Genomic DNA, 57,671 nt, shown 5'->3' on the forward strand with positions numbered 1-57,671 from the left:
TTTCTTGCACAGCTGTTTCAATAAAGGCAAAAATGCTTTGCAAAAATGACTGTTTGTCCAAGCGTCCTTTCTCAATATCGAATAACTGCTTCTCCAATCTCCCAGTAAAAGCTAAATCAAACAATCTTTGAACCGGAAATTGTTCCACTAGTTTGGCGCCCGTTTCCGTACAATGGAGCGCTTTTCCAGATGCATGAATATACCCAATATCTTTTAGCTTTTTAATGGTATCTGCTCTTGTTGCAGCTGTGCCAATCGCATACCCTTTCATAAGCTGCTCGGCATCGTCTTTGTCGAGCTTCCGCCCACATGTTTCCATAATATGCAACAACGTTTTTTCAGTATGTGGTTTAGGCGGTGTCGTCATATGGTCGCTCGTTTTTCCAGAAAGCGCTTTGAGACGTTCCCCTTCTTCCACATTGGGCAAAAACGTTTCCTTCCCGTTTACTTGCTCTACTTGGTGCCAGCCATCAGCTCGCTTTTCCCTTCCCTTTGAAACAAAAAACCCTTCTGCTACGCCTTCTTCTAGCTTTGTATGAATGGTCGTTTCTAGAAATTCTGCTGGCGGCATAAATTGCATTAGAAACCGGTTTTTTACCGCATTATAGACAATTGCTTCCTCCGTATTCAAGCGTTTTGGCAACATGTACGTCGGGATGATTGCGCTGTGACTTTCCACTTTGGCATTGTTAAAAATCCGTTTGCTCGTTGTAAAACGAATGTCCTTTTCATACGGCAAGCCTTTGCTAATGGCCTTAAGGACTGCCGCCGTTTTCTTGACTAAACTCTCCTCCAGCGCCGTGCTAGACGTACGTGGATACGTAATCAACTTTTTCTCATATAACGACTGGGCGATTTTTAAAACTTTGTCTGCCGTCCATCCCTTGTATTTATTTGTAATATGGCCTTGCAGCTGCGACAAATTAAACAAAACGGGCGGGTATTCTTTTTTCTCGTTTCTCTCAACATGCACAGCGCGTGCAAGTTTTCCAGGCAGCAGCGAAGCCACTTGCTCTAGCCCTTGTTTTTCCGAAAAGGCAGTCTGCTTCTTGCATGTATAAACGCCTTCATAGGTAGCGCCGCCGGCCGTTTGAAACAACGCAACCAACTTATAATAACGTTCAGGCGTAAATGCTGCAATTTCCTTATCGCGGTCATAAATAATCTTTAACGTCGGCAGCAAGACACGGCCGATATTTAAGACGCTTCCCCGCCCAGGTTGGTACTTCAGTGTCGCTACAGACGTTAAATTGATCCCAATTGCCCAGTCGGCCCATTGGCGGCTAACCCCGGCATCACGCAATGTTATTAACTCAGAATTAGGGCGCGCATGTTTTAAGCCGCGGAGCACTTCTTGTTTCGTCCATTCATTTAAGAGCATCCGGAACACAGGCTTATCGGCACGAAGATTAGAAATGATGCTGTCGCCAATCAACTGGCCTTCCCGGTCATAGTCACATGCTGAAATAATGCGACGAACGTCATGGCGTCGAGCAAGCCGGGAAATAATGGCAAGTTGTTTTTTCGCCCCTGTATCTGGTTTGTTGTACGTTGATTTCACTTTATATTTAAACTGAGTTGGAATGAACGGAAAGTAACTCTCCTGCCATCTGGCAAATTTGGGATCATAATCTTTCGCGTCATACAGTTCTAAAAGATGGCCAAACGCCCACGTAATTAGGTAAGCATCCCCTTCATAGTACCCATCTTTTTTCGCTTTAATCTCTAACGCATCAGCAATGTTTTTGGCCACTGATGGCTTTTCCGCGAGGATAAGATCCACCTTGATTCCTCCACTTTTTTGATTTTTAATCTCTCTCAATCATACCATACTTGCCCAAACCGTTAGACATATATTGCTTACCTTAGCGTCTACGATAGAATCGTCAGCCATTGTATGTTTAGACTGATTTATCATAGGGAAAAAGAATCTATTCCCTTTAAATTAGGAGTGAGAATGCATGTTAAGCGATTTACAAGACGATATCCTTTACGAAGCATGGAACAAAGCAGTCGAACACAATCTCGATGCAACGTTTATTGCCATTTTAAAACAGGAAATAGAAAAGCGTGGTTTCATTCCGTCCAATTAACAGATCGTGCTCGTCTTAGGGAAACAAACACCCCATTACCTACATGTCGATCAATTGCAGCGGCATTAAACGGTTTTGGCGACGACATAAACCAATCATCCATAAATGAACACATGCGGACTTAGCTGCTGTAACGATGACCATCGAGTATGTATTTGCCGCCTCTCTGTCTATACGAGTGTAATTAGGCGCCGCCTCATAGTTACATTTGTCATTTTGTGTCCGATTTCCTTATCCTTGGTTTGTCTGGTATGAGTAAAACTCGAAAGCATTGGCCCTTGTTTTTTCATTTAGTGACAAATGGAACTACTCGCCGGTTCAGATTTACGCGATACTACATGTATCCTACACACGAAAAGGTGATGAACATGGTGATTGCCTCTTTGCAAGGAGTGGTCAAACGATATGGCTCCCATCTTGCCTTAGATCATGTCGACTTGGACATTCATGAAGGTGAAATTGTCGGGTTGCTTGGTCCTAACGGGGCTGGGAAGACGACACTCATTCATACACTAACAGGCATGATTCCTTTTGATCGAGGAACAATCGAGTTATTCGGATCAACGAAAAACCCATTTACGAAAAAAAACAAATCGAAAATGGGGCTCGTCACTCAAGAATTAACTGTCTTTGAAGAATTGACTGCAAAAGAAAACTTAGAATTTTTTGCTGGCGTTTATGGCCTGCGCGGAGAGGAGCGAAAAAAACGCGTTGCTGAGGCGCTCGAATTTGTTGGCCTTTCCACAAATGCACGCTCCGCTCCAAACAAATTTTCAGGTGGGATGAAACGCCGCTTAAATATTGCTTGTGCACTCACCCACCAGCCAAAGCTGTTAATCATGGATGAACCAACAGTCGGTATCGACCCTCAATCGCGCAACCACATTCTAGAAGCTGTACAAGAATTACGAAAACGCGGCACGACGATTTTGTACACGACTCATTATATGGAAGAAGTGCAAGCGATTGCTTCTCGTGTCGTAATTGTCGACCAAGGGCAAATCATCACAGATGGCACCGTTGATGAGCTAATTAAAACGATTCAACATGAAGAAAAAATCAAAATCGATGTGACCGAGCCAGCGCTCGTACCTATTTCTCGTTTGGAACAATTGGATGGGGTGAAACAAGTTGTTGTTGATGGCAGCAACATAACCGTTATTTCAAAAGCCGGCGCAGGCAATCTTGACCGCGTCGTTTCAATTATCAAGGAACATGGCGGCTTGCTCGGCATCCATGCTGAAAAACCAAATTTAGAAGACGTTTTTCTCACCCTTACTGGCAAGCAGCTGCGTGATGGGGAGGCAAAAGAATGACCAATGTTCTTCCTACGCTGCGGTTTACCGTATTGCGGCTGATCCGCAATTGGATTGTGTTATTGTTGCTGCTCGGAATTCCGATTGTGTTGATTACATTTTTTGCGCTTATTTTAGGTGATTCTAAAACAGAAGCTGGTATGCCTTACATTCAAGAATCAACCACTTTTATGGTTCTTGCCTTTCAACTGTTTGGAGGCTCAATCGTCATGTCCTATATACATGAAGACTTTTTCACGGAGCGCCGTTTTCGCATTCAGTCACTGCCTTTTAACCAAACGCTGTATGCATTCTCGATCAGTGTCCTCGGGACGCTATTTTCCATTTTTCTAGGGGGCATTTTGGTGTTTTATTCTTTTTGGGTCTTCAATGTTGAATGGGGGAACATTGGCTGGGCCGTGTTTGTGATCGCATTAATGGCCCTGTTATCAAGCATCGTCTGCCTCATGTTCACGTTTGCCGTCAAACAGTTTAAAGTCGCAGAACGACTAAGTGAAGTGTATGGCATCGGTGCGATTGTGCTTGCTGGTTTATTTTTCCCCATGCCAGAAAATGCTTTTTTTGAGTTTATGGGTTCATATGGAAATCCATTGACGCTCGCTAGCGCTGCGATTTTTGAATATCAAGCAGGAAACGTTGCAGAAGTATGGCTTAATGTAAGCATTTTACTCGGAGCAATCATTGTTGCCTTCTTTGTCATGCTTGCGCTTGGGCGGAGGCGAATGGGATGACAATTTTTCAATTTGCCCTTAAACGAAGTTTTCGCAACAAGACCAACCTTCTATTTTTAACTCTCTTTCCTGTTGCAGCGATTTTTCTCCCTGCCAGTGAAATATGGCCTTTTCTTCCTTTTGGCTACCATTATTTTGGCGTGCTCATCTTGTTTGTCAGCATTCGTTTGTCTTCCATGATGTTGGAAGACCGGCTCAAAGGCGTTGTCAAACGTTTAGCTGTTGCACCAATCAGCCATCTACACTATCTTTGGCAAAACTTGCTTGCCTACATGGTAATTCTCCTTTTCCAATGTGCGCTAGCAGTTGGCGGAGGCGTTTTGTATGGCCAAGAGTTATACTCGCCCTTTGCGGTGTTCTGTTTGTTCGTTACTTTTAGTTTGACATCCCTTGCTTTTGCGCTTGCCTGGATTTCCCTGTTTCGCAACAAAGAGACGTCTTTTCTTGTGTTTATGTCCATTGTTGTGTTAATCGCCCTCCTTGGCGGACTTATTATGCCCATCGAGATGATGCCGGCCGGCTTTGAACGACTCGCTGTCATTTTTCCGACTTATTGGTTATCGTCAGGTATGAAGTGGATCGCCCTCGGCGGTCAGACAGCAGACATATGGCTCATTCATGGGATGCTCTTGCTCTATTCTGTCTGTTTTCTGATCATTGGCAGTATCCGTAAAATCGCTTAGGGTCGTTCTGCCGAGCTTTTTATCGACTCCTGGCACTTGAGCTAGGAGTCAGATGTCGTTATAGTTAAAGCTAGAAAAATGGTAGGAGGGCTAGCCGATGGCAAAACTGGCAAGACCAAGCTTTTATATGGGATTATGGCGAATCGGCGGCTTGTTTTTTCTTACAGTTTTGTGGTTTATCGAAAACGGAACGAAGGTCCCGTTTGTCTTGGTTATGTTGCTGGCAATCATGGCAGCGCTCCGTTGGCGAATACGATTGCCCAGCTGGACTGTGCTCATTGATTTATGTTTTTGCCTGCTCTTTTCACCATTTTGGGTAGGGAGCTTATATGGTCTTGCCTTGCCTTTAGTGGAGAGTTTATGGCGAGGAAGGCCCTATTATTGTGTGCCTATCCCTTTTATCGTTTTCGCCAGTGGAGCTGCCACTGTTCATTTCGTTGTCTTTCTTTTAAGCGCTGCCTTGTTTGGGACTGTACTCCGCCATTGGCAACAACAACGGACTTCTTTTTGGCGTGAAATCGACCAAGAACGAAAAGCACGTTATGAGCTGGAACGGTTAAAAATCGATTTGCTTCAGGCCAATAGCGAAACGGCACAAATGGCGGAACTAACAGAAAGAAATCGCATTGCCCGGGATCTCCACGACCACCTCGGCCACGATCTCACTGGCGCGCTACTCGCCCTCCAAGCCTATGAACAGTGTCAACATGGCGAACAGGCAGAAAAAATGTTTGCACAAGTAAAAAAACGGTTAACACGGAGCACAAAACGGTTACGGGACACCGTCCATGACATGACTCCCGTCGCCTTAATCGGCGAGCAAACGATTGAATCGATTACCGAAAACTTTACATACTGTCCTGTTTCTTACCAAAAGTCAGGCAATATGGACAGCGTCCCTGTCTATCTTTGGAGTTTGCTCATCCCTTGTTTAAAAGAAGCATTAACAAATGTCGCCAGGCATAGCGATGCGACAAAAGTCACTGTTCATCTAGATGTCACAGAGACGATTGTCCGCCTCAGCATCCAAGATAACGGCACTTGTTCTGCTCAGTCCACAGACGGCAGTGGCTTGAGAAATTTAAAAATCCGTGCACGCGCCGCTGGCGGGAGCTTGTCTGTAAATCGCTCATCGGGCTATTCGATTGTTTGTGTCCTGCCAATCCAAGAAAGGAAAGATGCGAGATGAACATTCTTATTGTTGATGACGATGCGCTCGTTTGCCAGAGTCTCGAACTGCTTCTTGGCAACGAAGATGATTTTACTGTCGTAGGCACTGCCAACAATGGCCGTGAAGCACTTGTACAAATAGAGAAAAAAGCGCCTGACCTCGTATTGATGGATATTCGCATGCCCGAAATGGATGGCATTGAAAGTACAAAAGAAATCAAAAGCCGCTGGCCAGAAATGTTAATTATGATGCTAACAACGTTCCAAGATGAACAAAACATTCGCCTCGCTTTGCAGGCTGGAGCAGAAGGGTATTTGCTCAAATCGACAGCGGTAGCCAATATGGCCAAGCAAATCCGTGCCTTAAGCGCCGGTTCATCTGTACTGGACGCCGATGTGCTCAAGCAATTGGTGAAACCCCATGCCGACGCCCTCGCCGGATTAACAAAGCGGGAAAGTGAGATTGCCGAATGCATTGCCCAAGGGCTTTCAAACAAAGAAATTGCAGCCCATCTATTTTTAAGTGTCGGTACTGTACGGAATACACTCTCTGTCATTCTTGACAAGCTCGAACTGCGGGATCGCACCCAACTGGCGATCTACTATTGGAAACATCAAACAAACAGATAATAGGCGTGGGCCAACTTCAATAGAAGACTCTGTGTTGTGTTTCATACAAAAAAAGCGCAGGGCTGTCCCCTGCACTTTTAGTCCGTAGTTAACGCTTGTCCTTCGTTGCTCATGAACATACATCTTGTTCGCCTCTCCACACGAATGACAAAGCGTTTTCGGCAAACGTGGACGATGTTGTTGCCATTGGCGGCAACGTCAAAGCACCGCGTCCCCTTTGCAAGTCTATTAGCGGTTCGTTATCGTTTCAGGATACAGGTCATGGTTCATTAACCGGTAGTTCGCGATTTCCTCGTATTTTGTCCCTTTTTTGCCATAGTTGCAGTAAGGGTCTATGGAAATGCCGCCGCGTGGCGTAAATTTTCCCCACACTTCAATATAGCGTGGATCCATTAATTCAATTAAGTCATTCATAATCGTATTGACACTGTCCTCATGGAAATCGCCGTGGTTGCGAAAACTAAATAAGTACAACTTCAGCGACTTGCTCTCAACCATTTTTTGCTCAGGGATATAGCTAATGTACAAGGTTGCAAAATCAGGTTGCCCTGTTTTCGGACATAACGTCGTAAATTCTGGGCAATTGAATTTAACCATGTAATCCCGATAAGGGTGCTGATTGTCAAATGTCTCAAGAACACGAGGGTCATAACTGTATTTGTATTCCGTTTGCTCACTGCCGAGCAATGTCACATTTTGAAGCTCTTTTTCTTGTCTTCCTGCCATAGTATCTCCTCCTACACGCCCCGCTTATTGCCCCATAGCCATGTGTGCAGCTGTGGAAGAACTCGGACGTTGTTCATTTCCTTGTCAGCTAGCGCCTTTTCGACGAGAGCTTCGTAAGCGCCCATTCGTTTCTCCAGAAAGCGAGGATCCTCTTTTTCAGCAAAATCTTCATTCCCTGTTTGCAAGTAAAAAGGCACTGTTGGATAGCGCTTATGCACATGCTTCGCGTATTGGTAGTCTGCGTCATCAAACACGACAACCTTTAAGCTTACCGCCGGTGCTTGTAATTGTTGCAAAAACAAATCGAGCTTTGTCCAATCTGTCTCCATTCCTGAACTTGGCGGTTTCGGACTAACTGTCACTTCATCGACGCGATTGATCCAACATTGAAAGATGCTTCCTTGTGTTTCAATCGCTGTGGCAACGCCCTTTTCATTAAGCAATGCCACCAGTTCACCTATGCCTTTATGAATCGCTGGATTTCCGCCGGAAATGGTGACATGGCTATACCCATTTTCACAAAGTGAATCAAGGCGCTCTATAATTTCTTCTGCAGACAACGGTTCACTCTTTTCGCTGCCATCCCATGTAAAAGCAGAATCACACCAGCGACAACGGTAATCACATCCGCCTGTACGCACAAACATCGTCTTCTGCCCGATCACCATTCCTTCTCCTTGAATGGTCGGCCCAAACAATTCAACAACGGGAATCAATTTAGCCACGGGCATGCTCCTTCGGCCGGTAGACAACATAACTAGTAGGCGTCTCTCTTACATACACTTGAATGCACAGTGGCCGATTTGGACAAGTATCAAGCTGCTCTTGGACGACTTTGTAAATGGTCTCCGCCATTTTTTCAGTAGAAGGAGGGGCCGTTTCAAACAGCGTGTCTTCATTAAGAAGACGATGGTCAAAGCGGCCATGAACCGCTTGTTTTAACTTGCTAAAATTAACAAGGAATCCAGTCTCGTCAAGGGCATCCCCGACAATCGTCAAATTGATAAAATACGTGTGCCCATGGACACGTTGGCATCGGCCAGCCCGTTCATCGTCAATGTAATGAGCAGCGGCCACATGCATATCTTTGTTCAGTTCATAGCGATATGAATGGATTGGCGCCGGATAAATTTGCTGGATCATTGGCCCGCACCTGCCTTCTCGCGCAAATAGAGATCCAATCCATTTTGACGGAGCTGGCAAGATGGGCAAGTCCCACAACCGTCTCCGCGAATCCCTTCATAACAAGTGAGCGTCTTCGCTCGAATGTATTCGAGTTGCCCCATTTTATCAGCCAATGCCCATGTTTCTTTTTTATTTAGCCACATGAGCGGAGTATGAATCACAAATTGTTCGTCCATCGCTAAATTCAACGTCACATTTAATGACTTAACGAACACGTCGCGACAATCTGGGTAACCACTAAAATCTGTTTCGCAAACGCCAGTGATAATGTGCTTTGCCCCCATTTCCCGTGCATATACAGCGGCAAACGATAAAAACAAATGGTTGCGCCCAGCGACGAATGTGCTAGGCGATTCCCCTGCTTCACCGGCTTGGACGCTAATATTTTCCCTCGTTAGCGCGTTTGCCGTAAGCTGGTTCAACAAGCCCATATCAAAGACTTTATAAGGAACCCCTTGCTCATTGGCGATGTCAACAGCACACTGGATTTCTTCCTTGTGGCGCTGACCATAGTCAAAAATGACTGCGTGGAGCGAACGATAACGCTCCTTTGCCCAGAATAGGCAAGTCGTGCTGTCTTGGCCGCCGCTAAAGACGACGACAGCTTTGTCTTCTAACATGCTACATTTCTCCTTTTGAGAACGAGCATTCGGATACTCCAACAATTGGTTAGTTTTTTATAGAGGGAGTTCGCGAACCTCTTCTTTCTAATTATCGTGCAACCTTCATTTTACCATGTTCTTGTGTGGATTTGTTTGCATATCTCCATGAAATTGGTAAACTACTATAGAAGGAAAATCATTCGTGCAGAAAGAAGGCGTTCGTTATGTCATTTCAAGAAAAAGTCGAGAATTACGCAAATTTGGCTGTGCGTGTTGGCGTCAACATCCAAAAAGGGCAAACATTGTTTGTGCGTGCGCCGCTTTTTGCCGCAGACTTCGTCCGTCTAGTCGCCAAAAAAGCGTACGAAGCTGGTGCCAAACATGTCCGTGTCGAGTGGAGCGATGAGGAATTAACTAAAATGAAATTTGAGCTCGCTCCAGACGAAGCGTTTGATGAATATCCAAATTGGCAAGCGAAAGCGCTTGAAGAAGAAGCAGACAACAATGCTGCCTTTTTAAGTATAACTGGCGGAAATCCAGACTTATTAAAAGACGCAGATCCTGACCGTGTTGCCAGAGCCAACAAAGCAGCTGGCATGGCATTAGACACATTCCGACGCTACATCCAGTCTGATAAAGTGAGCTGGTCGATTGTGGCTGTTCCTACAGTCAGTTGGGCAGAAAAAGTATTCCCTGACGCGAAAGGCGAAGAAGCAGTGACAAAGTTATGGGAAGCGATATTTGCGGCAACACGTATCAATGAAACAGACCCTGTAGCTGCTTGGAAGCAACACCTCGCCACACTTGATGAAAAAAGAAACAAATTAAACGAGCATCATTTCCATGCCCTCCATTACAAAGGAAAAGGGACTGATTTAACGATTGAACTGCCTGAAACCCACATTTGGACATCTGGAGGAAGCACAAGCAACGCAGGCATTGACTTTGTTGCGAATATGCCGACAGAAGAAGTATTCTCAGCTGCTAAAAAAGATGGTGTTAACGGCACTGTCATAAGCACAAAACCACTTAATTATGGCGGCACGCTGATTACTAATTTCACGTTGACCTTTAAAAACGGAAAAGTCGTCGATTTTTCGGCTGAACGAGGGGAAGAAACGCTGAAACGCCTGCTTGACAGTGATGAAGGGGCACGCTACATTGGTGAAGTTGCACTCGTGCCACACCGTTCGCCGATTTCAGACACAAACCTTATTTTTTACAACACCCTTTTTGATGAAAATGCGTCGAATCACTTGGCTCTTGGCAGCGCCTATGCTTTTAATATTGAAGGCGGCAAAACGATGAGCCCTGAAGAACTTGAAAAAAATGGTTTAAACCAAAGCATTACCCATGTTGATTTTATGATGGGCGCCGCCGATATGGATATCGACGGGGTGGATAAAGACGGGAACCGAGTACCTGTGTTCCGCAACGGCGATTGGGCAATTTAACCCGTTAAAAAAAGCGATGTGCTGGCTGCACATCGCTTTTCGTTTTATGAACGTACGAGTCCTAACTGACTATTTGCTTACTCGTTTGTTTTGCCTGCTGTCGTTCTTGCAAACGGACTTGCTTAAATTTATCGGTTTCTTTAACAATGACATTGGAAAGTAGCAACAGACCAATTAAGTTTGGAATCGCCATAAGCCCATTAAAGATATCAGCAATATCCCAGACAATTTGCACGCTTGTACCAGCGCCAATCATGACGACAACCACGAAAATAATTTTGTAAATAATTGTATTTTTATCACCGAATAAATAGCCGAAACATTTTTCACCATAATAAGACCAGCCAATAATCGTCGAATAGGCAAAAAAGATAATGCCGAATACAACGATATAATTACCGGCGCCAGGAAGGAAAAACTCAAACGCTTCTCCTGTAATGAGCGCTTGGTCGTCACTTGGTCGGCCAATATACAAGCCGCTCATGACGATCGTCAGCCCTGTAATCGTACAAACAATCATCGTATCAAGAAAGGTTCCCGTCATAGAGACGAGCGCTTGCCTGCCAGGATAGTCTGTTTTTGCGGCAGCAGCAGCAATTGGCGCTGAACCGAGGCCTGCCTCGTTCGAAAATACGCCGCGGGCAATCCCGTAACGAATTGCCATACCGATTGTGCCTCCTAAAGCGGCATCGGTATTAAAAGCTTCACGGAAAATCGTCGCAAATGCTTCAGGTACGTGTGTAATATTCATTACGATAATAATTAAGCCGCCAGTCATATAAAAGAGCGCCATAAATGGGACAAATACAGCCGATACACGGCCAATGCCCTTAATTCCTCCAAGTAACACCAAACCTGTCAATGCCATTAAAATAAAGCCCGTTACCCATGGATTGACGTCAAAGTTGGTTGCCAATGAACTTGCGACTGTATTGGATTGTGTCATATTGCCAATGCCAAAAGACGCCAAACAACCAAACAGCGCAAACAAAATAGCAAGCCATTTCCAACCTAGCCCTTTTTCAAGATAATACATCGGGCCGCCAGATATTTCACCTTTATGGTTAACGACACGGTATTTGACAGCTAAAATCGCTTCCCCATACTTGGTTGCCATTCCAAAAAAAGCCGCGACCCACATCCAAAAAAGGGCGCCAACGCCTCCTAAAAGAATCGCCGAAGCCACACCTGTCATATTGCCAATGCCAAGTGTCGCCGCCATAGCCGTCATTAATGATTGGAAATGGGAAATATCCCCTTCTCCACTCTTTCCTTTCTTTTTGCTTCTGCCAAACGTCAACCTTAATGCATAAGGCAAGTCCCTAATTTGCAAAAAACGAAGCCTAATCGTCAAATAAATCCCTGTTCCTACAATGAGGAACAATGTGATCGGCCCCCATACTACATTATTAATTGCATCGACTATGCTACTGAAACTCACAAACATGCCCCCTTTTGTCGATTTTTTTCTTTTTAAATTGAATAAATTTAGTTTAGTGAATTTATGCCTAGAAGTCTACAAAAAAAACCAATCTCGCTGATTAAAGCGAAATTGGCAACAATGATAGTAGTCAGTAGATGGTCGAAAAACGCCCCTCCTTTTCTTTTTTAGGAATTTCCTTCTTCTCCATATGTTCAACTTTTGCAAAATGGTTACCTTGCCCGACTTTTGCTAAAAACTGTTCTATTTCAGTCTCCTCGCCTTGGACTTGGATGACCACGGAACCTTCTGGGCGATTTTGAACTGTGCCCGTTACGGGATATTGGCTCGCTGTCTGTTCCACAAAAGCGCGAAAACCAACCCCTTGCACTCTTCCTGTTACTTCGACTTCATACCGTTTCATCATAGGCTCCCCCTTAACTGATTTGCTTGATTGTACCATACCCATTTGCCAAAGCAAAAAACGTCGCCCAAATTAATAGCAAACGCTTTCAATTGTGTCGATTTTGTGATAGTATAAAAGTGCACAAAACAGACACAATATTGACATCTATTGTTCACAAAGATGGAATACTTGGGAAAGGAGTGGTTCAAATGGATTTGTTTTTCGCCTATATGTTTGTCGCCAGCGCGACGCCATTATTTTTGTGGCTGGAACACCGAAAAATTGCCCTTGCCAGCATTCCGTTTATCATTGTCATGTGGGTGCTAGCCCTTGCCCACATTTTTGATGGATTTTTGTTCGACCTTCACCACTCTGCATTTGTCACAGCGTTTCTGATCAACGTCTTTATCGCCCATTTTGCTGCCCTTGTTCTTTATGTTTACCCACACCTCCGCAGCAAATCAAGGCGTTTTACACAGTCGACTGAATAAAAAAAGCGCATTCCAGCTCTGGGAATGCGCTTTTTTCTTTAAATGTGGCCCGTTCTCAATACTAGATAAGAACCGATTACAATAATCACCGCAATGATAATGGCAAACCATGTGTGGCCGACTTGCACGTAACCTGCTTTGCCTTCACCTATATGCATAAACATATGAAGCTGTACTGTCATCTGGATAAAGGCAAACACAAAGACAATAATGATACGTACATCCCAAGCCAAATTGGTTTGCGACATTACCCATACTGCTAGTAGCGTGAGGACAATTGAGAGCACAAAGCCAATCACATGTTTCCAAGGAAAACCGTGGTGGTTGGCTGCTGTTTCTTTTTCCTGTGCCATTTACACCCACTCCATTCCTAGCAAATATACGCCGGTAAAGATCATAATCCATACAACATCTAAAAAGTGCCAATACAGGCTGGCAATGAAAAATTTAGACGTTGTCCGCGGCGTAAACCCGCGTTTTAGCATTTGAATCGCCAACAACACAATCCAGCCGATGCCGATCGAGACGTGCAAGCCATGTGTGCCAAGCAGCACAAAGAATGTTGACCAATGGGCGCTTGCCGACAAGGTCGCCCCTTCATGGACATAATGAATAAACTCATATATCTCAAAGCCAACAAATCCAAGGCCTAGTAAAAGCGTCAAACCAATCCAGACAAGTGTTTGATTCATTCTACCGGCACGCATTTCATGGATCGCGATCCCACAAGTAAACGAACTTGTCAAAAGCAGAAACGTCATGATTAACACAAGGTTTAAATCAAACAGTTCCGCAGATGGCACGGCCCCGGCATTTCTGTCAACGAGGACAAAATACGAGGCGAACAGCGTTGCAAACAAAGCGAATTCAGCGCCAAGAAAAATCCAGAAACCTAGGATATTGTTGCGACCTTCAGCTGATTGATATTCAAGTGGTTCGTTTGGATTTATCGTTTCATGTGCTGCCACGTTTTACGCCTCCCTCGCTTTATTTTCAATTTCTGTAATTTCTTCTACACTTACATAATACCCGTCGTTGTAATCAAAGGAGCGGATGATCATGCAAATGAAAATTCCAATACCGCCTATAATCGCAAGCGGGAACCAACTAAATACGAGGGCAAAGGAAGCAATGAACATGATCAAACTCATCACTGGTCCAAGCCATGTATTGCTCGGCATATGGATTTTCTGGTAATTCGTATCGGCATTTGGATCAATGCCTTTTTCTTTCATATCCCAGAGAGCATCACGTTCCGCTACTTCAGGGACTTTGGCAAAGTTGTAAAATGGCGGTATTGCTGAAGACGTCGCCCACTCCAATGTGCGGCCGTCCCATGGATCGCCCGTTGTATCGCGTTTTTCATAACGCCAGCTGTAGTAAATATTATAGACGAACAACGCAAATCCAATCGCCATCATGAAAGCACCCACTGTGGAGAGCGCATTAAGCGAAAACCAATTGTCGGATTCCAAGTATGTGTAAATCCGCCGCGGCATGCCGTCAAGCCCGAGAAAATACTGCGGGAAGAAGCAAATATTGAAACCGATCATAAAAATCCAAAAGACCCATTTGCCAATTTTTTCGTTTAAACGATGGCCAAACATTTTCGGATACCAGTAAACCAAACCAGCAAAGCAGGCAAACACCGTTCCCGCAATAAGGACATAATGGAAATGGGACACGAGGAAATACGTGTTATGGTACTGGTAATCAGCTGCTGCCATAGCCAACATTACGCCTGTGACCCCGCCGATGACAAAGTTCGGGATAAAGCCAAGCGACCACAGCATCGGCACCGTGATTCTAATTTTTCCTTTGTGTAGCGTAAAGAGCCAGTTAAAGATTTTGACACCTGTCGGAATTGAAATCGCCATTGTTGTAATCGAGAAAAACGAGTTAACAGCCGCGCTATTCCCCATTGTAAAGAAGTGGTGCACCCATACTAGGAAACTTAAAAACGAAATGATTACAACGGAAGCGACCATCGCATTGTAGCCAAACAGCTTTTTGCGCGCAAACGTTGAAATAATTTCAGAAAAGATCCCAAATGCCGGGAGAATAACGATATACACTTCAGGGTGGCCCCAAATCCAGAATAGGTTGGCCCAAAGCATATCAAGGCCTTGGCCTTGCAAGGTAAAGAACGCAGTGCCGAACAGCCGGTCAAATGTCATCATTGCTAGCGCTACAGTCAACACTGGAAACGCAAGGACAATAATCATTGACGTGATTAAAACGGTCCATGTAAACATCGGCATTTTCATTAGCGTCATGCCTTTAGTGCGCATTTTAAAGATCGTGACAATAAAGTTGATCCCTGTGGCTAGCGTTCCGATACCGGAAAGCTGAAGACCGAGCGCATAAAAGTTTTGACCGACGCCAGGACTGAAGTCATTCGAGGCAAGTGGAAAATACGATGTCCATCCTGCCGCTGGCGAACCGCCAATGATAAAAGAAATATTAAAAAGTGCCATTCCAAAGAAGAATGTCCAAAAACTTAAATTGTTCAAGAATGGAAACGCAACGTCACGCGCGCCGATTTGTAGCGGCACGACAACGTTCATTAAACCAATCAGGAAAGGCATCGCCATGAAAATGATCATGATTGTGCCATGGGTCGTGAAAATTTCATTGTAATGCTGGCTGTTTAAAAATGTCATGCCTGGGGCGGTCAATTGCAAACGCATCATCATTGCGTCGACGCCACCGCGGAAAAGCATTAACAACGCACACGCAATGTACATAATCCCTATCTTTTTATGGTCAACGGATGTGATCCAGTCCGTCCAGAGCACTTTCCATTTTTTAAAATAAGTAAGGGCGACAATTGCAATTATACTTGATAAAGCGATGGAAATTTGCGCACCAAGTATAAGCGGGTCTCCCGTTACAATAAATTCATCCCATCTCAACGGTAAATCCCCTCTCTTCCGTTGTTTGCGCCATTACTCATCATCCAATTCCACTTTATATGTTCTTGATGTGTCAATTGGTTGCGTCAGTTTTGGCATTTCGTACGCTTTGCCTTCTCTCGAATGCGGATTTAGTGGCTCATATCCAAGTTCTGCACTTTTCTCAAGCGCGTATGTCGGATCATAAGCATGGTTGACAAACTCAAGATGTGTTGAAGAGAATGTCATTTCTTCAGCGTGACCTGGAACCATTAGATGTGCGTATTCTTCTTCTGACAATGGTGGTGCTTCCGCTTGCACTTCTTCCACCCATGAATCATAGCTCTCATCTGTTACGGCATTAACAAGGAACCGTTGCTCCGTGAACCCTTCGCCTGTGAAGTTTGCATTACGGCCATTGTACGTGCCTGGTTCATTAGCCATTAAAAACAATTCTGTTTCCATGCCCGACATGCTGTACTTTTGTCCACCAAGCTGCGGTACCCAAAACGATGCCATTGAATCTGCTGAAGTCAATTTGAACTGGACTGGTCGATCAACAGGGATATTGACATAATTGACCGTTTCAATATTTTCCTCTGGATAGCTAAAGATCCATTTCCAGTTTACGCTTGTTGCGTGAATGACAAGCGGATCAACTTGGACGCTGCCTTCAGCCACTTCAGGAGCTTCTTCCAAATTATAAATGGTTATGACAGTTGGTACAGAAAGAATGGTGACAATAATAATTGGAATAATCGTCCAAACGAATTCCAACTTGTGGCTGCCCTCAATCGACGGATCGTAATTGTCATTGTTTCCTCGGTCACGGTACTTGACAATCATGACTGTAAGCAAAACAAACACGACTAAAACAATGAAAATCATAAACCAGATGGATAGCATGATCAAATCGCTTTGCTGTTCCGCTACAGGACCTTGTGGGTCAAGGACCGTCAAATTCCCACAACCACTCAGAAAGAGACCGACCATCGCTAGAGCAAACCATTTAAAGACTTTCGATGGTGTACGCAATAAAATCACCTTTCTTTTGGCAAAATAACTAATTGTTGCATGTATACTTTGTGAAGCAGAAACCAGCAACATAGCTGTACTCCATCCTACCACTTTCGCTTAAAAAAAGCTCTGCTATTAAAGCGGTTACCAACAATTATCATAAATTCGACAAAAAAAAGTTGAGAAGCAGACACAACTTTCCCAAACTTTTCTTGTTAACCAATCATGCCTTTCCCTTTTTTTGTCCATACTAAACGTAAGGAGTGATAATATGAATGATCCATATTTATGTCCAAAGTGCAAAACCAACCGGACAAGGTTCCACCGCATCGTTCAACAAGTTGAACCTGTCAAATTAAGTCCACAAACTGGTGAAATTGTTGAAACGTACAGCGAAGATTCACTTGATGCCTTCCATATGCCATACAAAGGCCCATCGATTCGCATCCAATGTGGGGCGTGTGGATTAAACGAGGCTGAAGACACATTTGTCGCTTTTGCACGAAATAATCAGTTCCAATAAAAACCAGCCCCTATTGCCGGGCTGGTTTTTATTCAAATACTTGGATCATGTGCTTAAACAATAAATACACGCCAATCACATACGCTTCTGCCTCATCTCGCCAAGAATCACGGCCGTCGATCACTTCAACTGCAAATGGCTGGCTATTTTGTGGCTCAGGCAATTCCTTGTTTAGCGCCTCTTTCAAAAAAGCCGCCGCTGATTGCAGCCCTTTGTCCCCTCGCTCCATCACTTCATAGAAAGAGATAAAGCCGTGCATCACTCCATTAAACCGCTGTGCTTGTACATAGATCCCTTCATTATACAAACGTTTTGCCAATGCTTCCCCTTCATCACGTAACGGATCAAACTCGCCCGTTATAACAAGCGTGCTCGGCATCATCGACACGTCTTCAGCATTAAGAGGCGATGTGTAAGGCGATGTCCAATCCGCTTCATTGGGCGCATACGATTGTTGCGCCATTTCCATAACGGCCCGGGATAAAAAATAAAAGCCACTTGCATACATGTCACGTGACGGGAATTTCGTATCTTCAAAAGTAGCCAACGGGTAAAGGAGCGCTTGTCCTGACAAGGCAGGACCGCCTTCTTCTCCAGACATGATAGCAACAGCTGCAGCAAGGTTTCCTCCAGCGCTATCGCCAGCCACTGCAAGCCTATCTCTATCGCCATCTAGCACGTCTGCATGCTCATAAGCCCAGGTAAGGGCATCATAACTATCGTTTACCGCTGTAGGAAAAGCATAAGTCGGAGCAAGCCGATAAGCTGGGGCAACTACAATAGCACCAGTTCGGGCTGCGAGCGAACGGATAATATTGTCATGAGTATCCAAGTCGCCGTACCCTTCCAAAAACGCGCCTCCATGATAGTAAACAATGATCGGGTGTGGCCCAGCAGCGATAGGCTGATAAACAGTCGCTGGAATGTCTTCCCCATCCCTAGTCGGAACCGTGACTTGATGACGTTCAATCGTTGGCGGCGCTTTGACTGCTAAAAAAGCAGGCGCTTCCAGTTTCCCTTCAGGCAAAAGCCGGTTGTTAACGGCGTGAAGCAACACAGCCGTTTTTGGAGGCACTTTTCCCGCTTCTGTATAGCGCCAGCTTTGCACAAAAAAAATCGAGATTAAGCTGATCGTAACGGCCGCCAAAGCAAAGACCGCTACTCCCTTTTTGACAGATTTGGAAAACATCTCCATGAGTGCCTCCTTCCCGGCTATCTCGGTTTGTTTTCTTTCCAGTTCATTGCGATAAATTCGTCTCTTCCGCTTTGCGCCCGGTCTTGTTTATAAGCCTTTGGCTGCTTTTTATAAAAATCTTGATGCTCTTCCTCGGCCCGATAAAACGTGGATGCAGGAAGAATCGCAGTGACAATTGGCTTGTTAAAGCGGTTGCTATTGTTTAATTCTGCTTTCGACGCTTCTGCTAACTGCTTTTGTTCTTCTGTATAATAAAAAATAGCCGTGCGGTACTGACTTCCACGGTCTTGGAATTGGCCGCCATCATCCGTTGGGTCAATTTGCGGCCAGTACAGCTCAAGCAACTTGCTGTAAGGGAACTGTTCTGAATCATACGTAATCTCTACCACTTCATAATGTCCAGTTTCGCCCGTTTTTACTTGTTCATAAGTCGGATTTTTCGTATGACCGCCTGAATAGCCTGATACAATTGCTTTTATGCCTGGCAGCTGATCAAACGGCTGGACCATGCACCAAAAACAACCGCCTGCAAACATTGCTTTCTCGATTGCCAATTTTCATTCCCCATTTCTTCCTTTTCACTTCTATTCTTTCACATGAGAATGTTGCTAGTACTGCCTATTGTTCGCGGTTGGCTTGTTGTTCATATTCAAATTCGATTTCGTCCTTCTTACGACTATATTTCACCCGGACAAGCTGATCTTTAAAATACCAGCTATCTTGTTCTTCAATAAAAAACAAAAAACCGCCCTCTTCATAAACAACAGCCGGTTCAGTTGGTTCCGTTTGGCTCATCCCTAATGAAAAACCGCTTTGCAAGGATCCGCAGCCACCATAACGGCCATAAAATCGAATCGGGACAGGTTCTTCTGCTTCCGAAAACTCTTGTTTAAACCAATTTATCGCAGGTTTCGTAACCTTAATTTCCATCTAGTTTGCCTCCTTGTAGAGTCTTGCTTCGTCTTTCTATCATACCAAGATTTTTAATAACCGTCCAAAATCCGGCTTTTAGCAGCCTATTTTTTTGCATCAGAGAAACTTTTTTGCATAAGAGAATAAACTGTTTGAAAAGGAGTGACACAGCATGTTCGTTAAAAAAAATCATTACCTTTATGCATGCCTCCTCCATAAAGCCGGTCTTATTACAACTGAGCAGCTAGAGTTACTAAAACCAAAAAAGCGAATCCGTTAAATGGACTCACTTTTTTTCCAATAGTTGCCGATCAAGGGCATCGACGAGTTGATGGATGTCTGGCTTGGCCACATGCTCGGTTACGCCGGCTTCTTCCCCTCTTCGTTCCATCAGTCCTTTGTCTAGCGAAGAGAACGCAATAACGGGGGTTTCTTGATAGCGACTGTCTTGGCGCAAATGCCTCGTCAGTTCGTGGCCGTTCATATAAGGCATTTCTATGTCGGTAACGATCGCCTCATATAGTGGGCATGCATCATCCGTCAAATAACGAGACGCATCCCTTCCATTATCGAATGTTGTAACGTCTTCATAGCCAGCCTCTCTCAATGCATCAACAAGAAGTGAACGCAACGTTTTGGAGTCTTCTACTAATAGAAGCGGGTAGTTGCGACGGCGCTCGTCCGTTGCCATTGCCCCTTGCATATGAGACGGTTGGATAAAGTGAAGCACTTTCTCCAAATCAAGGGAGAAGGCAACGCCATTGTCTGGCAACGGAATCACCCCGCTCACAAACGCTTCTTTTCCTTTTGTGACAGCATCTGGTTGTTTGATTATGCTAGAGTGAGTACGGTGAACATGGGAGACAGGTCCCGTTTTTAACGCAAATAATTGTTCCCCCATCTCAATTACGAGAAAATAGACCGTTTCACTTTCGTCTATTTCCAAGAGGCGGTACAAGTTGATTAATGGAATTACTTGGCCGCGCACTTGAATGACGCCCTCAACGATGCTATGTCGGTTTGGTGATTCCGTTACTGGAACTGGTCGAATAATTTCTTTTACTTTTAATACATTTAATGCATAGGTAGACTGTCCTGCTTTAAACAAAACAAGCTCCTGGTCATAACGTTGCTCTTCCGTTTGAAATATGTTAAGCGCCATACGATTCCCTCCGAACTAAGCCTTCATCCTAATATATCGGCGCTTCTACCTTAGCGGTTTAGCCTCGGCCAGTAAAAATAGAGAATTTTGTACTAGCGCCGTTGATATCCCGACGCTTTATCTGCCTATTGCTTTTGTAATGAAATTTTTGTTGCAAAACCCTTCAACTTCCGATTCTTTATAATGTTTTAATAGTTCGTTTACTAAATGTTCATACATGCCTGCGTGCTCTAACTTGTCAACATGAATAGAAATACCGTCAAAGTCTGAACCAAAACCGATATGGTCGACCCCGCCCCGGCTTGCTATGTAGTCAATATGACAAATGAGATCGTGAATAGAAGCGCCCAGCTCGCTTTTTATAAAAGTAGGGTAGAATACGACGCCGATGAAACTGTCCTTTGCAATCAGTGCATCAATTTGGTCATCGTGCAAATTGCGGGGATGACGGCAAACAGCATACGCATTTGAATGGCTGGCAATCGTTTTTTTTGAGCATTCAAGGACATCCCAAAAAGCAGCAATACTTAAATGAGAAACATCATTCAGCACATGGTGTTTGTTATTCAATGCGATCACTTTTTTGCCAAATTCGGTCAGCCCGGCGCCACGCATTTCCCCAATGCCATCGGCGCATAAATTGGCGTCGTTCCATGTTAAGCCAATGGAGGAAACCCCTTTCTCATACAACCATTCCAATTTGCCCATATCTGCTCCTAAGGCATCCATCCCCTCTAAAGCAAGGACAGCACCAATTTCCCCTGCTTTCAAGGAAGAGATTTCAGCCAATGAGCGAATCGCCTTCATGTTCGGCACAGCAAGGACACGCTCATAAAATGCATTGATTTGCTTTTGCACCACTTGAAATTTTGATTCTTGCGGAACAGTTGACGGCACCCAAATGGCAAAAAACTGAACAAACACATTCCCTTGTTTTAACCTTGCTGCATTTGTCGCGATGTCTTCGTCATCGGCAAACGCTTTGTCCTCATCACGCCACAGTTTATAAAGAGCATCGCAGTGTGTATCAATTATCTTCATGTCAAATCACCTTTCTTTCCCTTTTCTCATATTATAGAGCAGTTAAAAGGGATGGAGGTTTGATGATGTCTGAACATTTCCCACGGAAACCAGGGGGCGGCCATGACTTTATGGCGTCAATCGATCAGTTTTTTCAGTCGGCATTTCGGAACTTTTCAACACAATTGTTTGGTTCCTCCATACCGGTACGTATTAAAGAAGAACCAGACCGTTTTGTGATAGAGGCCGAACTTACAGGAATTAAAAAAGAGCAAATTGAGTTGGAATCGCTACGGCAAGCACTTATTATCCGTGTCCGACACAAGGGCGAAATCACGACCATTGATGACGAGACGAAACTAATCACCAAACAACATGCTTCTTCCAAGAGTGAGCGCGCGATTCCTGTCCCATTTCCTTTTACCGAAGAGGACATTCAAGCCCATTATGAAAATGGGTTGCTGCGCATCGTCATTAAAGGAAAGCGGAAAACGATTTCAATTAAATGAAAGGAGGCTATGCCATGTTTCCTGCGCCACGACGCCCCCATCATCAGCAGATGAGCCATAATCAGGCGTTTATGCAACGGCAACAGCCTGGTTTTCAACATCCCCCTTATCAGCACCGACCTTATCACCAAATGCCACAACCGTTCCAGCAAAGCGGATTCCCGCAACAGGCGGCGCCTAAAAAGAAGTCGATCTGGAAAGCTCCGTTTACAGACGATGAAGGAAAATTCGACCTCTCCCGAACAGCGACTTCAGTCGATAAATTTGTAAAAACATTCCAGCAAGTATCGCCGTATGTATCAAGAATTAGCAGTTTTTTCACTAGATAGCACGTGCCAGGCTAAAGTGCTGCCTGGCACAAATGCCTTACCGCCCACAGCGGCTATCGCCACCATCTGCTGGCATCGAGCTTGAACGGACTCGCTGGGCATAGGCTAGCACCCCAGTTGGTGCCACTAACTTTAGTCCCTGTGATGGTACATAGTCTACTTTAACTTCGTTCCCAATTTCCGCTTCTGCTTTTTCGTTATAAATCACCGTGAGTCCTTCAACGTCAACGGTTTGGTCGCCTGCTTCCACAATTCCTTCTTGGATAAAGTACTCCACCATTGTGCTACATTCATACGTATCCTTGGCGGCAATACGGACGACTTCATGCCCTCGTTCGCTTAAATACGTATGGGCTGCAGCTGTTATCGAAATGTTCATTCCTTCTCCTTCCTGCGGCTAACTTGACCCGCTCGATGCTTTACAACAATCCATTTTGTTCAAACAAAAATGCATAAGGAATGTCAACAAAAACATAAAGCTTGTCGTTAAGTGGATAAGAATAGGTACGGATTTGCTCATCTCGTTCAATATCTGTATATAAATCCGATAAAATCCCTTTTTTCTCTACATTCATCCGCACAATGTTCTCAAGAAAATAAGGGCGCCAGCTCCAGTTTTTAGCGCGGCTTTCTTTCAAAAGCAGCCAATTTCCTTCTGCATCTTTCTCAGCATTGGCTGATTGTTGGATCCCGTCTTCATCACAAATGTAGACGCGGAATGTATAAGCATTTAACGCTTTTGCCACGTTTAAAACAATTTCATCGTAGCCTTGGTCTTGTTTCAAGTCCTTCATTGCTTGTTTTAATGTTTGCGACAATTGGTTAGACAGCGTAAATTGCGCCTTCATTTTTTCTCTTTCATAGTGGATAAAGTGATGCATATCTTTTTTTAATTTGTCTTTAAAGCTGTTTTCGTCGACAAACCCTTTGGTTGCTTGTTGGAAATAAGGACCTTGATAGTAGCGCCCACCGCTGCGCCACGCATAATTAAACTGCGCAAACGTTTCAACCCCTTGAAACAATAGGGTTGCGCCAATTTTGCGGGCGAAAAGAGCCAACGGCTGATGGACATCTCGATACATCCCTGGCAACAAATTTTCTTCTAGAAACGAGCAGTTGACGCAAATAACATTCGGCTTTAGTTTTGTGAACAACTCCAGTTGGTTGGCTGCTGAATAATCGGCATTCACTGCAAGCTGCACGCCTAAACTTTGCATATAGACCATCGTATGTTTCACTTCCAGCAACTCTTCAACGCTCTGTTCACACACAATGTTAACAATGATGCGTTTTAAGGGGATGCCGAGTTGCTGCATTGCTTCCAGCCGGTCCAACAGCATCTGACCTGCTTGTTTTTTTAATAGCCTGACATCATAATTGAAATAAAGCATTTTTTTTCCGTTTTCGGCTGTGTACAAGTCAATTGCTTTTTTCTGCAAATCGTCTTCTAGTTCGAGGCGGTATTCGCTAGGAATGCTTCTATCTTCGAAAAACCAGTTCAACTTGATCCGTTCATTTGCCTCCATCCAATAAGGTTGGACTTCATAGCCAACCACTTGCTGTTTGTCTGCACTTACGATCGGAAGAAAAAAAGGGATAACCCGGTTCTTGTTCATCATAATATCTAGCGGGTCCAATGGAATCACCTCTCCCACCCATTGTACCATACTCTTATCGTTCAAATACGCGCTTATGTCTTTCTCAGAAACCGTTTCATATGTTTTGCTATAAGGCTGGGCTTTTCCTCTGGCAACAAATGGCCACATCGCTTTAGCAAAATGAGTTGGCTGTTAGCTAAGTCTTTTGCTAAACGTACACTTGTTTGTACAGGAATAACGGGGTCTTCTCGTCCGTTGATGATTAAACAAGGCTTGGCAATGGTATGCAGTGCTGCAGACGTTAAATCACCTTCCCTTTGCCGTGCAAGTAGGATCAATCCCTTGCCAATCGAGGCGTCGCTAAGAGGCAAAGTATACGCATTAACCATTGCTTTTGTAACTACCCGCTTATCGTAGACAGCTTCACACAAAAAGGCGCGCACATCTTGGCGACGAATGGCTGCGTTAATGGCCGGGGCTGCAAAAGGCAAATGCGATATAGCGCGGTATGTTCTTTTAACACGGTTTAAATAACCAGAGCTTGCCAACAGCACAAGGCGGTCAATTTGATCAGGGAATGCTTTGGCCGCATGCAAGGCCACTTGTCCGCCCATAGAATGGCCAACAATTGTCACATGTGCGTGGCCGAGCCTAGCTGCCAATTCAACGACAAGACGGGCATAACCATAAAGAGAATAGGCCGTTCCTGGTGCCTTACTTGAGCGGCCAAACACAGGCAAATCACAACTGATCAGGTGATAATCCTTGTGTAAATAAGGAACCAATTGATGAAAACAGGCTGAGGACGCTAAAAAACCATGCAACAAAAGCAACGTTCCTTTTGCTTCTTGCGCTTGGCAACGGTAGTATTCAAAATAAACGCTTGCTCCCTGAATGTATAGATACGATGCACGATCTGGCCGAACCTTTTGCACAACCAGCCCCCCCTTTTTGATTAGTGTTTCGCACGAACACGAAAAAAAACCGATTGCTCGGTTTTTAATCATCTAAATGGTATGGGGTTTCTTGATATACGTAGTAATTAAGCCAATTAGAAAACAATAAATTCGAATGGGCGCGCCATTGCAAAGGTGGGAGCGCATCGACATTGCCTTCTGGAAAATAATTAAACGGCGGATCACAGGCAATCCCACGCTTTACGTCGCGTTCGTATTCTTGTTTTAGCGTATGTGCATCATATTCAGAGTGGCCCATGACAAATACACGCTTTCCATCTTTAGAAGAGGCTATATAGACACCCGCCTCTTCCGAGGAGCTTAAAACGATCAGCTCGTCAACACGCTCAATGTCTTCGCGGCTAACCGTGGTGTGGCGAGAATGGGGAGCGTAAAAAACATCGTCAAAGCCTCGTAGCAAATTGACGTTTTTCACCTCTAGCTTATGTGAATAGACGCCAAAAAGCTTTGTCGTTAGCGGCTTTTTCTTAATACCGTAATGATGATAAAGACCAGCTTGAGCCCCCCAACAAATATGTAAAGTCGACGTGACATTGGTTGTCGTCCAATCAAGAATAGACGTCATTTCATTCCAGTAATTCACATCATGGAAAGGCAACGTCTCAACTGGGGCGCCAGTAATTATCATCCCGTCAAATTTTTGTTGTTTCACTTCATCAATGGTTTTATAAAAAAGATTCAAATGTTCTTTTGATGTATTGCGCGGCGAATGGGTGCTTGGATGCAACAAAGAAACATCAACTTGCAAAGGCGTGTTTCCTAACAGCCGCAACAATTGCGTTTCGGTTTCTTGTTTTGTCGGCATTAAGTTTAAAATGCAAATTTTCAATGGCCGGATATCTTGTGTGTACGCCCGACTTTCATCCATTATAAAAATATTCTCTTTTAACAGAATTTCCTTCGCAGGTAAGTGGTCTGGAATTTTTATCGGCATGGCAACTCGCTCCCGCATCTTTGTTTTTAACCATCTTAACGCAATAAGGACAGCGTTTCAAGAATAGTGATGGCGTCGACAGAGTCGCTAACCTCGTTCAAACGCAAACAAAACACTCGCCACGCGACAACGTATGCGGACGTTTGTCTACGGACTAAGGCTATGCATTCGCATAGCCTTAGTCCGTTACTTCAATTGGAAAAAACAATTGGCCCGTCCGAAAATGATCTGTATAAACAAGTTCATAAGAAGTATCTCTCGGGACAATAAAGGCCACTTCGCCACTTACAGACCGCCCTGGAGAAATTTGACCACCGAGAATGCCCTTTGTTTCGACATTTGATTCATGGCTGTACGCATAATGTTCACTGTCCATTAATGTCAAATTCATTAACGAAAAATTAACGGTCGACTCCCGTTTGTTTTCAATCGTTAAATCGACTTTGACTAACAGCTCTTCCTCATTCTCGTCTTTTACAGAATAACCATTTAACGTAATCTCGATATCACTGATCTCTTGCGACTCATGTTTGCTCTCTTCTTGATCAGATGCGTTGCCTTGGACCGTTTCTGGTTTTGAAAGGCCGTTCGTCGCAAAACCGACTATCAACAAAAGACAAACAATCAAGCCTAGCAATACTAGCACTTTTTCTTTCATCTTTTTCCTTCTCTCCCTATCATACATGCTCATACAACCCTATTTATATGAACCTCGTACGCTCGTCATGTCTGATTTGTACAGCATAAAGCATAACAAGAAGAAGCGGGAGAAAGACCTTTAGCCTTTCCCAGACTGTAGCCAAACGCTCGCATACATTGTCGTTTGCCGCGCTTTGACAAGCGTGTTCGATCAGCCTTTCCACCATGTATCATATACACTTACCGGGTCTTTGCGTTTATGTGCTGTTGCCGCATAACGCTGCTCTAATTTTTCCTGTATGGCGCTGTCAATGGGCTTGCCTTCCAAATAATCATCAATTTGCTCATATGTCATGCCAAGGGCCTCTTCGTCAGGCAACCCTGGTTTGTCGTCTTCAAGATCGGCTGTCGGGATTTTTTGGTACAGTGCCTCCGGCGCACCAAGCTCTTGAAGAAGCGCCTTGCCTTGTCGCTTTGTCAGCCCATATAGCGGAATAACATCACAAGCTCCATCGCCAAATTTCGTGAAAAACCCAGTCACCGCTTCAGCAGCATGGTCAGTCCCAAGTACTAGGCATTGGTAGTGGGCAGCCAAATCAAATTGGACTTTCATCCGTTCCCGCGCTTTTGTATTGCCTTTTATAAACCCAGACAGCTCTTCTCCTGTCGCTTCTACAAAAGAGGCCACGGCAGCATCAACAGCTGGCTTAATGTTCACCGTATGGATTTTATCGGGCCCAATAAACGACAGCGCCACTTGGGCATCTTTCTCATCATGTTGAACGCCATAAGGCAAACGAACGGCATGAAATTCGTATGTGCCTGGAGCTTCTTGATTGAGCTCATCTACTGCCATTTGCGCGAGTTTTGCTGCCAACGTAGAATCCTGGCCTCCTGAGATGCCGAGTACAAATCCTTTTGTCCCTGCTTTTCGAGTGTAGTTTTTCAAAAAGTCAACGCGCGTGCGAATTTCTTCTTTTGGATCAATGTCTGCTTTCGTATGTAAGTCACGACGAATGGAATCTTGGTTTACTTTCATCATAAGACCTCCAATGTTGTAAAATCGCTTATGGAAACGGAGCAAATCGTCTAATTTTCCCTCGGCTGCTAAAATGGCGACTTGCTTTTCCCCGAGCAAGTCAAAATGGGGAAACTCGTTGCGGTGGTCGATCCACTGAGGGTTTAATCCGTACGTTTTGCCCCATTCAATTAACTTCGAGACATCGACGCAAGCGGCCTTCGTAACAGTAGTCGCCTGCGGAAAGCGTGGGTCATGCCAATAATGGGTCAAAAACGCAATTTCCCCTGCTCGTGCTTTCGCTTTCCAGCCTTCTAGTTCCGTACGGTTAATGCCAAACGCCATTTTATTGCTCCTTCAACTCTTCATAACGTTGGTACCACTCAGGGAACGCCCGTTTAAAAGGAACTGGCTTGAACGTGTCTTTTTTCACAATCACATGTGTCGTCGACCCTGTTACACATAACTCCCCGTTTTGGTTCGTAATATCGTAGGCATAAACGGTTTTAACGCCATCATTTAGGGAAAGACGCGTCTCCACGATTGCTGTATCTCCGTAGCGAAGCGCTTTGCGGTAAGTTGCTTGCACATCATACACAGGAGCAAAGTAGCCTTCTTCCTCCATCTTTACGTAGCTGTAACCGGCATCTTCAATATAAGCGGTACGACCAAGTTCGAAATATTTCAAGTAGTTTGCATGGTATACGACGCCCATCATATCGGTATCAGCATACTGAGGAACAATTTTTGTTTGCACTTTATGGGCCACTACTTCCCCTCCTTTCTCCCACCAAACCCTTTACTCGAGTTTTCCATCAGTATAACACAGGTCACTCTATTCCTAAAAACAATTCCACCTCACTTTGCCTTATAAACGCCACTATAAGTAAAAGGTCATAGTCCTATCATCCTTCAATCTCTCCACTATTTTATAAATAACCGTTCGCCTAACAACTAAACCCCTTTTTTACACATAACTGGTTTTCGCAGTAAAGCAATAGCCCCAAAAGCGATTCGCTAGAGGGGCTATTGCTATAGACGTTCATGATCATTGTTTAACAATGCTCGCTCTACATCTTCTTTCTCAATTTGCATAAATCCAGGTCGGCCGACCTCTGCATCTGCCACACGCAGAGCCTGCTCTTGGATGATAGCTTCAAACACTTTCATGACGTAGCGACCATTGCCTCCCCTATTCGCAGACTTAAAATGACCTTTTAGTAAATCAAGTGCTGGTTGCGACCATTCATACCGATAGCTCTTTGCTTTGGCAAGTAGCATCTCGTATCGTTCATCGGGCGTATAATCTGGAAAATGAATGGTTTTGCGCACGCGCGATTGGAGACCTGGATTGCTTGTTAACAGCTGCGCCATTTCTTTGCCATAGCCAGCAAAGACAACAACTAAGTTGGCTTCATAGGTCGTCATTGCTTGCGTTAATGCGGTCAACGCTTCCTTGCCATAGTCATTCGTGCCGCCTTGCGCCAGAGAATACGCTTCATCAATAAACAAAACGCCGCCAAGGGCATCTTCAATCACTCTCTCTGTTTTCAATGCCGTCTGCCCTACAAACCCGCTAACGAGATCGCTACGAGAAACTTCGACTACATGGCCCTTTTTCAACAAACCAATTTGGTTTAGCGCTTCCGCGTAAAGCCTGGCTACTGTCGTTTTCCCTGTGCCAGGAGCCCCTGAAAACACTGTATGGAGCGGCATCGGCGGTACGGCTAAGCCCATGTCACGCCGTGCTTCTTTTACTTTCGCGTACGCAGTCAGTTTTTTTACTTCGCGCTTCACTTCTTCGAGCCCGATAAGTGCATCAAGGCGTGAAAGAGCATCTTCGGCTCGTTGAGGCGTTGTCGATTGAATATGCGTTTCATTAAGCAATACCAAATCTGCCTCTGACTCACCACTGCCAGAAGCCCCTTTTTCAAAAATAGCGGCGCGGACAATGTTTTCGACAACACGAGCATTGCCAAACGACTGGTCGATTTTTGCTCGTTCAATTTCCGCTAATACTTTTTTTAAGGCTTGTTCGGTGAAAACAAAGTCGTTTTCCAGCGCGATTGTTTCGGCTATATCCAGCAATTCACTTTCCGCGTAATTTTGCAAATGAAGTTGATTTTGTTCTGGAAAACGGCTCCTTAGCCCCGGGTTGGAACGTATAAACGTAGCCATTTCTTTTGGATAGCCTGCAAGGATAACAGCAAAGTTGCCTGCATACTTGCCACTTGTCATCGCCGATACGAGCGTGTCAATAACTGCTTGCCCGTAATCATTGCCTCCTTGCCCAGCTCGTTTTAAACTGTACGCTTCGTCAATAAACAGGACGCCGCCAGCAGCACGCTCAATGGCTGCCATTGTTTGCTCTTCTGTTTGCCCGACGTAACCAGCAACCAGTTGGGCCCGGTCTACTTCATACACTTCTGGTTTAGAGAGAATGCCCAACTCATAATAAATTTTAGCAAGCAGCCTCGCTAAAGTCGTTTTTCCTGTTCCTGGGTTTCCTGTCATGATCATATTCAAATTGAGCAGCTGCTTTGTTTGCAGTCCACGCTTTTTCCGTTCCTGTTGATACTTTAGAAACAAGTACAGCTTATGGATTCTCGCTTTTACGTCTGCAAGGCCGACCATTTCATCGAGCTCTGCTAAAGCAGACTGATGCTCTTGCGACTCGGCCAATTGAGCAGCCTGTTCATAAAATCGCTGTCCAAGCGTTGTCGCCTCAGCCACAAGTTGTTTTAGCGTTTGAAACAATGGCTTTGAATAGTATTGACCTTGAAAGCTTTCAAGCAGTTGGGAAGCTGTATCAGCAAGAGCTTGCGCTTGATCGCGAAATGCGCTGACAACGTCCTCAAGTTCTCCATTGCCTGCCAATTCCGTCTGCTCCCAATTTGCTAGAAACCGGTTTGCTTGTTCTTGAACGCGAGCAATCGCTTGTTGTTTGCCGCGAAGTTGGTCGGTTTCACGGAGGTGTGGCCATTGTTTCGGGATCAGTTCAGCTTCTACCCACTCTGTTGCTTGGCCACGCTGCTTTAGCTGGTGGACAATTTGCTTAGAAGCGCCCATTTCCTCCGCTTCCTTTAACCATTGGTGCACAAACAAGTCAAGCTGTTTGCGCCGCTCGAACCGGTACCGAGCTAGCTCTACGAGTTCATTTGCAGACATGGGCTCGGTTGCGTCGTTTCTTGTCAAACGTTTCCGCCAGAGCGCGGCTTCTGCCTGGATGGATTGTTGTCTGTCTTGCGCCACGCTAGTTCCTTCCTTTCTATTAATGGGAATGCCCTTCGTGGATAAATTGGCGTTTTTCCACTTCCAAATCCTTGCCATTAATCGGTTTGATTAAGTAACGATGGGCCTCTGGAAACGTTTCATTGGTCGATTCTACATGAATAAAGACATTGTTTTTAACGTTCGCATCGCGCCACTCGCCATTAAGCTCGATTTCCACAGATTCAATGTCTTTATCTGCATACCCTATAGAAACATACGTACTTGCCCGTTCATTGTCTACCCAATCATTTGTTGTAAACATAAATGTGTCCATAAATTGGTCACCGCCTGTTAAAAAGCCGTTTTCAATTTCTACGGAAGCATCCAAATACTTGCGGTAGCCATCGTCTTCCACTTTCAACCGTTCCGCCGCTAAATGGCGTTCATTGATTTGGTAAACAGCAAAAACTTCTTCTTGTTCCTCTTCAAAGACGGCCAGTAGCTCTACTTGTTCGTTTTCACGGCCGACCGCAATTGCTTCTTCAATCGTATCATGTACCGTCAAGTTCACTGGAATGTCGCCAGGGCCTGCGCTAATCATTAGCCCGCTGTAAGTGACAAGTGTCCATCCGACTAGCAGCACTCCGACGATCACTGTCTTTTTAAACCACCATGCTGCAACTAAGGCGCCTACAAGCAGGATTGCTGAGGCAACGAGCAACAAGACGCCGCCAATTCCTGGAGAGAACGAGATCAGCTGGTTTTCTAACAAAGGTTCTTGCAAGAACCAGTCCATTAGTGGGCTCATCGGTTCGTTCTGCAACGTTCGCAATACATTATGAGGCGGCTCTGTTTCGGTTAGCCAAGAAGTCACTATGAAAACGAGAAGCGCAATCACCCCTTCTGCACGAAAGGATTTTTGTCGTTCAGCGGGCGATAGCTTGGCCCCTTTTCCGCTTAAAGATAGCAAATGCCGAAACCCAAAGACAAGCAACGGAATAAAAAGAATGTGCTTGATGAGCAACAATTGGCCATACGACAGCATCCAGCTATTCACATACTCTGGTGCAATTTCCCCCATCATGATAAAACCACTTGTTACAAGCAATAGCAAACTAAAAACAGCCACAACCGAAAACCATTGATGAAACTTCAACGCATTGATTAGTGACGTTCCATAAAGACCGATGACGAGCAATGGCCCAATCCAAAAAGCCATCGCCACCATATGGAGACTACTGCTAATCATCCCGTGCAAACCGTTTAGAGAAGCACTATGGCTTGACAGGCTGATTGCAAATGCCAACAAAACAATGAACACAAGATTGATACCTGCGGCAATAGGCCGCAGTGCTGTATTCTTTGCCATTGATAGCCATACAACAGCCATGAGCACGACAATCAAGCTCCCATATAGAAAACTAGCGCCAACAGCATGATCAGCAATGACGGTCATAAGCGCATCAAGGTAGGAAATAGCAAAAAAATCGGCATAAGTAACCGCCAATTTGGCTACATAGCCAAATAACACAACAACAATCCCGCCTAGCATCAGCGCAGCCGTTTGTTGTTTTGGCTCAGCACGGAGCCCCCGTTCGCCAGGGGCAAGAGCGACGGTAAAAATCCCTGTCGTAAACGCCAAAAGCGTATAGAGCAGCATATTTAAGATTGCATCAATCATGTCTCTCCTCCATTAAAAATCGCTACCCCCATCATAGCAACCTGTTGTTGCCGTGAATAGCAAAGCGCTCAAACTGAGCGAAAAACGTCAAAAAAGCCGCCAATTTTGGCGGCTACAGACCAATCTCTATGATGTGGTCAACAAAAGTGTACCTAATGGAACTACCCTTTTGGAGGAACATAGTTCGGCTGTTCATTGGACTTGTTGGCCATTTTTTTGCCGTTGTTCCGATCTGATTTGCGTGATTGTTCGCCTAAGTGGTCAGGCGTAAATTGGGCAAATCGATTGTTGTCTCCCATGTGATCCCCTCCATGAGTTTAGCTTGCCCAATGCAGCGCCCACCGAGGCTTCCTTATTTTGGCATTGAGTGTTTTTGTTCAAACCGTGCTTCCAAACGCTCCATTGCTTCCCGATCTTGAGTAAGACGCTCACGGTTTTGCCGCACCAATTCGGCAAAAGATACTTTTCCTACTCGCCTCATATTTGTTCACCTCTTTTTTTCTATTACTATTGCCTGAATTCTTACTTTTTAAACCATTTTCATTAGCCGGCATTCGCCAATTTTTTCACTTTCTGCTCCGATTGACGTCTACGACAACCATCTTGGTCATATAAGTAAACCATTACAACAAAAAAGGGTGAATAGCATGGAAAAAAAGGAACTTGAACAACTTTTTGAAACAAAATTGCGACGGCCATTGTCCGAAAAAGAACAGCACTTTCTTTCTTGGATGGCCCAAAAAAGCAATCATCACAACCGCCGCTCTCGTCCCGCTGCTAAAAAATGCATGAATCGGCGCTAATAAAAAAACTGCCTGATTTACAGGCAGTTTTTTTATTTCATTACACGGTAGCCAATTTTTCACGTAACACCATTTGCAAAATACCACCATGGCGATAGTAATCGATTTCTACATCGCTATCGAAACGGACAAGCGCCTCGAATTCTGTTTTCTTGCCATCTTCGCTAACAGCCGTCACCGTCACATAATCCCGTGGTTTTATTTCGTTAGTAATAGCGACAGAAATGGTTTCTTTTCCTGTCAAGCCAAGGGATTCTGCACTTTCGCCTGCTTTAAATTGAAGAGGCAAGACGCCCATGAGCACCAAGTTGGAACGGTGAATACGCTCATAGCTTTCGGCGATAACCGTTTTAATACCGAGCAAGTTCGTACCTTTGGCTGCCCAGTCACGAGAAGAACCCATGCCGTAATCTTGACCAGCTAGAATTACAAGGCCTGTATTGTCTTCCTTGTATTTCATAGCGGCATCATAAATAGACATCACTTCTCCAGTCGGCCAATAAGTCGTGTAGCCGCCTTCTGTGCCTGGAGCAATTTGGTTACGAATGCGGATATTGGCGAACGTGCCGCGCATCATGACTTCATGATTGCCTCGGCGAGAGCCATAGGAGTTAAAGTCTTTTGGTTTAACGCCTTTTTCCATCAGATACTGACCTGCTGGTGTATTTTTGCCAATCGCTCCAGCTGGAGAAATGTGGTCCGTTGTGACAGAGTCACCAAATTTACCAATTACACGCAAGCCATCAAGTGGTTTCACTTCTTCTGGATCTTTGGCAAGCCCTTCAAAGAATGGCGGATTGGCAATATAAGTTGAATCGTCATCCCACTGGTAAAGAGCGTCGTCCGTCGTGTCGATTTGATTCCAACGTTCATTGCTCGTGAACACATCTGCATATTCACGACGGAATAGCTCAGGTGTAACAGTTTTATCAACAATTGTCCGGACTTCATCAGACGTTGGCCAAATATCTTTAAAATAGACATCATTGCCGTCTTTGTCTTTGGCAATTGGGTCATTTAAAAGGTCAACATCAACTGTGCCTGCCAATGCATAAGCAACAACAAGCGGCGGCGACGCCAAATAGTTCGCTTTTACAAGCGGATGGATGCGCCCTTCAAAGTTACGGTTTCCAGACAGGACAGACGTTACGGTCAAGTCATTGTCCGCAATCGCTTGTTCCACTTCCTCTTCAAGCGGGCCAGAGTTACCGATACATGTTGTACAGCCGTATCCAACTAAATGGAAGCCGAGGTTTTCTAGATAAGGCATCAAGCCAGAATCATTCAAATAGCCTGTTACCACTTTAGAACCAGGCGCTAGTGATGTCTTTACGTACTCAGGCACTTTCAAACCTAGCTCGCTCGCTTTTTTGGCAACAAGTCCTGCGGCTACAAGCACATATGGGTTGGATGTATTTGTACAGCTCGTAATAGCAGCAATCGCTACAGCACCCGTTTTCATTGTCGTTTTGCGGCCATCTGCAAAGTTGACTTCAACGGTTTTATTAAATTCATCTTTTGAAAGACCGAGTCCTTGGTTTCCTGCTGGCGCAACGACAGCATCTTGGAAAGACTTTTGCATGTCTGGTAGCTCGATCAAATCTTGTGGACGCTTAGGGCCAGACAAGTTGGCATGGATCTTAGACAGATCCACTTCCACCACATCTGTGTAAACCGGATCAGGCGTTTCACCAGGGACATAGAACATGCCGTTCGCTTTGCAGTACGTGCGAACCAAATCAATTTGCTCTTCAGAGCGTCCTGTCAGGCGCAAATAATTCAACGCCTCTTCGTCGATTGGGAAGAAGCCACAAGTCGCACCGTACTCAGGGGCCATATTCGAAATCGTCGCCCGGTCAGCAAGAGGCATATCAGCAAGGCCAGGGCCAAAGTATTCGACAAATTTACCGACAACACTCTTTTTCCGCAATACTTGCGTCACTTTTAAGGCGACATCAGTTGCCGTTGTCCCACTTGGCAGTGAGCCTGTAAATTTCAAGCCAATTACTTCAGGAACCGGGAAGTAAGAAGGCTGTCCAAGCATCCCAGCTTCCGCTTCAATGCCGCCAACACCCCAACCGAGAACACCTAAACCGTTAATCATGGTCGTATGGGAATCAGTTCCCACTAACGTATCTGGAAACGCAACGGTTTCGCCGTCTTGTTCAACAGCGTGGACGACGTTGGCAATGTACTCTAAATTCACTTGGTGGACAATACCTGTTGCCGGTGGCACGGCATTGTAATTGTCGAATGCTTTTTTCGCCCAATTTAAAAATTGGTAGCGCTCTGCATTGCGTTCAAATTCCAAATTCATATTATAGAGCAATGAATCGTCTGTTCCGAATTTGTCGACTTGGACAGAGTGGTCAATGACAAGGTCGACTGGAATTTCCGGATTGATTTGGTCGGGATTTCCTCCGAGGTCAGCCATTGCTTTACGGAGCGCAGCTAAATCGACGACCGCCGGAACGCCAGTAAAATCTTGGAGAATAACACGTGAAGGCTTAAATGGAACGTCGATCTCCTTTACGTCCTTTGTGCCCCACTTTGCTAGGTTTTCAACATGCTCTTTTTTAATGACATAATCATCGTACTGCCTTAATACGGACTCAAGCAGGACTTTAACGGAATAAGGCAACTTGCTGACTTTTCCGATCCCGGCTTTTTCCAGCGCATCAAGCGCATAGTAATGGTACGTTTTCCCATTCAGGTCAAAAGAAGACTTAGCATTAAACACGTCTTGTTTTTTTGACATCGAAAGACCCCCTTATCAGCATTATCATAACGTATTATGAGAGCGTTGTCTAAAGATTTGCCCGTCCGTAAGCGCTTTTACAAACAGGCATTCAGGAAGATTTCCCTTCATTAGGATAGCAAAAGTTGCGCCAAGTTTAAATCTTTTTTCGACAAAAATATTAAATTTGAATAGAAAAAATGGTTGCCGCCTTATACTAAGGAGCAAGGAGGAATGCTTCATGACGGAACGACATACATTTAAAAGCCAACGGCGCAACCAGCCAAAAGGCAAGCAAGGAAGTGGCCAGCCGGAGCCATTGAGTGGCTCGCACAAAACCAAAAAAGCCAACCAAGTCAATCAAACAAACGGCGAATGAGCATGAAAGTCCGCCCATACGCTTTTTTTTCGCTTGCATAGACTAGAACATACCTTGTTAAAAGGAGGTTCAACTATGAGCGGATATGGTGGAGGCTTTGCACTTATCGTTGTCTTGTTTATCTTGCTAGTAATTGTCGGCGCAAGCTGGTTCTAGGCTCGTAAAAGGCTGCCATGGCAGCCTTTTATTGCATTTTTCTTTACGCAGTCCATCCAGGCTCGTACGTATAAACAACCGCACCAAAATGTTTGGCTGCTCCTCGAAAACTTTTCATATCCTCTTGTTTCGTCAATACGTTGCGAAACACTGGGAACTCTTCTTTTGACACCGTCACTTCGGTTACTTCATTTGTCCGTAATGCTTGCAGCAATTGCGCTGCTTTTTCTTCTGTCACTATCCAGCCCCCCTTGATCAACGCAGCATTCATCCCTTTTTCCTCCATTGAAAAAAACGCCATGTTGCTAGCGCCTATACCCATTTTATGATACAGTGAATGCGAAGAACAAGCAAAATGGGAGGATGAACATGTCAGGTTGGGATTGGTTTATGAGTTTTATTATTCTATGGACGTTCATCTTGCTTGGACTTATGCTCATCGGTGGCTATTTTATGTTCCGCAAATTTTTAAAGCGCTTGCCAAAAGCAGACGGCAAATCGATTCTTGATTGGCAAGAACATTACATTAATCAAGCATTGCCCCTATGGGGAGAAGACCAGCGTACGTTGCTTAATGAACTCGTTGAGCCTGTCCCTGAACTGTTCCGCGATGTCGCAAAGGAAAAGATTGCAGGGAAAATTAGCGAGATTGCCATTAAAGAAAACGCAACTACATTGACGCTAGACATTATGATCCGTGGCTACATTATCGCTACACCAAAACGCGACCATAAATTTTTGATTAAAAAACTAACCGAAAAAGAAATTGATTTGGCGCCATACGAACATTTGCTTGACCGGAATGCAGAAAGCCGTAAAATGAACGCACAATGACAGTAAGCCTGTTGGCCAATGGCCGGACAGGCTTTAATCGGTTTAAATAGCGGCTGTTTTTTCTCTTGCCTGTAGCAAATACATTTTATAATAAAGACCTTTTTTACTCAGCAACTCCTCGTGGGAACCTTGTTCCGCAATTTCTCCTTGGTGGAGCACCAAAATTTGGTCAGCGTGCTTAATTGTCGACAGGCGATGGGCAATGGCAATCGTTGTCCGGTTTTGCTCCATTGCCACAAGTGCTTTTTGAATCGCTTCTTCTGTCTCGGTATCCACCATAGCCGTCGCTTCGTCGAGGATTAAAATAGGCGGGTCGGCTATCATCGTTCTTGCAAAGGAAAGCAGTTGCCGTTCGCCACTTGAAAACGTCCCTCCCCTTTCAGTCACTTCCGTTTGATAGCCATCAGGCAACTTATTAATGAATGCATCAGCGCCGACAAAAGCGGCGGCAGCCTCTACATCAGCTTGCGTATACCCATCACGGAAGAGCGTAATATTGCTGGCAATCGTACCGCTATACATAAACGGGTCTTGTAACACAAGCCCAACTTTTTGCCTTAGCTCTTCTTCTGGATAGGCGGATAGCTCGTTTCTGTCTATACGAATAGAGCCTTGCTTCAGCGAGTAAAAACGCAACAACAAATGAATGATAGAGCTTTTCCCGCTACCAGTGTGGCCAACAATGGCAAGTGTCTCGCCTTTTTTGACGGTGAATGAAATGTTTTTTAGCACGTCGGTTTTCCCGTCATAAGAAAAAGTCACATTATCAAATTCAATTTCACCGTCTGCCATTTGCGGCTTATCGTCCCCCTGTTTACCTGGGGCAAACTCCTGTTGGTCCATTAAACGGAAGACCCGCCCGGCAGAAACGATCGCTTGTTGGAATAAAGATAACCGCTGCATGATTTGGTTGACCGGCTCAAAAAAACGGTCTAGGTAATTGACAAACGCATATAACACGCCAATTTCTACTGGACCAGCAAAGGAGCCGAAGCCAAAGTACAAAAGAATGATGGCAATGGCAAGGTGGCTTAACACATCGACGATCGGCCTAAGGAGCAATCCGTCTGCTTTCATTGCCCGGAACCCTGCGCGGTAATGGGCTTCATTTGTATCCGCAAATTCTTTTTGCAGACGCTTCTCTTGCCGGAACGCTTGAATAATGGCCATCCCTTGGATCGACTCGCTCAACTTCGCATTGATCTCACTCAATTTGGCGCTCACTTGTTCATAGAAGCGAGAGCTGATTTTACGGTACAAGCCAACTACAGCAAGAAGGAGTGGCAGAAAAGCCAAACAATAGAAGGCAAGTGTCGCATTTAAGTAAAACATCGCCAAAAACGTCCCGATCATAAATACGCCGTTTTGAACAAAGACCGCGAGCACGCTAACGTATAGTTCCTTGATGGCTTCGGTGTCGTTTGTAATCCGTGAAATAAGAGCGCCACCAGGCATGCGGTCAAAAAAAGACAGCCCTAGCTTTTGAACATGGGCGAAGACATCGAGCCGTAATGCTTGGACAATATTTAGCGCAATTCGCCAAAAAAGGACGCTTTGTACATATTGGCCAATCACAGCCGCGATTAATAGCCCTACATACAAGACTGCAAGCGTTAACAGTGGTTTCAGTTCAAATAATTGCGGCGTTAAATAATCGTCAATAAAGCGGGCAATCAAAATTGGTTGCAGCAGTTCCGCTCCGGCAGCGACCATCATAATAGCAAGAGCCAACATGAACCGCTTCTTATGCGGGCCAGCGTAACGGAGAAGCCGCCAAAAAACGGCTCGCTGCTCACGTCCTGTCATAACGCCATCTGTATGTTTCATTCATTTCCCCCCTGCTCCACGGCCGATTCAAGCTGCTGGCGCTCATACATTTCTTTATACCAGCCACCTTGTTGCATTAGTTCAGCATGAGTGCCTGATTGGCTAACCTTTCCGTCTTCAAGCACGAGAATAAGAGAGGCGTGGCTAATCGCACTTAAGCGGTGTGCCGTCATGATAATGGTCCGTTCCCGTTTTTCTGTTTGAAGTGCTTGTAAAATCGCTTCCTCTGTTTTCGCATCGACCGCTGACAAGGCGTCGTCAAGTACGAGCAAAGTTGGGTCGCTTAACAACGTCCGTGCAATGGAAATACGCTGCTTTTGCCCACCAGAAAGAGTCACGCCCCGCTCTCCAACGATGGTGTCATAACCAGCAGGGAAACGGAGAATGTCTTCATGCACTTGCGCTAGCTTACACACAGCGACAATTTCTGCTATTGACGCTTCTGGCTTCGCGAAGGCAACGTTTTCAGCAATGGTCGCTGAGAAAAGAAAATGTTCTTGGGGCACAAGGCCAAATGCGTCTTTAATGCAGCTAAGTTGATAAGCCCGGACCGAATGGCCATCAAGGAGGATATCCCCCTCCGTAACATCGATCGTGCGCTGCAACAGTGACAACAATGTTGTTTTTCCGCTGCCTGTCCTTCCGACAATGCCCAGTGTCCCACCTTTCGGCAAGTGAAAATGGACATTCTCAAGCACATTTGCCCCGTCTGGCGAATAGCGAAAAGCGTCAATACGGACGTCGAGCTCACCTTGGATGTCCAAATCAAGTGCCTGCTCCCTTTCAATAATGTCTGACTTTTCATTCAACACAGCGCGGATGCGGTCATACGATGCATGTCCCCTTTCCACTACATTGAAGAACATGCCAATCGCCAACATCGGCCAGATCAAAAGACCTAAATAAACGAAAAAAGACGTCAACTGGCCAATCGTCATCGCCCCATCAGCGACAAACAAACTTCCAACAGCGACTGCTAGCAAATAACAACTGCCGATCACAATCGTAATTGTTGGATCAAACAACGCATCGACCCTCGCGACAGCCATATTCTTTTCGACCACATGGGCTGATGTTTTCGCAAAACGGGAAACCTCTTCTTGTTCACGGCCAAATGCTTTCGTTACTTTCATTCCGCCTATACTTTCTTGGACGGTGTTGTTTAAAACACTAAAGGCAGCCTGTGCCCCAGCAAAACGACGATGAAGCAGTTTTCCATAATAGCTCGTTAATAGCGCCATAAACGGCAATGGCAACAATGTAATAAACGTTAACTGCCAACTGATCGAAACAGCCATTGTTACAACGACCATCCCACCAAGCAAGCAGGCGTCTACTATCGTTAACACACCTTCCCCAGCAGTCGCTTGGACCGCGCGCACGTCGTTTGTGGAGACGGCCATCAAGTCCCCCGTTGTCCGCTTATGGTAAAAAGAAGCAGGCATGTTCGTAAAATGCCGATACAAATCAAAACGAATTTGCCGAGCTAACTTTAACGACGTCCCAAAAATGAGTAAACGCCACAAAAAACGCAATATGTATAAAACAACAGCAATCCCTAAAATCAAGCCGACAGCGTTTACCAATGCAGACGGTGTTAAGCTAGCGTCGGCAATCCCATCGACAACTTCCCCAATCACACGAGGGGGAATGAGCGATAAAAAAGAGACGACGGCAAGCACTGCAATTCCGCTTGCATAAGCACGCCAATGCTTTTTAAAAAACCAGTTTAAGTCGACAAAAACACGCATACCCCTGCCTCCCACTTCGATCGTTTCAGTAAAAATTCATATTATTTAAAAACCAAATGACAGTGAACACCCTGCCGCTCAGACAGGGTGTTCACTTATTTAGACTGTTGCTTTTGCATCGCTTTCATCATTTGCGTGATTTTTTTCTGCGATGGATTTTGACCCATTTGCTGCATCATAACACGCAACATCTGTTCATTGATTGGCGGATTTTTTTTCAAATAGGACATCATTGTTTTGCGGGCAATGAAAAAGCCAATGGCTAATCCCGCAAGAACAGCGACTGTATAGCCGATAATATGCCAAACCATTCCTGCTTCTTCCTCCTTAACCCTTTCTTGTTAACTCGTATACAACCTAATCTATTATACATGAGCCCTTTCTAATTTAAAAGGACTTGCGATGGATTCAGTCATTATTATTCAAGACACACGGCAAAGCAGGACGCTGCAAACCTTGTTTCCATGAAAAAAGCGCGCTTAAAGCACGCGTTGTTTTTCAAAAGGTTGGAGCCAGCCAAACCGCCCATCTGCGACATTCACTGCAAAAAAGTGACTGTCGACTTCCTTCAACACATCAAATACAGTCGTCTCTGCACTTAAATCACCAAGTGCTTCCAACTGGATACTTTTATCGCCAAGCTCTACGAGGCATCTGTTTCGCTCATTAAATACCGAACGCAGCTCATAACCATTTCCTTTTTTAAGCCCATACCGTTTCTGCAGCGCTTCGTGGAGTTTGGCTTTCGGAAGCGGTTTCGTAATGTAATCCACTTGCCGATCATAGATATGCCGTTCGCTTTGCTTCGCCTTTGCCCGTTCTGTAAACAATTGAAACAGCTTGGCCTCTTTTCCTGAAAAGGAAGCGGCCACTTCATCGCTAAGCAAATAAAGCTCATAGTGCCTCATTGTCTATCGCCTCCCGGATAAGCTACTGCTAGTATACACTTTTTGTTCTGAAATAACTGTCTTTTCCCGCTGAAATTGATCGCTAGTTTTGTCGAAAAAGAAAAAGGCTCAAGTAGAGCCTTTTTCGTTACTCTCAATTAGGACAAACGCATGCCTTATTTCTTTAATAACGCTTTTGCCCGTGAAACGACATTGTCAACCGTAAAGCCGAACTCAGCAATAACCGCTTCACCTGCTCCAGAAGCGCCGAACTTGTCAATGCCAAGCACGTCTCCTTCGTCGCCTACGTATTTTGCCCATCCAAATGAAGAGCCCATTTCAATCGCCAAACGCGCTTTTACGTCTCTCGGAATGACTGCATCTTTGTATTCCTGTGGCTGTTCCTCAAAACGGTCCCAAGACGGCATGCTAACTACTGAAGCATCGATGCCCTCATCAGCAAGTGCAGCTTGTGCTTTTACAGCTAACGGCACTTCTGAACCAGTTGCCAACAGCACAACTTCTGGTTTATCTTGTGGCTCCGATACAATGTATGCCCCTTTTTTGACCCCTTCATAAGCCTTTTTATCAGTGCCTTTTAACGTATCGACGTTCTGACGGCTAAGAACGAGCACGGTTGGACGGTCTGACGACTCTAGTGCGATTTTCCAAGCAGCAGCTGTTTCGTTTCCGTCACCTGGACGGACAACGGACAAGCCAGGCATTGCCCGCAATGCCGCAAGATGCTCTACCGGTTCGTGCGTTGGGCCGTCTTCGCCAACAGCAACGCTATCATGAGTGAGCACATACGTGACTGGCACGCCCATAAGCGCAGATAAGCGAATAGCCGGACGCAGGTAATCGGAGAAGACAAAAAAGGTTCCCCCAAATACTTTCAATCCGCCGTGGAGCGCCATTCCGTTTAAAGCCGCTCCCATTGCAAATTCGCGGACACCAAACCAAATATTGCGGCCAGCATAGTTATCACGACTAAAGTTGCTTTCCCCTTTTAGCGTTGTTTTGTTTGAGCCAGCAAGGTCAGCAGAGCCGCCAAACAATTCAGGCGTATGGGCGGCAAGAGCATTGAGCGCCTCGCCTGAAGAAGCCCGCGTCGCAAGGCTCGTGCCGTGTTCATAAACAGGCAAAGCTTGGTCAAATCCTTCTGGCAACTCCCCTGAGAAAGCGCGCTCGTACTGCGCAGCCAATTCAGGATTTTCTGCCTTGTATGCCGCAAACAAGTCGTTCCATTCTGCTTCTTTCGCTGCCCCTTCTTCTTTGACTGCAGCAAAATAAGCCTTCACTTCCTCTGGAATGTAGAAGTCTTCCTCAAACGTCCACTTGTATGCTTCTTTTGTTAACTTTACTTCTTCAGTGCCAAGTGGAGATCCGTGTGAAGCAGATGAAGCCGCTTTGTTTGGTGAACCATAGCCAATGACTGTTTTGACTTCAATGAGCGTCGGACGGTCTACCCGTTTTGCTTCTTCAATCGCGCGGTGAATTTCCTCCATATCCGTGCCATCTTCTACACGAACAACATGCCAGCCATAAGCTTTGAAACGGTCTTCGACACTCTCAGAGAACGATTCATGCAAATCGCCATCAAGTGAAATGTCATTTGAATCATAAAGGACAATTAAACGTTCAAGCTTCAAATGACCAGCTAATGAAGCGGCTTCTTGGGAAACGCCTTCCATTAGGTCGCCATCGCCGCAAATTGCATACGTAAAATGGTCAACAATCGGGTATTTATCAGTATTGTATGTAGCGGCTAAATGGCGCTCTGCCATTGCCATGCCGACTGCCATGGCAATCCCTTGCCCAAGCGGCCCTGTCGTTGCTTCGACTCCGTCTGTATGGCCGTATTCAGGATGGCCGGGCGTACGGCTGCCAAGCTGGCGGAAAGACTTCAAGTCGTCAAGCGTCACGTCGTATCCACTTAAATGGAGCAAACTATATAGCAGCATGGAACCATGGCCAGCAGAGAGCACGAAACGGTCGCGGTTTGACCACTTCGGGTTCGCAGGGTTATGGTTCATATGCTTCGTCCACAGATTTAATGCCATTGGCGCTGCGCCCATCGGCATCCCTGGATGGCCGGAATTCGCTTTTTCAATGCTGTCGATGGATAGCGTACGGATTGTGTTAACAGCCAATTCTTCAACTTTATTTGTCAATGGATAACACCCTTTCTGCTGCCTTCTTTCCCTCTCATCATATACTTTCTGAAAAAAATGTACAAGCCTGAGTAGACTTGTACAGTTAATGCAATCGTTTATGTTTTTGCGCCTTGCTGTCCTTTAATTTTTGTGGAGTTACGTCATTCCCTTTCGCGTCGACGACTTTTACAGTATGGAGATGGTCCGTAAACGACGAGCGGAAAGCCGACAAATATTCGTTGCGAAGCGCTTTTTGTTCCATTGCTTGTTTTTTTGTCAAACCAACTGTTTTTGCTAGCTTTGACAATTCATTGATGCGATCAAGTTTTTCTTTTGACAACATCGTCATCACCTACCTTTTGTTTCGCCCCTCATCATAGCACTCATGCAACACAAGGGCAAACGATTCGCTTATGGGAGGCTAGACAAACATCGCATACGCTCTGCCCTGCTCCTAGGCGTTGGAAATGTCGTTCCAAGAAACCGTCGCTCACGCATTCCTTATGGACTCGTTTCTTTCTTCGCCTGTACGGCTGAGCGATTGGTTTGTATCATTTTTTGCTGTCAACCACCAGCTTATGCGTTTTCTTTAATGTATTTTTGATAACGGCGATGAACAGTCGCTTTTGAACAATCAACGCCCATCCCTTTTAAAGTTAAGGCAATTTCATAAAAAGTCAGCCCCCGGTCACGGAGCCTGACAATCTCTTCCACTGGTAAATCGAGTTCGTAGCGGCCACCGCCTCGTTTCTTAGACAAGTTCTGCTCTGGACGGTATCCACTCGCTACTGCTGTCCTCATTCCCCGTTTAATTTTTAAATTATGTAGTTTTCGTTGGTATTCTTCTACTATACCGACAATTTCCAGCACCATTTCATCCGCTTCAGACAATACAAGCTCCCCTTGATGATGGGCCGTATAAATAGGAACGCCATATTTTTTCAATTGGTACAAGAGCGCAATTTTCGTTTTTCCTCTGCCTAGGCGAGTATCATCCGTAATAAGCAAACAAGAGACAATCCCTTCTTTGCATAAATCCAATAAAGCAAGGAGGCAATCCCGTTCCAGGCTATAGCCGCTCGCCTGCTCTTTAAAAACAGTGTGTACATCCATGCCATTTGTCCTTGCCAATTCGACCAGTTCTTTTTCTTGCCTCTCTAAAGAACTGGCTTGGTTTTCTTTCGTCGTGCTCACCCGGCAATAGATAGCCGCCTGTTGTTTTTGTCCCTTTTCTGCCAATTCTCCGCGGCCTCCTTCCCGTGAAAATCCGCTAGCCCCTATCCACTAATCTAAAACCAAATCGATGTCGTCAACATTAGTGGCATGGCTACTGTGCTCAACCTCTTCATTTTATAAACAAAGATGCTTCCGATCTAAAAAAGATGAAGTATGTCTTTCTGGCACCTTTGCTTCGCTTACTTACATTGCTGGCAGTCTTAATTGTCAATTAAAAAAACGCGATCAATCGAAGTTGTTTCAACGATTTGCTCTTGCACGATTTGCTGTTCGTGTTTCTTGTTATCGTCTTTTTCCTGCTCGCCAGGCCATACCAAACTTGAGAAAATGAACAATACTGTTAAAATGCCGCCGCCTACTAGCCCCATATCTTGTTTCCTCAATACGATCACCCGTTCTTAGAGAATGTTTGTTCTGTTATCAGAATACAAGGAACAACTGTTCGTGTCAACTACTTTTTTTAGAACTTATGTTTGCGTTCATACGTTCGATATGGTAAAGTTTGTTTAGAACAGTTATATGAAAGCAGGTGGGAAAATGTCGAAATTATCGAAGCGCCAGGAAGAAATTTTGGCGTACATAAAAGATGAAGTAAAGAAAAAAGGGTACCCGCCGTCCGTCCGGGAAATTGGTGAAGCAGTTGGACTTGCTTCAAGTTCCACCGTACACGGCCACTTGGCCAGATTAGAAAAAAAAGGCTACATTCGCCGCGATCCTACTAAACCGCGGGCGATTGAAGTCCTTTCTCTCGGATTTGATAATGATACATTTGTCAAAAAAGAGACAGCAAGCTTTATTCCGGTAATCGGAAAAGTTACCGCAGGTGTGCCAATTACTGCTGTTGAAAACGTCGAAGATTACTTGCCACTCCCCGACCACCTTGCCGCTTACGACAATACGTATGCGCTTGTCATTCAAGGGGAAAGCATGATTGAAGCAGGTATTTACGATGGAGACCAAGTGATCGTACGGCAACAGCAAACAGCCGATAATGGCGATATTATTGTAGCCATGACAGAAGATAATGAAGCAACAGTAAAACGGTTTTTCCGGGAAAAGGACTACATTCGTCTCCAACCAGAGAATTCTTCAATGGAACCAATTATCCTTGAAAACTGCACGATTCTCGGAAAAGTCATCGGAGTGTTCCGCACGATCCACTAACGGACCAATAGGCTTTTTCAAGCTGTTGACCAAGCCCCTTAAATCAGATGGAAGCAAAACAAAAGAGGTTCGTGCTTGACACGACTCGTCCAATCGATCAAAGCTAATTTTCTACAAACACTAAAGACTCTTTCATCGAATGGGGATAAAAGAGTCTTTTTTGTGTAGCTGCCATCTTGCAAATGACCAAGCAGTTTTTTCGCTCGTACATATAATAAATGAGAAGAAGGTGGTTCTACTTATGCCGTATTTAATTGCCTATTCCTTCACCAATCTTTTTTAAAAGCCATTAGGATGCCAAAGGAAAACAAGCTTAGTACTACTATAACGATAGCGATGCTACTAGCATAATAGCTATGCTCTGATGACCGAACAATCGCTGTTCTCATGCACCGAAAAGGACAAGAACGATCAAGCACTGGTAGAGCCAAAAATTTAACAACTAAATTAGCTATAGAACACCTCTCGCCCAACGTATTAACCTAATTCCATTTGCTTTCTTGCGAGTAGAACACTCGCAGAAAGCTTTTTTAGTCTGGTTGGCTGCTATGTTCCTTTTGCTGATGGCTAAGAGTCCATTTAAGCACGACTGCTGTCATCAGGAACAGCAAACCAGCCGAAATAAATACATATGGGATGCCATAGCCACTTGCTATCATTCCGCCGAGAACAGGCCCTAACACATTTCCAAGAAAGCGAAAACTTTGGTTATAGCCAAGCACTTCCCCTTGCATGGCAACAGGGCACGCCTGGCGGATAAAAGCGGTTGTGCACGGTAGTAAGCCGCCTACGGCCATGCCAAACAGAAAACGTAAGACAATCAGTTGCCAAAGAGAGCCGACAAATGCTTGTGGGATAAACAACAGGCCTGATAATAGCAGCAAAATCATCATCACTTTTTCATGGCCAATCCGATCACCGAATTGCCCCCAAGTACGAGTTAGTATTAAATTGCCAAGCCCAGTGACCGAGAAAGCAGCACCTGCTAAGAAAGCCATGTTTTCAGTATTATGGGTAATCTGGTTGACGTATAAGGCGAGCAATGGTTGAACACTAAACAGCGCCATTTGCACAATTAAAGCAACAAACATCACCATTAAGAGCAGCGGGCTTTTTACGATACGCCCAAGCACTTCTTTTGAACGATACTTTCTTTTCCTCTCGCCTTTTTCTTCGTAAACAACTTCCTTTACGCCAATTAAAACGAGGACTGTTGCGATTAGGAGAATCGATGACGTCAACAAAAATGTAAGTTCCATTCCCACTGTATCAGCGATCAATCCTCCAAAAAGAGGTCCAAGCAAACCGCCGGAAACTGTCCCTGTTTGCAATGTTCCTAGCATTTCACCTGCTGTTTTTTTGCTGCTTTGGGCAGCTATCAACGCCATTGAGGCGGGAATGAACCCCGTGGCAAGGCCCATAAAAGCACGCAATACAAACAACTGTTCTGCTGAATGGACGTATCCCATAAAAAAGACGGATAAGGCAATGCCTAATCCTGTACCGAGCAACACTTTTTTTCGTCCAAACCTGTCGCCGATTTTACCCCAAAGCGGGGCAACAAGAAAGGCGACAAAAAAAGAGACAGCAAACACATATCCTGCCCAGCGCTGGACTTCATCAACGTTGTAGTGACCAAAAGATTCAATGTATAGCGATAAAAAAGGAATGACCATCGTCATACTTGCCGAAACAAAAAAGTTGGCAAACCACATGATGAGCAAATTTCGTTTTTCAGGTTGTATTCCAATCACCTTCGTTTACATACTACTATCGATTTTATTTCGTCAATCTAAATATATAGCGGAAAAGAAGAACCGTCAAACCGTGAAAATCGCGATTTGAGGGCGCTACAATCGCAGGCAACGGAAAAAGGGCGCTTATTATTCCGTTATCACCATATTTCATGCAGTTGAATAGGCTAACAAAGGAAGGCAAGGAGGGTTTATATGGATAACGACAACGGCTGGGCTTTATTGGTAACCATCCTCGTGTTGTTTATTTTGTTGATTATAGTGGGGATTATTTTGTTTTTTCTCTAGGAGCCTATAAATGATAAGGAAACAATGAAATCAGTTGATGTTCAACAGGCTCCAGTTTAGTGGCGGTTACGCCGAGCAAGCGAATTTCTCGGTCTACCTGGCCGAACTTGTCCCAAAGTTCTGCTGCGTAGCTATAAATGTCGGCGCTGTCTCGGATCGGTGCCGTGAAACTGGTTTGCCTTGTTAGCGTCTCAAAGGAACGGTACCTAATTTTAACAACGATGGTTTTACATTGTTTGCCGTGTCGTTCCAAAACCGCCTCCACTTCTTTTGCTAAACGGCGCAATTCCTTCAAGACAGCGGCTTCAGACGTCAAAGGCTGGAAATACGTATGTTCTTTCCCGACCGATTTCCGTTCACGCTGTAAGTTCAGTGGCTTATTGTCAATCCCACGGGCTTTTCTATAATAGGAAATTCCTGCTTTGCCAAAATGATGGATCAAGTCAAGTTGTTCCATTTGATAGAGGTCTGCGCCTGTGTAGATTTTTAACTCGTGCATTTTTTTGCTTGTTTTTGGGCCAATACCAGGAAATTTTTCAATCGGCAATTGATGGATGAAGGCAAGTGCTTGTTCAGGCGTGATGACCGTCAAGCCTGCTGGCTTCCGGTAATCAGAGGCAATTTTCGCGATGAATTTATTGTAGGAGACGCCTGCTGAACTTGTCAGCCTTGTTTCCCGCCAAATATCTTGCTGAATGTTTTTAGCAAGAAGGGTCGCGCTTTTTATGTTTAATTTGTTTTCTGTGACATCCAAGTAAGCTTCATCAATGGACATTGGCTCGACTAAATCTGTATAGCGATGCATAATGTCCCTAATTTGAAGTGAAGCCTCTCGATAAGCGCTAAAATTCCCTTCTATAAAGATCCCCTCAGGACAACGTTTATAAGCTTCATATGCGCTCATTGCCGAGTGGATGCCGTATTGCCGCGCTACATAATTTGCTGTAGCAACAATCCCCTTCCCACCCGTTTTCCGGGGATGTTTTGCGATGATAACCGGCTTCCCGCGTAAAGAAGGGCAGTCCCGTTCCTCTACAGAAGAAAAAAAAGCATCCATATCAATGTGAATGATTTTCCTAGTTGTATCCCGATGAGGTTCTGGCAATTCAATCCCTGCAGAAAACGGCATCTTCCCTCTTCCCTTTCCAATTAGTATCCATTTTCATTTTAGCGAACGTTTGATCGGTTGTCAATTGCCATGATTTAGTATGGTACGTGAAATTTTGTTTAGCAACCATCTTTTAGCTTGTCTCTTTGGTTGCTCCATTGTCTATTTTTAATTTATTGGATTGCTACAACCATCCAGCACGCGATTAAATCGAGTCCACCCTCTTTTTCGTTTATGCTATCCTGTAAATAGAACCTTCTTTTGCGATTATAAAGGAGCGCACTTACTTATGAAAACGTTCGCTGACTTACAAACTGGCACGCATTCTCAACAACTTGCCTATCGGCTTTTAACAGAACTCGACTTAATGGCGGCACTCAAACATTATTCCCCGGTATTATGCGGTACGATTCCGTTAGGGATTGACATTCCCTCTTCCGACTTAGACGTAATTTGTGAAGTCCGTCAATTTGAGCGATTTGAACGAACCGTAACGGCGCTGTATGGCGAACTCCCCCAATTTCGGCTAAAACGGAAAACGATTCGCGGCGTGCCGACAGTAAAGGCAAACTTTCGCTATCAAGGAAAGGCGTTCGAGCTATTTGGCCAGCCGCAATGTGTGGAATGTCAATATGCTTATTTGCATATGAAAATTGAACACATGCTTTTAATGGCCCATCCTGAATGGAAAGAAAAAGCGATAGAGATGAAAAAACAAGGCGTGAAAACAGAGCCGGCGTTTGCTTCTTTGCTTGGCATTAGCGGCGATCCTTACGAAGGGCTTTTAGCATATGGAAAAAAGGCGTTTGGAATTGGCTGCTAATAACGGTCTTCCCCACATGTTCAAAAGCCAGGAATGGCGTTTTCACCACACCCATGTCAGCTAGCGGAATGTGAAACTTTTATTCCGTGTCCTCGTATTTCGATTATAAGATCGTTTCTAGAGCTAGACAGAAAGGGTGTTCGAGCGTGCTAAGCTTTAAAATAAAAGATGTGCTTATCCTTCATGATAAAAAGAGCGTCACCGTGCTAGACGAACAAGACCGTATAGTAGGGGAAATAAAGAAAACGACTGTTCCTGGCAATGAGAAAGGCACTACGTTTGTCTTTGAACAAGAAGGCGTAAGAGCGACGCTAGGAATAAAAAAAGGCCGTTTGTTATTTGCAGCTTACCGGTTTCAACTCAACGGCGAAGAATTTCAGCTAAAAGACAACAAGCTTAACAGTGTTCTGTATTTTTGCGTCAGTGGAACCATTAACAGAAAAATATGGAAGATAGAGGAAAATCGGGATCAAGAAATAGAAGTGAGCGTAGACGGAAAAAAGGTTGCCCTTATCAAACCTAAATCGTTTTTAGGGGCTGATCTTCTCATCGACGCAGAAGCATCGCGCCATCCACTGCTCTTTTCTTTAACGTGTTTGATGTATTTTATGCTAAAAATTTATCGGGAGGAGACCGAATTCATCGAAGACGTCATGGAAGAGTTTCTTTAATGAATGCGTGCCGACTACGGCACTTTTTTGCGAATTTATATTCGTATGGTTTTATAATTGACGTAATTAATATTATGTAAACCAAGTGATTCCATATGGTTTCATAGAAACGAATTGACAAACCGAGGTAGCAAAAGCGGGTGAAACGCTATAAGTTATATCTGTTATAAACAATAAATGCTCCCCCATTCTGTTAGGCAAAGGCAACAGGAAGCCACTTATTCTAAGGGATCTGAGTTGAGGCGATGGTTTGACCGTTAACGTAGACTGTGCGATCGTGGCCCAACTCTACATTCCAGCAATGTCTCATCCTCCCCTTATTTTTGTTCATTATAGTAATCATCTTTCAAAGATCGGCGATTGATGATAAAGCCTTGCTATTCGTTTGACGGCCCATCATCGAAAATGGTACGATTTTAACTGTTCATAATAACGAACAATATACTGTTTTAGGGCGTGAATTTATAGATGGAGCAAAAATATCATGTGCCTGCCTTAGATCGAGCCAACGCTGTATTAACGGTTTTAAGAGACGAACCATACAGATGGAAGTTATCCGATTTGTCGAAAATGATCGGGATTAGCAAAAGCACGCTCCATTCGCTGTTAGCAACAATGGAGCGCTTGCAATGGGTAAGCCGTGATCGCAATGAAACATATGCGATTGGGAGCGCTATAGGACGTTTTGGGAGCGCTTTTTTCCAGCAGTTCGATCTGAGTGAAGATTTTCGGCGCTTGGCCGAGCCAGTGATGCGCAATCTTCAAGAATCGATCCAACTAGCAGTGCTTGAAGGCAGCGACGTCCAATATTTAGCTAAAGTAGAAGCCCCCAGTCCTGTCCAGATGGTTTCAGGTCCAGGAGTTCGCTTCCCTGCGCATGCAACGGGTCTAGGAAAAGCTTTGATGGCCGACATGAATGAACAACAAATATGCAACTTATATCCGGAAGAATCACTTCCTAAAATTACCGTTCATACGATCGGCTCCAGGGAAGCTTTGATCCACGAGCTTAAGAATGTACGGAAAGCTGGATATGCAATGGATATTCAGGAAGGCGTCATGGGCTTTTGCTGTACAGCCGCACCGATTCGTAAAGCAAACGGAGAAATCGCCGCTGCGATCAGTTGTTCCATGCCGATTCACCATTGGGAAGGGAAGAAAGAGCGTGCCTTGGAAGAAATTGTCCAACTTGCCCAGCGCCTTTCTCACCTTTAATCATCGCATCATCCCCTCCACTCCTGAGAGATGAAAAACAGCCTTGTTCCGACATGTTCAAGTTTCGGAGCAAGGCTACATGGTTTTCTAGTTGTTGCATAAGGGATTTTCCGAACGAAAAATCGGCCTCAATAACTGCTCAAATCAACGGGGCAACAATGTGGTGTTAGCGATCCCAGCAGCGCCTACACATGACCAAGACCCTACATGTATTGATGGGTTTATCCATCAACCTGCAGCTGTCAGGCAATCATGATGAAACACGGCGGTATCCAGTTTGCTCAATTTCAAGCATGTCCTCCTGCGATTACTCCCACTTAGAGCTCCCCTACCTTGTCTCATTTTAAGTCTTTTCCAAAAAGCACACATGTGATAGACAGCTTATTTAGGATAGCTGGTCTACGAATCTATTCTTCAACTTTCCAATTCCTTGAATTTCACACTCTATCACATTCCCTGCTCCAACCAGTTCTGCTCCTAGTGGGCTGCCTGTCAGAATGACGTCTCCAGGCTTTAACGTCATCACGCGGGACAAATAAGCAATCATTTCACGAACGGGCACAATCATTAATTCCGTAGCACTGTTTTGCTTCTCTTCCCCATTCAGGCGCGCTTCTACTCGAACGGTATCGGGATTCAATTCCGTTTCGATAAGCGGCCCCAATGGTGTAAATGTATCGAATGATTTGCCGATCATCCAATGGCCCGCTTCGTGAAAATACTGCGGGGCTGTTACGTCATTGCCAATCGTATAGCCAAAAACGTAGTCCAACACGTCGGACTCATCGATATTTTTCGCTTCCTTCCCGATGATGACGGCTAATTCAGATTCAAACTTCACCTGTTCGTTAGCGCCTGGGATCACGATCGGATCATCAGGCCCAACGACAGAAGAAGTTGGCTTAAAGAAAAATACAGGAATATCGGGCAACGTCTCAGGCCGCTCTTCAACTTTGGCGACATAGTTAGCACCAATTCCAATTATTTGGTTCGGTACAAGCGGAGCAAGCCATTTTACATCTTGTGCTGGATACGTTTCGCCTGTAAAACGCCACTCAGCGAACAAATCGCCTTGAATGGCTTTAATTGTTTCGTGTTCAAGAACGCCTTGGCTTGTCTTTGCATTTACAGTAAATCGGACAAATTTCATCAACGTAACTCCTCTTGAATCGCTTATTTTCTCGTCATTACACTGGCTTTCGCTTTCGCTTCTTTCCGGCGCCGATGAAGAATCGGTTCTGTATAACCGCTTGGTTGCTGGTAGCCTTCGAACACCAAGTCGCATGCTGCTTGGAAAGCAACAGAGTTTTCATAATCAAGCGCCATAGGAACGTATTCGGGGTCGCCTGCGTTTTGCTGATCCACCACTTTGGCCATGCGTTTCAACGTTTCAAGCACTTGCTCCTTCGTGCAGATTCCGTGATGGAGCCAATTCATCATATGCTGATTAGAGATGCGCAGTGTCGCACGGTCCTCCATTAGCGCAACGTTGTTGATATCAGGCACCTTCGAGCAGCCAATCCCCATTTCTACCCAACGGACGACGTATCCAAGAATGCCTTGCGCATTATTATCGAGCTCTTCCTGAATTTCTTGTGGACTCCAATTCGGCGCTTCAGCGACTGGAATCTGCAACATTTCATCTCGATAGTCGCTTTGCTCAGATGCAATCTCCTGCTGAACCGCGTTCACATTGATTTGGTGATAATGGATGGCGTGTAAAACCGCTGCGGTAGGTGAAGGCACCCAGGCTGTGTTGCCACCAGCCTGCAGCTGAGCACCTTTTTGTTTGAGCATATCTGCCATTTGATCAGGCATGGCCCACATCCCCTTGCCAATTTGCGCTTTGCCCTTCAATCCAGCAGCGAGACCAACCGCTACATTTGCTTGCTCGTAGCCATTGAGCCAAGCGGAGGATTTCATCTCTTGCTTGCGAATCATTGGGCCAGCTTCCATAGAGGTGTGAATTTCGTCGCCAGTACGGTCAAGGAAGCCTGTATTGATGAAGACCACTCGTTCCTTTACCGCATGGATGCAATTTTTTAAGTTAAGTGACGTGCGGCGTTCTTCATCCATTACACCGATCTTAATGGTATTACGAGTAAGTCCAATGATATCTTCAACACGGTTAAACAGTTCATTGGCAAATGCGACTTCTTCTGAACCGTGCATTTTTGGTTTCACAATATAAATCGATCCCTTTTGTGAGTTTCGATAAGCTCCATTGCCCAATAGGGAGTGCTTGCCGATTAAACTCGTAACGAGACAATCTAGGAAACCTTCTGGCACCTCTTGGCCGTCTTTATCAAGGACGGCATTCGTGGTCATCAAGTGGCCGACATTGCGGACGAACAGTAACGAACGACCTGATAAAGTGAGGGAGCTGCCGTCTGGGGAAATATACGCTCGGTCAGAATTCAATGTTCGCTTGATCGTCCGGTCCCCTTTAACGAAAGTTGACGTTAAGTCGCCTTTCATTAAGCCTAGCCAATTGGCATATACAAGCACCTTGTCTTCGGCATCAACTGCCGTCACCGAGTCCTCGCAATCCATAATTGTCGTAATGGCCGATTCTAGCACAATATCCTTTACATTTGCTGGGTCGGTTTGCCCAATAGGATGTGTAGCATCAATCTGAATCTCTAAATGAAGGCCATGGTGTACGAACAACAGAGCGGATGGTGCTGCCGTCTCGCCTTGATACCCGGTAAACTGTGTACCGTCCTTCAACCCTGTTGTTGTTCCGTCTTTTCGCTTTGCCGCTAAAGCACCGTCATCGATGCTATAGTGTACGACATCCTTATGGGAACCTTGCTTTAAAGGAATAGTATCGTCTAGAAATTGCTTTGCATATGCAATGACTTTTGCTCCTCTAGCTGGGTTGTACGCATTTCCTTTATCGGCACCAGCTTCTTCGCTAATCGCATCGGTTCCATACAAAGCATCATATAGACTCCCCCAGCGGGCATTCGCCGCATTAATGGCAAAGCGTGCGTTGTTTACAGGAACGACAAGCTGCGGTCCAGCTTGGAGGGCAATCTCGTCATCGACGTCTTCAGTTGTGATTTGAAAATCATCCACCATAGGCTCCAAGTAGCCAATCTCTTCCAAAAATGCTTTGTAATCTTGAAAGCGATACGATTGATTCGCTCTATGCCAGGCATGTATCTGGTCTTGAATACGGTCGCGCTTCGCCAATAAAGCTTTGTTAATCGGAACAAGGTCTTTGACGAGATTGGCAAAGCCAGACCAGAAATCGTTCTTCGTCACGCCGCTGTCTGGAATCACCTTTGTATTGATAAATTCATAAAGTTCCTGTGCAACCTGCAAATCTCCAGCTTTTACGTAATTTGTCATTCGAACATCTCCTTTATTAGGCTTGCTTCGCCGAAGCAACTTCCTTCATATTTTTTTTGACCTCTACACAACGCCCTGGGCTCGGGAACAACTTCCCGCCATTTAGCAGATTATCAGGGTTGAACACTTCACGGATTCGTGTCTGGGCAGCCAATTCCTCCTCGTTGAAAACAAAGCGCATTTCTTCCATTTTTTCGATTCCTACGCCATGCTCCCCAGTAATCGATCCTCCGACATCGGCACAAGCTTTCAAGCAAGCGCTGCCGGCTTCCAACGCTTTTTCTGTCTCGCCTGGAATTCTGGCATCAAACAGCACAAGGGGATGAAGATTGCCGTCCCCAGCGTGGAAAATGTTGGCGATCCGAAGTCCGAATTGCTCGCTAATTTGATTGATTCGCTCCAAAACCTCAGGTAACTTGCTCCGCGGAATCACACCGTCCTGAACTAAATAATCCGCTGAAATGGCTCCCATCGCTCCGAAACCAGTCTTGCGATTCGCCCACCATCTTGCCCGTTCTTGCTCATTTTCGGCAACTTTCACCTCGCGGACATGTCGCCGCTTGCAAATGTCGAGAATCTGATTAATTTGTTCATCGATCCCTGCCGAAATGCCATCCACTTCAATAAGTAGAAGGGCAGCAATGTCTCGGGGATGGCCAACCGGAAACGCAGCAGCTTCTACCCCTTCAATTGCGGTCTTATCCATCATTTCAAGCGCAGCGGGGACAATTCCGGCCGATACAATATCTGATACGGCATAGCTGCCGTCTGACACTTCGTCGAAGTAAGCAAGTACCGTCTGCTTGGCTTCAGGATTTTTCAAAATACGAACCGTGATTTTGGTGACGATTCCTAATGTTCCTTCAGAGCCTGTTAATAAGCCGAGCAAGTCATACCCGGGCACGTCTGCTATACCTTCACAGTTGATATCGATTATGTCGCCATTAGGAAGAACAACCTCAAGCCCGAGAATATGGTTAGTGGTGACGCCATACTTCAGACAATGGGCGCCGCCAGCGTTCTCGGCTACATTGCCGCCGATCGTACAACAGGACTGACTAGAGGGATCGGGCGCATAGTAATAGCCTTTATCAGCAATCATGTTCGTCAACTTCAAGTTGACATAGCCCGGCTCGACAACAGCACGACGATTTTCCAAATCCACGCTGATTAAACGCTTCATACGAACCATGCTAATAATGACTTCCCCATTGATCGGGATCGCGCCGCCGCTGAGACCAGTGCCAGCACCTCTGGCAAGGAAAGGGAGATCGTGTGATGCACAATAGTTGACGATCTTTGCGACCTCTTCGGTATTTTTCGGGAAGACGACTGCCTTGGGCAAATGCTTATGAATTGTAAAGCCATCACAATCATAAGCGATCAAGTCTTCCTTTAAATAAAGGATTGACTTCGGGCCGTCTACAAGCTTCGCAAGATTGAGAATATCGGGATCGTTTGTTTTAATCTTACGGGCCACAGCCTTCACCTCCTGAATGGGATTTTATTCATTCAACTGTTCATCGTCTCGCTTGTACGCCCAATCCAACAACTGCACCGTATGCACAATCTTTTGCCTTCGCCCATACTTTTGTACGCCAACTGCCATTTGCAGCATACAACCTGGGTTGCCCATTGAGATCATCTCCACGTCTTCCGGCACATTCTCCATTTTACTTTCCAAAACAGCGCCAGCCATCTCAGGATTGGTAATGTTGTAGATTCCGGCGCTGCCACAGCAACGATCAGCGTTTGGCATATGAACGATCTCGACCCCTGGAATAGCATGCAATAGTTCGCGCGGCTCTTGCCGGATTCCTTGGCCATGCGCTAAGTGGCAAGCATCATGGTAAGTCAAGCGTATTTTCATTTCTGACTTCGGCTTTTCATAGCCTGTGTCGTAAAGATACTTTGTTATGTCTTGTACTTTTGCAGAGAATGCTTTAGCTTTTTCGTGCCACTCGGGGTCGTCGCGGAACAATTCTGGGTAATCCTTC

The 57,671-nt window shown here is 45.1% G+C and carries 61 protein-coding genes and 1 riboswitch (2 of these 62 cut by a window edge); of the genes, 18 read left to right on the plus strand and 43 right to left on the minus strand.

The window, feature by feature from the left end; all coding sequences use genetic code 11:
- On the minus strand, nt 1-1,783 hold the 5' portion of the coding sequence (locus tag BUC05_RS04165) for a type IA DNA topoisomerase (RefSeq protein ID WP_011246962.1). It extends 365 nt beyond the left edge of the window; only the first 1,783 of its 2,148 coding nucleotides appear in the window; the start codon lies at nt 1,781-1,783; its stop codon lies off the left edge, out of view.
- 178 nt (nt 1,784-1,961) lie between these two features.
- Between BUC05_RS04165 and sda the strand changes: the two genes are divergently transcribed.
- The 6 genes from sda (at nt 1,962) to BUC05_RS04195 (ending at nt 6,623) form a co-directional block, all read left to right on the plus strand.
- A complete protein-coding gene (gene sda / locus BUC05_RS04170; protein ID WP_081427615.1) occupies nt 1,962-2,093 on the plus strand; it encodes a sporulation histidine kinase inhibitor Sda in 132 nt (43 codons plus the stop codon).
- A 368-nt stretch (nt 2,094-2,461) separates the two neighbouring features.
- On the plus strand, nt 2,462-3,409 hold the full coding sequence (locus tag BUC05_RS04175; RefSeq protein ID WP_035201357.1) for an ABC transporter ATP-binding protein: 948 nt from the start codon (nt 2,462-2,464) through the stop codon (nt 3,407-3,409).
- On the plus strand, nt 3,406-4,140 hold the full coding sequence (locus BUC05_RS04180; RefSeq protein WP_011246965.1) for an ABC transporter permease: 735 nt from the start codon (nt 3,406-3,408) through the stop codon (nt 4,138-4,140). The genes BUC05_RS04175 and BUC05_RS04180 overlap by 4 nt, the downstream gene beginning before the upstream one ends.
- Nucleotides 4,137-4,823 carry an ABC transporter permease gene (locus BUC05_RS04185; protein WP_011246966.1) on the plus strand — a complete coding sequence of 229 codons (687 nt, stop codon included), beginning with the start codon at nt 4,137-4,139 and terminating at the stop codon, nt 4,821-4,823. Before BUC05_RS04180 ends, BUC05_RS04185 begins: the two co-directional genes overlap by 4 nt.
- Nucleotides 4,824-4,920: 97 nt before the next feature.
- On the plus strand, nt 4,921-6,012 hold the full coding sequence (locus BUC05_RS04190; RefSeq protein ID WP_011246967.1) for a sensor histidine kinase: 1,092 nt from the start codon (nt 4,921-4,923) through the stop codon (nt 6,010-6,012).
- Nucleotides 6,009-6,623, plus strand: a complete 615-nt coding sequence (locus tag BUC05_RS04195) for a response regulator transcription factor (protein ID WP_011246968.1) — start codon at nt 6,009-6,011, stop codon at nt 6,621-6,623. Before BUC05_RS04190 ends, BUC05_RS04195 begins: the two co-directional genes overlap by 4 nt.
- A 228-nt stretch (nt 6,624-6,851) precedes the next feature.
- Here BUC05_RS04195 and queF read toward each other — a convergent pair whose 3' ends face one another.
- From queF to queC, 4 genes are read right to left on the minus strand one after another with little or no spacing between them, the layout of a single operon-like run.
- Nucleotides 6,852-7,349 (minus strand): preQ(1) synthase, encoded by a 498-nt coding sequence (gene queF / locus BUC05_RS04200; protein ID WP_011246969.1) that lies wholly within the window; start codon nt 7,347-7,349, stop codon nt 6,852-6,854.
- An 11-nt stretch (nt 7,350-7,360) separates the two neighbouring features.
- Complete coding sequence (queE, locus tag BUC05_RS04205; RefSeq protein ID WP_035201359.1) at nt 7,361-8,074, minus strand: 7-carboxy-7-deazaguanine synthase QueE; 714 nt, start codon at nt 8,072-8,074, stop codon at nt 7,361-7,363.
- Complete coding sequence (gene queD / locus BUC05_RS04210; RefSeq protein ID WP_011246971.1) at nt 8,067-8,492, minus strand: 6-carboxytetrahydropterin synthase QueD; 426 nt, start codon at nt 8,490-8,492, stop codon at nt 8,067-8,069. The genes queE and queD overlap by 8 nt, the downstream gene beginning before the upstream one ends.
- Nucleotides 8,489-9,154, minus strand: a complete 666-nt coding sequence (queC, locus tag BUC05_RS04215) for a 7-cyano-7-deazaguanine synthase QueC (protein WP_011246972.1) — start codon at nt 9,152-9,154, stop codon at nt 8,489-8,491. The genes queD and queC overlap by 4 nt, the downstream gene beginning before the upstream one ends.
- Before the next feature lie 43 nt (nt 9,155-9,197).
- A riboswitch (PreQ1 riboswitch) is annotated at nt 9,198-9,241 on the minus strand.
- Nucleotides 9,242-9,360: 119 nt separating this feature from the next.
- On the opposite strand from queC, the gene BUC05_RS04220 reads away from it, so the two are divergent.
- On the plus strand, nt 9,361-10,590 hold the full coding sequence (locus tag BUC05_RS04220; protein ID WP_011246973.1) for an aminopeptidase: 1,230 nt from the start codon (nt 9,361-9,363) through the stop codon (nt 10,588-10,590).
- Nucleotides 10,591-10,651: 61 nt separating this feature from the next.
- Here the strand turns inward: BUC05_RS04220 and BUC05_RS04225 are convergent, their stop codons facing one another.
- Both BUC05_RS04225 and BUC05_RS04230 read right to left on the minus strand, forming a co-directional pair.
- Nucleotides 10,652-12,031 carry an alanine/glycine:cation symporter family protein gene (locus BUC05_RS04225; RefSeq protein WP_011246974.1) on the minus strand — a complete coding sequence of 460 codons (1,380 nt, stop codon included), beginning with the start codon at nt 12,029-12,031 and terminating at the stop codon, nt 10,652-10,654.
- 130 nt (nt 12,032-12,161) lie between these two features.
- The gene (locus tag BUC05_RS04230; RefSeq protein WP_011246975.1) at nt 12,162-12,434 is read right to left on the minus strand and encodes an acylphosphatase; all 273 of its coding nucleotides are present in this window, start codon (nt 12,432-12,434) and stop codon (nt 12,162-12,164) included.
- A 191-nt stretch (nt 12,435-12,625) separates the two neighbouring features.
- Between BUC05_RS04230 and ywcE the strand changes: the two genes are divergently transcribed.
- The gene (gene ywcE / locus BUC05_RS04235) at nt 12,626-12,907 is read left to right on the plus strand and encodes a spore morphogenesis/germination protein YwcE (RefSeq protein ID WP_011246976.1); all 282 of its coding nucleotides are present in this window, start codon (nt 12,626-12,628) and stop codon (nt 12,905-12,907) included.
- 38 nt (nt 12,908-12,945) lie between these two features.
- On the opposite strand, the gene qoxD is transcribed toward ywcE, so the two are convergent.
- The 4 genes from qoxD to qoxA are packed head-to-tail and all read right to left on the minus strand — an operon-like array spanning nt 12,946 to nt 16,794.
- A complete protein-coding gene (qoxD, locus tag BUC05_RS04240; RefSeq protein WP_011246977.1) occupies nt 12,946-13,260 on the minus strand; it encodes a cytochrome aa3 quinol oxidase subunit IV in 315 nt (104 codons plus the stop codon).
- Nucleotides 13,261-13,875, minus strand: a complete 615-nt coding sequence (qoxC, locus tag BUC05_RS04245; protein WP_011246978.1) for a cytochrome aa3 quinol oxidase subunit III — start codon at nt 13,873-13,875, stop codon at nt 13,261-13,263.
- Between the two features lie 3 nt (nt 13,876-13,878).
- Complete coding sequence (qoxB, locus tag BUC05_RS04250) at nt 13,879-15,822, minus strand: cytochrome aa3 quinol oxidase subunit I (RefSeq protein WP_011246979.1); 1,944 nt, start codon at nt 15,820-15,822, stop codon at nt 13,879-13,881.
- 33 nt (nt 15,823-15,855) lie between these two features.
- Nucleotides 15,856-16,794 (minus strand): cytochrome aa3 quinol oxidase subunit II, encoded by a 939-nt coding sequence (gene qoxA / locus BUC05_RS04255; protein WP_081427714.1) that lies wholly within the window; start codon nt 16,792-16,794, stop codon nt 15,856-15,858.
- Between the two features lie 295 nt (nt 16,795-17,089).
- On the opposite strand from qoxA, the gene BUC05_RS04260 reads away from it, so the two are divergent.
- Nucleotides 17,090-17,341 (plus strand): hypothetical protein, encoded by a 252-nt coding sequence (locus BUC05_RS04260; RefSeq protein WP_011246981.1) that lies wholly within the window; start codon nt 17,090-17,092, stop codon nt 17,339-17,341.
- A 28-nt stretch (nt 17,342-17,369) separates the two neighbouring features.
- Here the strand turns inward: BUC05_RS04260 and BUC05_RS04265 are convergent, their stop codons facing one another.
- From BUC05_RS04265 to BUC05_RS04290, 5 genes are all read right to left on the minus strand, one after another.
- Nucleotides 17,370-18,536, minus strand: coding sequence for an alpha/beta hydrolase (locus BUC05_RS04265; protein WP_011246982.1), 1,167 nt, complete (start codon nt 18,534-18,536; stop codon nt 17,370-17,372).
- Nucleotides 18,537-18,553: 17 nt separating this feature from the next.
- A complete protein-coding gene (msrA, locus tag BUC05_RS04270) occupies nt 18,554-19,084 on the minus strand; it encodes a peptide-methionine (S)-S-oxide reductase MsrA (RefSeq protein ID WP_035201700.1) in 531 nt (176 codons plus the stop codon).
- A 70-nt stretch (nt 19,085-19,154) separates the two neighbouring features.
- Nucleotides 19,155-19,466, minus strand: coding sequence for a HesB/YadR/YfhF family protein (locus BUC05_RS04275; protein ID WP_011246984.1), 312 nt, complete (start codon nt 19,464-19,466; stop codon nt 19,155-19,157).
- A 268-nt stretch (nt 19,467-19,734) separates the two neighbouring features.
- Entirely contained in the window at nt 19,735-20,610 is an 876-nt protein-coding gene (locus BUC05_RS04285) for a chemotaxis protein (RefSeq protein WP_011246985.1), read from the minus strand.
- 117 nt (nt 20,611-20,727) lie between these two features.
- Nucleotides 20,728-21,651, minus strand: a complete 924-nt coding sequence (locus BUC05_RS04290) for a dipeptidase (protein WP_011246986.1) — start codon at nt 21,649-21,651, stop codon at nt 20,728-20,730.
- Between the two features lie 65 nt (nt 21,652-21,716).
- Here BUC05_RS04290 and BUC05_RS04295 point away from each other — a divergent pair, with 65 nt between their 5' ends.
- Entirely contained in the window at nt 21,717-22,139 is a 423-nt protein-coding gene (locus BUC05_RS04295; RefSeq protein WP_011246987.1) for an Hsp20/alpha crystallin family protein, read from the plus strand.
- A 14-nt stretch (nt 22,140-22,153) separates the two neighbouring features.
- Complete coding sequence (locus tag BUC05_RS04300) at nt 22,154-22,468, plus strand: YppG family protein (RefSeq protein ID WP_011246988.1); 315 nt, start codon at nt 22,154-22,156, stop codon at nt 22,466-22,468.
- Nucleotides 22,469-22,505: 37 nt separating this feature from the next.
- On the opposite strand, the gene BUC05_RS04305 is transcribed toward BUC05_RS04300, so the two are convergent.
- The 12 genes from BUC05_RS04305 to acnA all read right to left on the minus strand — a co-directional run bounded on the left by BUC05_RS04305 (nt 22,506) and on the right by acnA (nt 36,089).
- The gene (locus tag BUC05_RS04305; RefSeq protein ID WP_050748974.1) at nt 22,506-22,847 is read right to left on the minus strand and encodes an iron-sulfur cluster assembly accessory protein; all 342 of its coding nucleotides are present in this window, start codon (nt 22,845-22,847) and stop codon (nt 22,506-22,508) included.
- A gap of 40 nt (nt 22,848-22,887) precedes the next feature.
- A complete protein-coding gene (locus BUC05_RS04310; protein ID WP_235360746.1) occupies nt 22,888-24,114 on the minus strand; it encodes an EAL domain-containing protein in 1,227 nt (408 codons plus the stop codon).
- A gap of 44 nt (nt 24,115-24,158) precedes the next feature.
- A complete protein-coding gene (locus tag BUC05_RS04315; RefSeq protein WP_011246991.1) occupies nt 24,159-25,001 on the minus strand; it encodes an alpha/beta fold hydrolase in 843 nt (280 codons plus the stop codon).
- Between the two features lie 64 nt (nt 25,002-25,065).
- A complete protein-coding gene (gene metA, locus BUC05_RS04320; protein WP_035201374.1) occupies nt 25,066-25,977 on the minus strand; it encodes a homoserine O-acetyltransferase MetA in 912 nt (303 codons plus the stop codon).
- 178 nt (nt 25,978-26,155) lie between these two features.
- Complete coding sequence (locus BUC05_RS04325; protein WP_011246993.1) at nt 26,156-26,635, minus strand: DUF4352 domain-containing protein; 480 nt, start codon at nt 26,633-26,635, stop codon at nt 26,156-26,158.
- Between the two features lie 192 nt (nt 26,636-26,827).
- On the minus strand, nt 26,828-27,658 hold the full coding sequence (nadE, locus tag BUC05_RS04330) for an ammonia-dependent NAD(+) synthetase (protein ID WP_084140029.1): 831 nt from the start codon (nt 27,656-27,658) through the stop codon (nt 26,828-26,830).
- Nucleotides 27,659-27,980: 322 nt separating this feature from the next.
- Entirely contained in the window at nt 27,981-28,403 is a 423-nt protein-coding gene (locus BUC05_RS04335) for an acyl-CoA thioesterase (RefSeq protein WP_011246995.1), read from the minus strand.
- A gap of 263 nt (nt 28,404-28,666) precedes the next feature.
- Nucleotides 28,667-30,886 (minus strand): AAA family ATPase, encoded by a 2,220-nt coding sequence (locus BUC05_RS04340; RefSeq protein ID WP_073304156.1) that lies wholly within the window; start codon nt 30,884-30,886, stop codon nt 28,667-28,669.
- 19 nt (nt 30,887-30,905) lie between these two features.
- Nucleotides 30,906-32,528 (minus strand): copper resistance D family protein, encoded by a 1,623-nt coding sequence (locus BUC05_RS04345; RefSeq protein ID WP_073304158.1) that lies wholly within the window; start codon nt 32,526-32,528, stop codon nt 30,906-30,908.
- Between the two features lie 161 nt (nt 32,529-32,689).
- Entirely contained in the window at nt 32,690-32,827 is a 138-nt protein-coding gene (locus tag BUC05_RS04350; protein ID WP_035201379.1) for an acid-soluble spore protein N, read from the minus strand.
- Between the two features lie 53 nt (nt 32,828-32,880).
- On the minus strand, nt 32,881-33,009 hold the full coding sequence (locus BUC05_RS04355) for an FbpB family small basic protein (protein WP_011246999.1): 129 nt from the start codon (nt 33,007-33,009) through the stop codon (nt 32,881-32,883).
- A 362-nt stretch (nt 33,010-33,371) separates the two neighbouring features.
- Nucleotides 33,372-36,089, minus strand: a complete 2,718-nt coding sequence (acnA, locus tag BUC05_RS04360) for an aconitate hydratase AcnA (protein ID WP_011247000.1) — start codon at nt 36,087-36,089, stop codon at nt 33,372-33,374.
- Nucleotides 36,090-36,309: 220 nt separating this feature from the next.
- Between acnA and BUC05_RS04365 the strand changes: the two genes are divergently transcribed.
- Nucleotides 36,310-36,447: a small acid-soluble spore protein P gene (locus BUC05_RS04365; protein ID WP_035201383.1), complete on the plus strand. Its 138-nt coding sequence runs from the start codon at nt 36,310-36,312 to the stop codon at nt 36,445-36,447.
- Nucleotides 36,448-36,522: 75 nt separating this feature from the next.
- Nucleotides 36,523-36,603: a YjcZ family sporulation protein gene (locus tag BUC05_RS04370; RefSeq protein WP_062750540.1), complete on the plus strand. Its 81-nt coding sequence runs from the start codon at nt 36,523-36,525 to the stop codon at nt 36,601-36,603.
- A 43-nt stretch (nt 36,604-36,646) separates the two neighbouring features.
- Here BUC05_RS04370 and BUC05_RS04375 read toward each other — a convergent pair whose 3' ends face one another.
- The gene (locus BUC05_RS04375; protein WP_306204233.1) at nt 36,647-36,904 is read right to left on the minus strand and encodes a hypothetical protein; all 258 of its coding nucleotides are present in this window, start codon (nt 36,902-36,904) and stop codon (nt 36,647-36,649) included.
- 68 nt (nt 36,905-36,972) lie between these two features.
- On the opposite strand from BUC05_RS04375, the gene BUC05_RS04380 reads away from it, so the two are divergent.
- A complete protein-coding gene (locus BUC05_RS04380; protein ID WP_011247002.1) occupies nt 36,973-37,437 on the plus strand; it encodes a DUF2621 domain-containing protein in 465 nt (154 codons plus the stop codon).
- Nucleotides 37,438-37,479: 42 nt separating this feature from the next.
- Here BUC05_RS04380 and BUC05_RS04385 read toward each other — a convergent pair whose 3' ends face one another.
- The 8 genes from BUC05_RS04385 to BUC05_RS21210 form a co-directional block, all read right to left on the minus strand.
- Entirely contained in the window at nt 37,480-39,264 is a 1,785-nt protein-coding gene (locus tag BUC05_RS04385) for an ABC transporter ATP-binding protein (RefSeq protein ID WP_073304160.1), read from the minus strand.
- A complete protein-coding gene (locus BUC05_RS04390; protein ID WP_073304162.1) occupies nt 39,261-41,015 on the minus strand; it encodes an ABC transporter transmembrane domain-containing protein in 1,755 nt (584 codons plus the stop codon). Before BUC05_RS04390 ends, BUC05_RS04385 begins: the two co-directional genes overlap by 4 nt.
- Nucleotides 41,016-41,110: 95 nt before the next feature.
- Nucleotides 41,111-41,326, minus strand: coding sequence for a YneF family protein (locus tag BUC05_RS04395; RefSeq protein ID WP_011247005.1), 216 nt, complete (start codon nt 41,324-41,326; stop codon nt 41,111-41,113).
- Nucleotides 41,327-41,494: 168 nt separating this feature from the next.
- Nucleotides 41,495-41,923 carry a sporulation inhibitor of replication protein SirA gene (sirA, locus tag BUC05_RS04400; RefSeq protein WP_011247006.1) on the minus strand — a complete coding sequence of 143 codons (429 nt, stop codon included), beginning with the start codon at nt 41,921-41,923 and terminating at the stop codon, nt 41,495-41,497.
- A gap of 155 nt (nt 41,924-42,078) precedes the next feature.
- On the minus strand, nt 42,079-44,076 hold the full coding sequence (gene tkt / locus BUC05_RS04405) for a transketolase (RefSeq protein WP_073304171.1): 1,998 nt from the start codon (nt 44,074-44,076) through the stop codon (nt 42,079-42,081).
- 85 nt (nt 44,077-44,161) lie between these two features.
- On the minus strand, nt 44,162-44,401 hold the full coding sequence (locus BUC05_RS04410; protein ID WP_035201394.1) for a DUF896 domain-containing protein: 240 nt from the start codon (nt 44,399-44,401) through the stop codon (nt 44,162-44,164).
- Nucleotides 44,402-44,634: 233 nt separating this feature from the next.
- Complete coding sequence (locus tag BUC05_RS04415; protein ID WP_011247009.1) at nt 44,635-45,297, minus strand: YneB family resolvase-like protein; 663 nt, start codon at nt 45,295-45,297, stop codon at nt 44,635-44,637.
- Between the two features lie 197 nt (nt 45,298-45,494).
- Nucleotides 45,495-45,677: a hypothetical protein gene (locus tag BUC05_RS21210; RefSeq protein ID WP_142237512.1), complete on the minus strand. Its 183-nt coding sequence runs from the start codon at nt 45,675-45,677 to the stop codon at nt 45,495-45,497.
- 154 nt (nt 45,678-45,831) lie between these two features.
- On the opposite strand from BUC05_RS21210, the gene lexA reads away from it, so the two are divergent.
- Entirely contained in the window at nt 45,832-46,458 is a 627-nt protein-coding gene (gene lexA, locus BUC05_RS04420; RefSeq protein WP_011247010.1) for a transcriptional repressor LexA, read from the plus strand.
- Between the two features lie 530 nt (nt 46,459-46,988).
- Here lexA and BUC05_RS04425 read toward each other — a convergent pair.
- Complete coding sequence (locus tag BUC05_RS04425; RefSeq protein WP_011247011.1) at nt 46,989-48,212, minus strand: MFS transporter; 1,224 nt, start codon at nt 48,210-48,212, stop codon at nt 46,989-46,991.
- Nucleotides 48,213-48,504: 292 nt separating this feature from the next.
- Complete coding sequence (gene dinB / locus BUC05_RS04430; RefSeq protein ID WP_011247012.1) at nt 48,505-49,629, minus strand: DNA polymerase IV; 1,125 nt, start codon at nt 49,627-49,629, stop codon at nt 48,505-48,507.
- A gap of 268 nt (nt 49,630-49,897) precedes the next feature.
- Between dinB and BUC05_RS04435 the strand changes: the two genes are divergently transcribed.
- The 3 genes from BUC05_RS04435 (at nt 49,898) to BUC05_RS04445 (ending at nt 52,317) form a co-directional block, all read left to right on the plus strand.
- Nucleotides 49,898-50,431, plus strand: a complete 534-nt coding sequence (locus BUC05_RS04435; protein ID WP_011247013.1) for a DUF4269 domain-containing protein — start codon at nt 49,898-49,900, stop codon at nt 50,429-50,431.
- A 146-nt stretch (nt 50,432-50,577) separates the two neighbouring features.
- Nucleotides 50,578-51,102, plus strand: a complete 525-nt coding sequence (locus tag BUC05_RS04440) for a hypothetical protein (RefSeq protein ID WP_011247014.1) — start codon at nt 50,578-50,580, stop codon at nt 51,100-51,102.
- A 468-nt stretch (nt 51,103-51,570) separates the two neighbouring features.
- Nucleotides 51,571-52,317 (plus strand): IclR family transcriptional regulator, encoded by a 747-nt coding sequence (locus tag BUC05_RS04445; protein ID WP_011247015.1) that lies wholly within the window; start codon nt 51,571-51,573, stop codon nt 52,315-52,317.
- Between the two features lie 385 nt (nt 52,318-52,702).
- On the opposite strand, the gene BUC05_RS04450 is transcribed toward BUC05_RS04445, so the two are convergent.
- The 4 genes in view from BUC05_RS04450 to BUC05_RS04465 are tightly spaced (at most 24 nt apart) and all read right to left on the minus strand, a layout consistent with a single transcriptional unit that may run on beyond the window.
- Nucleotides 52,703-53,467 (minus strand): fumarylacetoacetate hydrolase family protein, encoded by a 765-nt coding sequence (locus BUC05_RS04450; RefSeq protein ID WP_073304173.1) that lies wholly within the window; start codon nt 53,465-53,467, stop codon nt 52,703-52,705.
- Nucleotides 53,468-53,490: 23 nt separating this feature from the next.
- Nucleotides 53,491-55,674, minus strand: a complete 2,184-nt coding sequence (locus BUC05_RS04455) for a malate synthase G (RefSeq protein ID WP_073304175.1) — start codon at nt 55,672-55,674, stop codon at nt 53,491-53,493.
- A gap of 16 nt (nt 55,675-55,690) precedes the next feature.
- Entirely contained in the window at nt 55,691-57,154 is a 1,464-nt protein-coding gene (locus BUC05_RS04460; protein ID WP_011247018.1) for an FAD-binding oxidoreductase, read from the minus strand.
- Nucleotides 57,155-57,178: 24 nt separating this feature from the next.
- Nucleotides 57,179-57,671, minus strand: partial view of a (Fe-S)-binding protein gene (locus BUC05_RS04465; RefSeq protein WP_063608351.1) — the final stretch only. 863 nt of this gene lie beyond the right edge of the window; only the last 493 of its 1,356 coding nucleotides appear in the window; its start codon lies beyond the right edge, outside the window; its stop codon occupies nt 57,179-57,181.

It is taken from the genome of Shouchella rhizosphaerae (assembly GCF_900142675.1).
GTDB classification, from domain to species: Bacteria; Bacillota; Bacilli; order Bacillales; family Bacillaceae_D; genus Shouchella; species Shouchella rhizosphaerae.

What these genes read in the sequence shown, in the direction of transcription:
- queC (WP_011246972.1), bottom strand. Translation starts at nt 9,154, where the DNA reads ATGTTAGAAGACAAAGCTGTCGTCGTCTTTAGCGGCGGCCAAGACAGC.
- BUC05_RS04220 (WP_011246973.1), top strand. Translation starts at nt 9,361, where the DNA reads ATGTCATTTCAAGAAAAAGTCGAGAATTACGCAAATTTGGCTGTGCGT.
- ywcE (WP_011246976.1), top strand. Translation starts at nt 12,626, where the DNA reads ATGGATTTGTTTTTCGCCTATATGTTTGTCGCCAGCGCGACGCCATTA.
- BUC05_RS04380 (WP_011247002.1), top strand. Translation starts at nt 36,973, where the DNA reads ATGTCAGGTTGGGATTGGTTTATGAGTTTTATTATTCTATGGACGTTC.
- queD (WP_011246971.1), bottom strand. Translation starts at nt 8,492, where the DNA reads ATGATCCAGCAAATTTATCCGGCGCCAATCCATTCATATCGCTATGAA.
- BUC05_RS04175 (WP_035201357.1), top strand. Translation starts at nt 2,462, where the DNA reads ATGGTGATTGCCTCTTTGCAAGGAGTGGTCAAACGATATGGCTCCCAT.
- BUC05_RS04390 (WP_073304162.1), bottom strand. Translation starts at nt 41,015, where the DNA reads ATGCGTGTTTTTGTCGACTTAAACTGGTTTTTTAAAAAGCATTGGCGT.
- BUC05_RS04300 (WP_011246988.1), top strand. Translation starts at nt 22,154, where the DNA reads ATGTTTCCTGCGCCACGACGCCCCCATCATCAGCAGATGAGCCATAAT.
- BUC05_RS04365 (WP_035201383.1), top strand. Translation starts at nt 36,310, where the DNA reads ATGACGGAACGACATACATTTAAAAGCCAACGGCGCAACCAGCCAAAA.
- dinB (WP_011247012.1), bottom strand. Translation starts at nt 49,629, where the DNA reads ATGCCGTTTTCTGCAGGGATTGAATTGCCAGAACCTCATCGGGATACA.
- queF (WP_011246969.1), bottom strand. Translation starts at nt 7,349, where the DNA reads ATGGCAGGAAGACAAGAAAAAGAGCTTCAAAATGTGACATTGCTCGGC.
- BUC05_RS04395 (WP_011247005.1), bottom strand. Translation starts at nt 41,326, where the DNA reads ATGGTTTGGCATATTATCGGCTATACAGTCGCTGTTCTTGCGGGATTA.
- BUC05_RS04285 (WP_011246985.1), bottom strand. Translation starts at nt 20,610, where the DNA reads ATGGCGCTTAACATATTTCAAACGGAAGAGCAACGTTATGACCAGGAG.
- lexA (WP_011247010.1), top strand. Translation starts at nt 45,832, where the DNA reads ATGTCGAAATTATCGAAGCGCCAGGAAGAAATTTTGGCGTACATAAAA.
- BUC05_RS04260 (WP_011246981.1), top strand. Translation starts at nt 17,090, where the DNA reads ATGAATGATCCATATTTATGTCCAAAGTGCAAAACCAACCGGACAAGG.
- BUC05_RS04375 (WP_306204233.1), bottom strand. Translation starts at nt 36,904, where the DNA reads ATGGCGTTTTTTTCAATGGAGGAAAAAGGGATGAATGCTGCGTTGATC.
- BUC05_RS04195 (WP_011246968.1), top strand. Translation starts at nt 6,009, where the DNA reads ATGAACATTCTTATTGTTGATGACGATGCGCTCGTTTGCCAGAGTCTC.
- BUC05_RS04185 (WP_011246966.1), top strand. Translation starts at nt 4,137, where the DNA reads ATGACAATTTTTCAATTTGCCCTTAAACGAAGTTTTCGCAACAAGACC.
- BUC05_RS04410 (WP_035201394.1), bottom strand. Translation starts at nt 44,401, where the DNA reads ATGTTGTCAAAAGAAAAACTTGATCGCATCAATGAATTGTCAAAGCTA.
- qoxD (WP_011246977.1), bottom strand. Translation starts at nt 13,260, where the DNA reads ATGGCACAGGAAAAAGAAACAGCAGCCAACCACCACGGTTTTCCTTGG.
- BUC05_RS04275 (WP_011246984.1), bottom strand. Translation starts at nt 19,466, where the DNA reads ATGGAAATTAAGGTTACGAAACCTGCGATAAATTGGTTTAAACAAGAG.
- BUC05_RS04355 (WP_011246999.1), bottom strand. Translation starts at nt 33,009, where the DNA reads ATGAGGCGAGTAGGAAAAGTATCTTTTGCCGAATTGGTGCGGCAAAAC.
- acnA (WP_011247000.1), bottom strand. Translation starts at nt 36,089, where the DNA reads ATGTCAAAAAAACAAGACGTGTTTAATGCTAAGTCTTCTTTTGACCTG.
- BUC05_RS04290 (WP_011246986.1), bottom strand. Translation starts at nt 21,651, where the DNA reads ATGAAGATAATTGATACACACTGCGATGCTCTTTATAAACTGTGGCGT.
- BUC05_RS04265 (WP_011246982.1), bottom strand. Translation starts at nt 18,536, where the DNA reads ATGGAGATGTTTTCCAAATCTGTCAAAAAGGGAGTAGCGGTCTTTGCT.
- BUC05_RS04385 (WP_073304160.1), bottom strand. Translation starts at nt 39,264, where the DNA reads ATGAAACATACAGATGGCGTTATGACAGGACGTGAGCAGCGAGCCGTT.
- BUC05_RS04295 (WP_011246987.1), top strand. Translation starts at nt 21,717, where the DNA reads ATGTCTGAACATTTCCCACGGAAACCAGGGGGCGGCCATGACTTTATG.
- sda (WP_081427615.1), top strand. Translation starts at nt 1,962, where the DNA reads ATGTTAAGCGATTTACAAGACGATATCCTTTACGAAGCATGGAACAAA.
- BUC05_RS04450 (WP_073304173.1), bottom strand. Translation starts at nt 53,467, where the DNA reads ATGAAATTTGTCCGATTTACTGTAAATGCAAAGACAAGCCAAGGCGTT.
- qoxA (WP_081427714.1), bottom strand. Translation starts at nt 16,794, where the DNA reads ATGGTCGGTCTCTTTCTGAGTGGTTGTGGGAATTTGACGGTCCTTGAC.
- BUC05_RS04435 (WP_011247013.1), top strand. Translation starts at nt 49,898, where the DNA reads ATGAAAACGTTCGCTGACTTACAAACTGGCACGCATTCTCAACAACTT.
- sirA (WP_011247006.1), bottom strand. Translation starts at nt 41,923, where the DNA reads ATGAGGCACTATGAGCTTTATTTGCTTAGCGATGAAGTGGCCGCTTCC.
- BUC05_RS04455 (WP_073304175.1), bottom strand. Translation starts at nt 55,674, where the DNA reads ATGACAAATTACGTAAAAGCTGGAGATTTGCAGGTTGCACAGGAACTT.
- BUC05_RS04190 (WP_011246967.1), top strand. Translation starts at nt 4,921, where the DNA reads ATGGCAAAACTGGCAAGACCAAGCTTTTATATGGGATTATGGCGAATC.
- BUC05_RS04350 (WP_035201379.1), bottom strand. Translation starts at nt 32,827, where the DNA reads ATGGGAGACAACAATCGATTTGCCCAATTTACGCCTGACCACTTAGGC.
- BUC05_RS04370 (WP_062750540.1), top strand. Translation starts at nt 36,523, where the DNA reads ATGAGCGGATATGGTGGAGGCTTTGCACTTATCGTTGTCTTGTTTATC.
- BUC05_RS04445 (WP_011247015.1), top strand. Translation starts at nt 51,571, where the DNA reads ATGGAGCAAAAATATCATGTGCCTGCCTTAGATCGAGCCAACGCTGTA.
- BUC05_RS04345 (WP_073304158.1), bottom strand. Translation starts at nt 32,528, where the DNA reads ATGATTGATGCAATCTTAAATATGCTGCTCTATACGCTTTTGGCGTTT.
- nadE (WP_084140029.1), bottom strand. Translation starts at nt 27,658, where the DNA reads ATGATGAAAGTAAACCAAGATTCCATTCGTCGTGACTTACATACGAAA.
- BUC05_RS04325 (WP_011246993.1), bottom strand. Translation starts at nt 26,635, where the DNA reads ATGAAAGAAAAAGTGCTAGTATTGCTAGGCTTGATTGTTTGTCTTTTG.
- BUC05_RS04305 (WP_050748974.1), bottom strand. Translation starts at nt 22,847, where the DNA reads ATGAACATTTCGATAACAGCTGCAGCCCATACGTATTTAAGCGAACGA.
- metA (WP_035201374.1), bottom strand. Translation starts at nt 25,977, where the DNA reads ATGCCGATAAAAATTCCAGACCACTTACCTGCGAAGGAAATTCTGTTA.
- BUC05_RS04230 (WP_011246975.1), bottom strand. Translation starts at nt 12,434, where the DNA reads ATGAAACGGTATGAAGTCGAAGTAACAGGAAGAGTGCAAGGGGTTGGT.
- BUC05_RS04180 (WP_011246965.1), top strand. Translation starts at nt 3,406, where the DNA reads ATGACCAATGTTCTTCCTACGCTGCGGTTTACCGTATTGCGGCTGATC.